The 57,671-nt window shown below is 61.4% G+C and carries 53 protein-coding genes, 1 tRNA gene and 1 pseudogene (2 of these 55 only partly in view); 20 read left to right on the top strand and 35 right to left on the bottom strand.

The features are described 5' to 3' along the window. The 4 genes from eno to mfd form a co-directional block, all read right to left on the bottom strand. Positions 1-553 carry the 5' portion of a phosphopyruvate hydratase gene (eno, locus tag HMPREF1531_RS07515; RefSeq protein ID WP_036898701.1) on the bottom strand. 740 nt of this gene lie to the left of the window's left edge, so the window shows 553 of its 1,293 coding nt (coding positions 1-553); it begins with the start codon at positions 551-553; its stop codon lies off the left edge, out of view. 114 nt (positions 554-667) lie between these two features. Then, a complete protein-coding gene (locus HMPREF1531_RS07510) occupies positions 668-1,345 on the bottom strand; it encodes a MazG family protein (RefSeq protein ID WP_016669335.1) in 678 nt (225 codons plus the stop codon). Beyond that, the gene (locus HMPREF1531_RS07505; protein WP_016669334.1) at positions 1,342-1,932 is read right to left on the bottom strand and encodes a hypothetical protein; all 591 of its coding nucleotides are present in this window, start codon (positions 1,930-1,932) and stop codon (positions 1,342-1,344) included. Before HMPREF1531_RS07505 ends, HMPREF1531_RS07510 begins: the two co-directional genes overlap by 4 nt. Before the next feature lie 52 nt (positions 1,933-1,984). Then, positions 1,985-5,569 carry a transcription-repair coupling factor gene (gene mfd, locus HMPREF1531_RS07500; RefSeq protein WP_016669333.1) on the bottom strand — a complete coding sequence of 1,195 codons (3,585 nt, stop codon included), beginning with the start codon at positions 5,567-5,569 and terminating at the stop codon, positions 1,985-1,987. Positions 5,570-5,724: 155 nt separating this feature from the next. Here mfd and HMPREF1531_RS07495 point away from each other — a divergent pair, with 155 nt between their 5' ends. Genes HMPREF1531_RS07495 through larB form a run of 3 tightly spaced genes read left to right on the top strand, consistent with a single transcriptional unit; the run spans position 5,725 to position 8,548 of the window. After that, a complete protein-coding gene (locus HMPREF1531_RS07495) occupies positions 5,725-7,035 on the top strand; it encodes a LarC family nickel insertion protein (protein WP_051123412.1) in 1,311 nt (436 codons plus the stop codon). Next, positions 7,032-7,892, top strand: a complete 861-nt coding sequence (gene larE / locus HMPREF1531_RS07490) for an ATP-dependent sacrificial sulfur transferase LarE (RefSeq protein ID WP_016669331.1) — start codon at positions 7,032-7,034, stop codon at positions 7,890-7,892. The genes HMPREF1531_RS07495 and larE overlap by 4 nt, the downstream gene beginning before the upstream one ends. Then, the gene (gene larB / locus HMPREF1531_RS07485; RefSeq protein WP_016669330.1) at positions 7,889-8,548 is read left to right on the top strand and encodes a nickel pincer cofactor biosynthesis protein LarB; all 660 of its coding nucleotides are present in this window, start codon (positions 7,889-7,891) and stop codon (positions 8,546-8,548) included. The genes larE and larB overlap by 4 nt, the downstream gene beginning before the upstream one ends. Before the next feature lie 147 nt (positions 8,549-8,695). On the opposite strand, the gene pth is transcribed toward larB, so the two are convergent. The 8 genes from pth to HMPREF1531_RS07440 all read right to left on the bottom strand — a co-directional run bounded on the left by pth (position 8,696) and on the right by HMPREF1531_RS07440 (position 14,964). Beyond that, positions 8,696-9,292 (bottom strand): aminoacyl-tRNA hydrolase, encoded by a 597-nt coding sequence (gene pth / locus HMPREF1531_RS07480; protein WP_016669329.1) that lies wholly within the window; start codon positions 9,290-9,292, stop codon positions 8,696-8,698. A gap of 30 nt (positions 9,293-9,322) precedes the next feature. Further along, entirely contained in the window at positions 9,323-9,934 is a 612-nt protein-coding gene (locus tag HMPREF1531_RS07475) for a 50S ribosomal protein L25/general stress protein Ctc (protein ID WP_016669328.1), read from the bottom strand. Between the two features lie 212 nt (positions 9,935-10,146). After that, positions 10,147-10,854: a hypothetical protein gene (locus HMPREF1531_RS07470; RefSeq protein WP_036897495.1), complete on the bottom strand. Its 708-nt coding sequence runs from the start codon at positions 10,852-10,854 to the stop codon at positions 10,147-10,149. A gap of 8 nt (positions 10,855-10,862) precedes the next feature. After that, the gene (locus tag HMPREF1531_RS13660) at positions 10,863-11,780 is read right to left on the bottom strand and encodes a hypothetical protein (RefSeq protein WP_016669326.1); all 918 of its coding nucleotides are present in this window, start codon (positions 11,778-11,780) and stop codon (positions 10,863-10,865) included. Beyond that, the gene (locus tag HMPREF1531_RS07455; RefSeq protein WP_016669325.1) at positions 11,767-12,258 is read right to left on the bottom strand and encodes a hypothetical protein; all 492 of its coding nucleotides are present in this window, start codon (positions 12,256-12,258) and stop codon (positions 11,767-11,769) included. The genes HMPREF1531_RS13660 and HMPREF1531_RS07455 overlap by 14 nt, the downstream gene beginning before the upstream one ends. 122 nt (positions 12,259-12,380) lie before the next feature. After that, entirely contained in the window at positions 12,381-13,361 is a 981-nt protein-coding gene (locus tag HMPREF1531_RS07450; protein ID WP_016669324.1) for a ribose-phosphate diphosphokinase, read from the bottom strand. After that, positions 13,358-14,860: a bifunctional UDP-N-acetylglucosamine diphosphorylase/glucosamine-1-phosphate N-acetyltransferase GlmU gene (glmU, locus tag HMPREF1531_RS07445; protein WP_016669323.1), complete on the bottom strand. Its 1,503-nt coding sequence runs from the start codon at positions 14,858-14,860 to the stop codon at positions 13,358-13,360. Before glmU ends, HMPREF1531_RS07450 begins: the two co-directional genes overlap by 4 nt. Positions 14,861-14,885: 25 nt before the next feature. Next, positions 14,886-14,964 (bottom strand) — tRNA-Gln (locus HMPREF1531_RS07440). Positions 14,965-15,064: 100 nt separating this feature from the next. Between HMPREF1531_RS07440 and HMPREF1531_RS07435 the strand changes: the two genes are divergently transcribed. Beyond that, the gene (locus tag HMPREF1531_RS07435) at positions 15,065-15,799 is read left to right on the top strand and encodes a TetR/AcrR family transcriptional regulator (protein ID WP_016669322.1); all 735 of its coding nucleotides are present in this window, start codon (positions 15,065-15,067) and stop codon (positions 15,797-15,799) included. A gap of 3 nt (positions 15,800-15,802) precedes the next feature. Here HMPREF1531_RS07435 and HMPREF1531_RS07430 read toward each other — a convergent pair whose 3' ends face one another. The 5 genes from HMPREF1531_RS07430 to rsmI are packed head-to-tail and all read right to left on the bottom strand — an operon-like array spanning position 15,803 to position 19,799. Next, the gene (locus HMPREF1531_RS07430) at positions 15,803-16,294 is read right to left on the bottom strand and encodes a MarR family winged helix-turn-helix transcriptional regulator (RefSeq protein ID WP_016669321.1); all 492 of its coding nucleotides are present in this window, start codon (positions 16,292-16,294) and stop codon (positions 15,803-15,805) included. After that, complete coding sequence (locus HMPREF1531_RS07425) at positions 16,291-17,226, bottom strand: 4-(cytidine 5'-diphospho)-2-C-methyl-D-erythritol kinase (RefSeq protein WP_016669320.1); 936 nt, start codon at positions 17,224-17,226, stop codon at positions 16,291-16,293. Before HMPREF1531_RS07425 ends, HMPREF1531_RS07430 begins: the two co-directional genes overlap by 4 nt. Next, positions 17,226-18,074 (bottom strand): 16S rRNA (adenine(1518)-N(6)/adenine(1519)-N(6))-dimethyltransferase RsmA, encoded by an 849-nt coding sequence (gene rsmA / locus HMPREF1531_RS07420; RefSeq protein WP_016669319.1) that lies wholly within the window; start codon positions 18,072-18,074, stop codon positions 17,226-17,228. Before rsmA ends, HMPREF1531_RS07425 begins: the two co-directional genes overlap by 1 nt. After that, positions 18,071-18,940 carry a TatD family hydrolase gene (locus HMPREF1531_RS07415; RefSeq protein WP_016669318.1) on the bottom strand — a complete coding sequence of 290 codons (870 nt, stop codon included), beginning with the start codon at positions 18,938-18,940 and terminating at the stop codon, positions 18,071-18,073. The genes rsmA and HMPREF1531_RS07415 overlap by 4 nt, the downstream gene beginning before the upstream one ends. Continuing rightward, positions 18,933-19,799 (bottom strand): 16S rRNA (cytidine(1402)-2'-O)-methyltransferase, encoded by an 867-nt coding sequence (rsmI, locus tag HMPREF1531_RS07410; RefSeq protein WP_016669317.1) that lies wholly within the window; start codon positions 19,797-19,799, stop codon positions 18,933-18,935. Before rsmI ends, HMPREF1531_RS07415 begins: the two co-directional genes overlap by 8 nt. A gap of 519 nt (positions 19,800-20,318) precedes the next feature. Between rsmI and HMPREF1531_RS07405 the strand changes: the two genes are divergently transcribed. The 3 genes from HMPREF1531_RS07405 to HMPREF1531_RS07395 all read left to right on the top strand — a co-directional run bounded on the left by HMPREF1531_RS07405 (position 20,319) and on the right by HMPREF1531_RS07395 (position 24,537). After that, on the top strand, positions 20,319-21,878 hold the full coding sequence (locus HMPREF1531_RS07405) for a dolichyl-phosphate-mannose--protein mannosyltransferase (RefSeq protein WP_036898684.1): 1,560 nt from the start codon (positions 20,319-20,321) through the stop codon (positions 21,876-21,878). 262 nt (positions 21,879-22,140) lie between these two features. Continuing rightward, positions 22,141-22,953 (top strand): ATP-binding cassette domain-containing protein, encoded by an 813-nt coding sequence (locus tag HMPREF1531_RS07400; protein ID WP_084669289.1) that lies wholly within the window; start codon positions 22,141-22,143, stop codon positions 22,951-22,953. Positions 22,954-23,073: 120 nt separating this feature from the next. Then, positions 23,074-24,537, top strand: coding sequence for a uracil-xanthine permease family protein (locus tag HMPREF1531_RS07395; protein WP_016669313.1), 1,464 nt, complete (start codon positions 23,074-23,076; stop codon positions 24,535-24,537). A gap of 563 nt (positions 24,538-25,100) precedes the next feature. Here HMPREF1531_RS07395 and HMPREF1531_RS07390 read toward each other — a convergent pair. The 11 genes from HMPREF1531_RS07390 to HMPREF1531_RS07340 all read right to left on the bottom strand — a co-directional run bounded on the left by HMPREF1531_RS07390 (position 25,101) and on the right by HMPREF1531_RS07340 (position 36,407). Then, a complete protein-coding gene (locus HMPREF1531_RS07390; RefSeq protein WP_016669312.1) occupies positions 25,101-25,778 on the bottom strand; it encodes a TlpA family protein disulfide reductase in 678 nt (225 codons plus the stop codon). Beyond that, entirely contained in the window at positions 25,771-26,694 is a 924-nt protein-coding gene (ccsB, locus tag HMPREF1531_RS07385) for a c-type cytochrome biogenesis protein CcsB (RefSeq protein ID WP_016669311.1), read from the bottom strand. Before ccsB ends, HMPREF1531_RS07390 begins: the two co-directional genes overlap by 8 nt. Continuing rightward, positions 26,684-28,153 (bottom strand): cytochrome c biogenesis protein ResB, encoded by a 1,470-nt coding sequence (locus tag HMPREF1531_RS07380; protein WP_016669310.1) that lies wholly within the window; start codon positions 28,151-28,153, stop codon positions 26,684-26,686. The genes ccsB and HMPREF1531_RS07380 overlap by 11 nt, the downstream gene beginning before the upstream one ends. Before the next feature lie 10 nt (positions 28,154-28,163). Next, the gene (locus HMPREF1531_RS07375; protein ID WP_016669309.1) at positions 28,164-28,856 is read right to left on the bottom strand and encodes a cytochrome c biogenesis CcdA family protein; all 693 of its coding nucleotides are present in this window, start codon (positions 28,854-28,856) and stop codon (positions 28,164-28,166) included. 2 nt (positions 28,857-28,858) lie between these two features. Beyond that, the gene (locus HMPREF1531_RS07370) at positions 28,859-29,752 is read right to left on the bottom strand and encodes a tetratricopeptide repeat protein (RefSeq protein ID WP_016669308.1); all 894 of its coding nucleotides are present in this window, start codon (positions 29,750-29,752) and stop codon (positions 28,859-28,861) included. Positions 29,753-29,789: 37 nt separating this feature from the next. Then, positions 29,790-31,253, bottom strand: coding sequence for an ammonia-forming cytochrome c nitrite reductase subunit c552 (locus tag HMPREF1531_RS07365; protein WP_016669307.1), 1,464 nt, complete (start codon positions 31,251-31,253; stop codon positions 29,790-29,792). 6 nt (positions 31,254-31,259) lie between these two features. Further along, a complete protein-coding gene (gene nrfH, locus HMPREF1531_RS07360) occupies positions 31,260-31,754 on the bottom strand; it encodes a cytochrome c nitrite reductase small subunit (RefSeq protein ID WP_016669306.1) in 495 nt (164 codons plus the stop codon). A 263-nt stretch (positions 31,755-32,017) separates the two neighbouring features. Further along, positions 32,018-32,371, bottom strand: a complete 354-nt coding sequence (locus HMPREF1531_RS07355) for a DUF488 domain-containing protein (RefSeq protein ID WP_016669305.1) — start codon at positions 32,369-32,371, stop codon at positions 32,018-32,020. Then, positions 32,368-35,004: a multicopper oxidase domain-containing protein gene (locus tag HMPREF1531_RS07350; protein ID WP_016669304.1), complete on the bottom strand. Its 2,637-nt coding sequence runs from the start codon at positions 35,002-35,004 to the stop codon at positions 32,368-32,370. Before HMPREF1531_RS07350 ends, HMPREF1531_RS07355 begins: the two co-directional genes overlap by 4 nt. Beyond that, positions 34,982-36,106, bottom strand: a complete 1,125-nt coding sequence (locus HMPREF1531_RS07345; RefSeq protein ID WP_198011010.1) for a hypothetical protein — start codon at positions 36,104-36,106, stop codon at positions 34,982-34,984. The genes HMPREF1531_RS07350 and HMPREF1531_RS07345 overlap by 23 nt, the downstream gene beginning before the upstream one ends. A gap of 7 nt (positions 36,107-36,113) precedes the next feature. Continuing rightward, complete coding sequence (locus HMPREF1531_RS07340) at positions 36,114-36,407, bottom strand: DUF2249 domain-containing protein (RefSeq protein ID WP_016669301.1); 294 nt, start codon at positions 36,405-36,407, stop codon at positions 36,114-36,116. A 57-nt stretch (positions 36,408-36,464) separates the two neighbouring features. On the opposite strand from HMPREF1531_RS07340, the gene HMPREF1531_RS07335 reads away from it, so the two are divergent. After that, the gene (locus tag HMPREF1531_RS07335) at positions 36,465-37,157 is read left to right on the top strand and encodes a helix-turn-helix transcriptional regulator (RefSeq protein WP_198011009.1); all 693 of its coding nucleotides are present in this window, start codon (positions 36,465-36,467) and stop codon (positions 37,155-37,157) included. A 145-nt stretch (positions 37,158-37,302) separates the two neighbouring features. On the opposite strand, the gene HMPREF1531_RS07330 is transcribed toward HMPREF1531_RS07335, so the two are convergent. From HMPREF1531_RS07330 to HMPREF1531_RS07315, 4 genes are read right to left on the bottom strand one after another with little or no spacing between them, the layout of a single operon-like run. After that, positions 37,303-38,295 carry a sensor histidine kinase gene (locus tag HMPREF1531_RS07330; RefSeq protein WP_016669299.1) on the bottom strand — a complete coding sequence of 331 codons (993 nt, stop codon included), beginning with the start codon at positions 38,293-38,295 and terminating at the stop codon, positions 37,303-37,305. Between the two features lies 1 nt (position 38,296). After that, positions 38,297-38,992 (bottom strand): response regulator transcription factor, encoded by a 696-nt coding sequence (locus HMPREF1531_RS07325; protein WP_232210234.1) that lies wholly within the window; start codon positions 38,990-38,992, stop codon positions 38,297-38,299. Between the two features lie 24 nt (positions 38,993-39,016). Then, positions 39,017-40,675, bottom strand: coding sequence for a cytochrome c biogenesis protein DipZ (locus HMPREF1531_RS07320; protein ID WP_016669297.1), 1,659 nt, complete (start codon positions 40,673-40,675; stop codon positions 39,017-39,019). A gap of 25 nt (positions 40,676-40,700) precedes the next feature. Further along, entirely contained in the window at positions 40,701-41,213 is a 513-nt protein-coding gene (locus tag HMPREF1531_RS07315) for a thioredoxin family protein (RefSeq protein ID WP_016669296.1), read from the bottom strand. A gap of 559 nt (positions 41,214-41,772) precedes the next feature. Here HMPREF1531_RS07315 and HMPREF1531_RS07310 point away from each other — a divergent pair. The 10 genes and pseudogenes from HMPREF1531_RS07310 to HMPREF1531_RS07270 all read left to right on the top strand — a co-directional run bounded on the left by HMPREF1531_RS07310 (position 41,773) and on the right by HMPREF1531_RS07270 (position 52,706). Next, the gene (locus HMPREF1531_RS07310) at positions 41,773-43,077 is read left to right on the top strand and encodes an extracellular solute-binding protein (RefSeq protein ID WP_016669295.1); all 1,305 of its coding nucleotides are present in this window, start codon (positions 41,773-41,775) and stop codon (positions 43,075-43,077) included. Then, entirely contained in the window at positions 43,074-44,006 is a 933-nt protein-coding gene (locus tag HMPREF1531_RS07305; RefSeq protein WP_016669294.1) for a carbohydrate ABC transporter permease, read from the top strand. The genes HMPREF1531_RS07310 and HMPREF1531_RS07305 overlap by 4 nt, the downstream gene beginning before the upstream one ends. 6 nt (positions 44,007-44,012) lie before the next feature. Further along, on the top strand, positions 44,013-44,855 hold the full coding sequence (locus HMPREF1531_RS07300; protein WP_016669293.1) for a carbohydrate ABC transporter permease: 843 nt from the start codon (positions 44,013-44,015) through the stop codon (positions 44,853-44,855). A gap of 22 nt (positions 44,856-44,877) precedes the next feature. Beyond that, on the top strand, positions 44,878-46,119 hold the full coding sequence (locus HMPREF1531_RS07295; protein WP_016669292.1) for an ABC transporter ATP-binding protein: 1,242 nt from the start codon (positions 44,878-44,880) through the stop codon (positions 46,117-46,119). A gap of 729 nt (positions 46,120-46,848) precedes the next feature. Next, positions 46,849-48,183 carry a S8 family serine peptidase gene (locus HMPREF1531_RS07290; RefSeq protein WP_016669291.1) on the top strand — a complete coding sequence of 445 codons (1,335 nt, stop codon included), beginning with the start codon at positions 46,849-46,851 and terminating at the stop codon, positions 48,181-48,183. A gap of 316 nt (positions 48,184-48,499) precedes the next feature. Further along, the gene (locus HMPREF1531_RS07285; RefSeq protein WP_016669290.1) at positions 48,500-50,173 is read left to right on the top strand and encodes a DUF262 domain-containing protein; all 1,674 of its coding nucleotides are present in this window, start codon (positions 48,500-48,502) and stop codon (positions 50,171-50,173) included. Continuing rightward, a pseudogene (locus tag HMPREF1531_RS14420) lies at positions 50,173-50,358 on the top strand (hypothetical protein); the annotation flags it as partial. The gene HMPREF1531_RS07285 and the pseudogene HMPREF1531_RS14420, both read left to right, overlap by 1 nt. A gap of 35 nt (positions 50,359-50,393) precedes the next feature. Continuing rightward, complete coding sequence (locus tag HMPREF1531_RS13280) at positions 50,394-50,930, top strand: type II toxin-antitoxin system HipA family toxin (protein ID WP_198011008.1); 537 nt, start codon at positions 50,394-50,396, stop codon at positions 50,928-50,930. A gap of 54 nt (positions 50,931-50,984) precedes the next feature. Further along, entirely contained in the window at positions 50,985-51,635 is a 651-nt protein-coding gene (locus HMPREF1531_RS07275) for a DNA-3-methyladenine glycosylase (protein WP_036897480.1), read from the top strand. 216 nt (positions 51,636-51,851) lie between these two features. Then, the gene (locus HMPREF1531_RS07270) at positions 51,852-52,706 is read left to right on the top strand and encodes a metallophosphoesterase (RefSeq protein ID WP_198011007.1); all 855 of its coding nucleotides are present in this window, start codon (positions 51,852-51,854) and stop codon (positions 52,704-52,706) included. 101 nt (positions 52,707-52,807) lie between these two features. On the opposite strand, the gene HMPREF1531_RS07265 is transcribed toward HMPREF1531_RS07270, so the two are convergent. After that, positions 52,808-53,431, bottom strand: a complete 624-nt coding sequence (locus tag HMPREF1531_RS07265; RefSeq protein ID WP_036897477.1) for a TetR/AcrR family transcriptional regulator — start codon at positions 53,429-53,431, stop codon at positions 52,808-52,810. Positions 53,432-53,496: 65 nt separating this feature from the next. Between HMPREF1531_RS07265 and HMPREF1531_RS07260 the strand changes: the two genes are divergently transcribed. Beyond that, complete coding sequence (locus HMPREF1531_RS07260) at positions 53,497-54,711, top strand: alpha-amylase family protein (RefSeq protein ID WP_016669285.1); 1,215 nt, start codon at positions 53,497-53,499, stop codon at positions 54,709-54,711. A gap of 296 nt (positions 54,712-55,007) precedes the next feature. On the opposite strand, the gene HMPREF1531_RS07255 is transcribed toward HMPREF1531_RS07260, so the two are convergent. After that, positions 55,008-55,931, bottom strand: coding sequence for a hypothetical protein (locus tag HMPREF1531_RS07255; protein WP_016669284.1), 924 nt, complete (start codon positions 55,929-55,931; stop codon positions 55,008-55,010). A 946-nt stretch (positions 55,932-56,877) separates the two neighbouring features. On the opposite strand from HMPREF1531_RS07255, the gene HMPREF1531_RS07250 reads away from it, so the two are divergent. After that, the gene (locus HMPREF1531_RS07250) at positions 56,878-57,123 is read left to right on the top strand and encodes a TfoX/Sxy family DNA transformation protein (protein WP_036897473.1); all 246 of its coding nucleotides are present in this window, start codon (positions 56,878-56,880) and stop codon (positions 57,121-57,123) included. Positions 57,124-57,126: 3 nt separating this feature from the next. Here the strand turns inward: HMPREF1531_RS07250 and HMPREF1531_RS07245 are convergent, their stop codons facing one another. Beyond that, positions 57,127-57,671 carry the end of a sialidase family protein gene (locus HMPREF1531_RS07245; protein WP_016669282.1) on the bottom strand. The gene runs 628 nt beyond the window's last position, so the window shows 545 of its 1,173 coding nt (coding positions 629-1,173); the start codon falls outside the window, past its right edge — the gene reads right to left on this strand; its stop codon occupies positions 57,127-57,129.

Here is a 57,671-nt window from a genome sequence, read left to right as displayed (position 1 = left end):
CCTCGGCACCGACACGCAGGGCCTCGGCAAAGGTCTCCGCACCGATCGGGGCGATCATGAACTCCTGGATATCGACGTTGGAGTCGGCGTGTGCGCCGCCGTTGAGGATGTTCATCATCGGAACCGGCAGCAGGTTGGCGGTGGGCCCGCCGATGTACTTGTAGAGCGGCAGCTCGGCAGATTCGGCGGCGGCCCGGGCCACGGCCAAGGAAACCCCGAGAATCGCATTGGCACCCAGCTTGCCCTTGTTGGCGGTACCGTCGAGAGCGATCATCGCCTCGTCCAGACCGCGCTGGTCGGTGGCGTCGAATTCGAGCACCTCATGGAAGATGGCCTCGTTGACGTTCTCGACTGCCTGGAGAACGCCCTTGCCCCCGAAGCGTCCGGCCTCGCCGTCACGCAGTTCGACGGCCTCGAAGGCGCCGGTGGAGGCACCAGAGGGAACACCTGCGACAGCGTACGAGCCGTCGTCCAGAACAGCTTCGACCTCGACGGTGGGGTTGCCGCGGGAATCCAGGATTTCGCGTGCCTCGATGTATTCGATGAATGCCACGGGTAATGCCCTTTCGTTGTGGAGGGTGTGGATCAGATCCAGCATTAAGTCTATCCGCGCGCACCGTACCCCGATACCCCCGAACGAGTCGGTTGCCGCTCGGGGATGACGGTTTCAGCCGTTGCCGGACCGGGAGCTCTCGGCCGCCCTCGCTCTGGCCTCCAGATCGCGCACCGCGGCACGCAGTGCCTGATCGGCATCCACTCCGCTGGCATGGGCACGCTGCACCAGTTCCAGCAGCTGACACCCAGCTTGCTCGGCATCAATCGGTTCGTCGGCGAGTTCCAAACCCAACCCGGTGCTGCGCACCCGCGCGGTCACCTTCACGGCCCGGGCCAGGGTGGGCAAGCTGCGCGGAATCCCCTCTAGCACGGAGTCCCGGCGTTTTTCGGCCTGTTTGACCTGCTCCCAGGTTCCCTCCAGATCCGTCGGATCGGCCTGGTCGGCAAACACCCAAGGATGCCGCCGCACGAGCTTGTCCGAGATGCCCCGTGCGACGTCCTCCACGTCGAATCTGTTCTGGGTAGCAGCGATTTCGGCATGAAAATAGACCTGCAGCAGCAGATCGCCCAGCTCCTCGACGAGATCAACATCATTAACGGTGGAATCATCGTCACCAGGAGCAGGATCCGGGCCCTCGATGGCGTCGATGACCTCCGCAGATTCCTCCACGAGGTATTTCACCAGGGAATGATGAGTTTGTTCAGCATCCCATGGACACTCGGCGCGCAGCCGGTGCATGATCCTGGTGAGTCGCAGCAGCTGGGAGGATTCTTGGTCGGCTCCGGTCATCCCTTGGCCTTAGCCAACTCGGAAAGCGAGCCTGAGCCGTCTGCCTTCATCTCCTTGGCATCCCACGTGCCGTAGCTCGGGTTCAGCGTGATCTCTGCGGGTGCGCCGAAATAGGACGTTCTCGCGTTCTGGGCTAGCAGGTTGTGCCTGACAAGTCCGAGCAGGCCGACGGCACAGTCCTCATTGTCGAGCAGGTGCTCTTGGTGGGCTGCGGAAACCGCAGCGAGCAGTTCCTCCTGGGTCGGCACGCCCGGACCGCTCACCTCGTGGGAAGCCAGGAAATCAACGGCAGATTCGCCGTCGGCCAATTGGTCACCCATCCCGGCTGCTTCAACGGAATACTGGGCCGAACGCTCGGAAAGCACGGCGATCTGGATCGAATCAGCACGCAGCATCCTAGGAGTCACCTGCTGCTGGGCCATGCCTGAGTCATTGATCGCAGCAGAACATCCCTCGGCGATGGCCGACACCCGGGACTGCGGCACCTTCACTCCGTTGACAACCGCCGCAGTAACACCGGTCGGAGCACAACCGGCGAGCAGCGCCGCCGCACCCATCAGGGCAAGACCTTTGACGAACCTCGGCATTGTTCCTCCGATCCAACGACCGCCGGGTAGTTACGGCGGACCAAGAATGAGTCTACTTCGCCACGGGGACCGGAGCGAAGACCGCCTCGACCAAGGTGGCGGCCCAGGCGAGCAGATCGGCTCCCTCAACCGGGACGCTGGGCACCCCGGTTGTGCGAGGCCGCGGCACCAAGGCGATATTCGTCGCCTTCACCAGGGAGCCTGGATACATCCGGGACAGCCGCAGTCGGCGCGATTCGGGCAGATCTACCCGCTGCTGCCCGGGAAGTAGCCGATCGTTGACCGGCGCAAAACGAATGTGGTTTCCCTGGGCCACCACCTCGGTTATACCCGAGGCGCGACAAGCGAGCCGGAAGCGTGCGACATCCAGCAGCATTCCGGTGGGTTGTGGCAGCGGACCGTAGCGGTCCTCCAATTCTTCGCGCACCTCGGTGATGTCCTGCTCGCTGCGCACCTCGGCCAGGCGTCGGTACATCTCCAGGCGCAGCCGCTCGGATTCCACGTAGTCGATGGGCAGATGCGCGTCGACGGGCAATTCGATGCGCATCTCGGCCTCTTCCTCAGCATCGGCCTCCCCACGAAAATCGGAAACCGCTTCCCCAACCATCCGGATGTAGAGGTCGAAGCCGACGTCGGCGATGTGACCGGACTGCTCATCACCCAGCAAATTGCCCGCGCCGCGGATCTCCAAGTCCTTCATCGCGATGGCCATACCCGCCCCCAAATCGGTATTCGATGCGAGGGCAGTCAGCCGATCATGGGCAGTCTGGGTGAGTGGTTTGTCTCGTGGGTAGAGGAAATAGGCATATCCACGTTCCCGGGAACGACCCACCCGCCCACGCAGCTGGTGCAATTGGGATAGCCCCATCCGGTCGGCGCGGTCAACGATGAGGGTGTTGGCGCTCGACACGTCAATGCCGGCCTCGACGATGGTGGTACACACCAGCACGTCGATACGTCGCTCCCAGAAATCGGTCATCACCTGTTCCAAGGTGCGCTCGGACATCTTGCCATGGGCGGTGACGATGTGCGCCTCAGGAACCGCTTCCCGCAGTTCGGCTGCAACCCGGTCGATATCCTGCACCCGGTTATGCACGTAGAAGACCTGACCCTCCCGGGCGAGTTCCCGGCGGATCGCGGCCACCACCTGGCCATGGTCGTAGGCCCCGGCAAAGGTGAGCACCGGGTGGCGCTCTTCGGGCGGGGTGGCAATAGTCGACATCTCCCGGATACCGGTGACCGCCATCTCCAAGGTGCGCGGGATCGGTGTGGCCGACATAGACAGCACATCAAGGTTGACCCTCATCTTCTTGAGGGCCTCCTTGTGCTCCACCCCGAAACGTTGCTCTTCATCGATAATCACCAGCCCAAGATCCTTGAACTGCACCTTGTCGGAGAGGATCCGGTGAGTACCGATGACGATATCCACCCGCCCGGAGACTAACCCATCGAGGGTGGCCCTCACCTCGGCATCGGACTGGAAGCGCGATAGCTGCGCAACATTGATCGGAAAACCGGCGTAGCGCTCAGTGAAGGTGGCGGCGTGCTGTTGAACGAGCAAGGTGGTGGGCACCAAGACGGCGACCTGCTTGCCGCTCTGTACCGCCTTGAAGGCCGCCCGCACGGCAATCTCCGTCTTTCCGTAACCGACATCGCCACAGATCAGCCGATCCATCGGGACGATCTGTTCCATGTCGTGTTTGACGTCGTTGATGCAGGCCAGCTGGTCGGGTGTCTCAGTGTAATTGAAGGCGTCCTCCAACTCACGCTGCCATACGGTGTCAGCGGCGAAAGCGAAGCCCTTGGTTGCCTGGCGAGCCGCGTACAACTTGATAAGTTCCGAGGCGATCTCGCGAACCGCCCTGCGGGCCCGCGATTTGCGGGCCTTCCAATCTCCTCCGCCCATCTTGTCCAGGCTCGGGGCCTCTCCCCCGACGTAGCGGGAAACCTCGTTGAGTTGATCCATCGGCACATACAAGCGGTCACCTGGCTGACCTCGTTTGGCAGGGGCATATTCCAAGACGAGGTATTCACGGGTTGCACCCGACACAGTGCGGGTGACCATTTCGATATAGCGACCGACCCCGTGTTGCTGGTGCACCAGGGCATCACCAGGCTTCAATTCCATGGGGACAACTTGGTTACGGCGACGAGTGGGCATCGCGCGGGAGGAGCGGGGAGCCTGTGCTCCGGTGATGTCCGCTGCGGTGTGCACCACCAGCCGGATCTCTTCGGCCCGCCAGCCCTGGCGCATACCGGAGCGAAAGATCTGTACCACTGGGTCATCGGATATCTCGGTCACCTCGGTGACAATCCTGGCAGGTACATCGTGTTCCCCCAGCAGGTCAGCCATCCTCGAGGCTGGACCAGATCCCTCCACCGAAAGCAGCACCCGTAATCCTTCGGCCAGATCGGAGCTGATCCGGGAGACAAATCCCTCGACATCGCCGTGCCAGTTGGGGGCATCAGTCAAGGCGAGTCGGCGAGTGGGCACCGAGGAAGCCAGTGCGGCGATCTCCTCAATGTCCATTGGCTGTTGATCATCCATGCCGAAGCTGGACAACGACCACCACTGCAGACCACGATCCAGGGCACGGGAACGCACCTCGCCCAGTTCCCAATACGCGGAAGCATCCAAGTCGATAGGAGCAGATCCGCCAGAAGCCGCTGCCGCCCATCCGGCACCGAGGAATTCCTGGGAGGTGCGCACTAGATCCTCGGCGCGGGCCCGCACGAGTTCAGGATCGTTGACCACGATCATGGCGTCGTCGCTCAGCACGTCGACGAGAAGTTCGAGATGGTCGACCAGAGCCGGGATGAGGGCCTCCATCCCCTCGACCCCCTGGTGGTTAGCGATCTTCTCCAACATCTCGGCGAGTTCAGGGTGGTCCTGCACCAAGGCTGCGGCACGCTCAGCAACCCGGTCGGTGATCAGCAACTCACGGCACGGGGAGGCATCTACCGCATCGATGGTCTGGTCGGTGGAGCGCTGGTCGGAGACTTGGAACCACGTGATGGTATCGATCTCATCACCAAAGAAATCAACGCGTACCGGGTGCGGGCAAGTGGGCGGGAAGATGTCGACTATGCCGCCGCGCACGGCGAATTCACCGCGGCGTTCTACTAGGTCAACACGTTGATAGGCGGCAGCAACGAGATCCGTGGTGAGTTTGGCCACCGGGTACTCCTGACCACGCACCAGGTGGACGACGGGTAGTTCGGCCAGGCCAGCCACCTGGGGCTGCAGCACCGAGCGGACCGGCGCGACGATGATTTCCGGGGCAGGCAACTCACCGTATCCGGCGAGTCGGCGCAGCACCTCCAGACGGCGTCCCACAGTGTCGGAGCGCGGGGACAGCCGCTCGTGGGGCAGGGTTTCCCAAGCCGGGTAGAACGCCACCTGGTGCGGATCGAGTAAGGTCTCCAAGACCGCGGTGAGCTGTTCGGCTTCGCGGAAGGTGGACGTAACCACGAGCATCTGGCGGCCGATCTGCCGTGACATGGTGGCAAGCAGCACCTGGCGGGCTGCGGGGGCACAGGTCAACTCGGCGGACACGAGCCCACTGCGGGCCTCGGTTAAGGCATTCGCCACCCCCGGATCAGTCGCGACAGCGGAGAACAGGCCGGAAACATTCACCGGCCAAGTTTAGGCACGCCGCCCTACCGAGGGCTTGTGGATTGCAACCGCAGGAGCGACGAACCATCAGTTCGTGGGGCACCGATGAATTCGCCCCGGACAACTACGGCAACCGTTGGACCTGCTCAAAGGAACATCCAGGCACAATGGAATCCATGACCCATGCTTGGTTCGATGTCTCTGCCGGGGTCGCGGGAGACATGCTGCTCGGTTCGCTCATCGACGCCGGCGCAGATCTGGTCACCATCCAGCAGACAATCGATCTTTTGATTCCGGGTGCCGTCCGACTGTCAGCCAGCACCGTCAACCGGGGCGGGCAACGAGCCACGAAGCTCATAGTGGAGGTCTTGGCTCCCGATCAACCCCATCGCACATGGAAAGTCATCCGCTCGATGATCGCAGATTCCGCTCTCCACGAGCAGACCCGCTCCCGCGCACTAGCCGTTTTCCATCTCCTGGCTGAGGCCGAGGCAACTGTTCATGGAACCGATCCCGAGCAGGTGCACTTCCATGAGGTGGGGGCCCTCGATTCGATTGCCGATGTCGTCGGCACCTGTGAAGCACTGCGGTTGCTGGGTGCCGAGACCATCTCGGCTTCTCCAGTCGCCCTGGGGTCCGGTCGTATCCAGGCTGCCCATGGCGATATCCCGGTCCCAGCACCGGCGGTCGCCCACCTGGCTATCGGCTGGCAAGTGAGTGCCGGGCCCACCGACGCTGGACTGGCCTACGACAACGACTCCGCACATCACCTGTTCCCCCACAACCAGCCTGCCCCGGTCGCCACACCCGGCGCTCCTGGAGAACTGGCCACCCCCACCGGGCTCGCCATCATCCGGGCCCTCGCCAGGATCTGCGAACCGATGCCGCACATGGTTCCGGCCAAGCTGGGAGTCGGCGCCGGGGACAAGGACTTCCGTGATCATCCCAATATCGTGCGGACCATCATCGGGAAACCTGTTACCCCACCGGCTGCCACCGAAATTGTCGAACTGGCGGCCAATGTCGATGACATGCCGCCAGAGCTGTGGCCCGGAGTCATTGAGGAATTGATCGACGCCGGAGCCCTTGATGCCTGGCTGGTTCCCATCACGATGAAAAAGGGCCGCCCCGCCCACACCATCCACGCACTGTGCCCACCAAACCTTGAAGAAACGCTTTCCCAGCTGTTTCTGGAACACACATCCACCATCGGGGTACGTGCCGTCGGCCATCGTCGTGTGGTGGCGGAGCGGGTGTGGACGACGCTCACCGTGGCAGGTCAGCCAATCGACGTGAAGATCGCATCCCGCAATGGCGTCGTGCTGCATGCCTCGCCGGAATTCGATTCCCTAGCAGCAGGCGCACAGGCAGCGGAGCTGTCTCGTCTCGATGTGACCCAGCGCGTGCAAGGGGCCATCGTCGCCGCGGGGCTGGTTGCGGGGGCCGAGTTCGATCGGCTGGGTCTCGACATCCGGGATGCCCGATGAGCTTTGCTGATCTTCCACACGCCACGCGAGCTGATGCGCAGGCCATCGTCGCCCAAGTGAGCGGGCACAAACGCATCGGTGTCGCCTACTCGGGTGGGGTCGACTCGGCCACCTTGTTGGCGGTGCTCGTGCGGGCCATGGGTGATCGGGTCATTGGGCTGCTGGCAGATTCCGAATCCCTCACCCGCACCGAACTGGAGCAGGCGCGTCGCACGGCCGCCGGGATCGGAGCTCGCCTGGTCGAGTTCCGCACTCACGAGATCGAGGATCCGGCCTACCGGGCGAATGGTGCCGACCGGTGCTTCCACTGCAAGCACCACATGTTCACCGCCATCGAAGACGATCTGGTCGAGCGTCTCGGCCTGGACGCGGTGGCCTACGGGGAAAATGCCGATGATGCCGTCGCCCCGGACCGCCCTGGAGCGAAAGCAGCTGCTCTTCATGAAATTCTCCGGCCGCTGGCCACCGCCGGTCTGACCAAACAGCGGGTGCGCTCACTGGCCGCAGCCCTGGGGCTTTCGGTTGCCGACAAGCCTGCGGCCCCCTGCCTGGCATCGCGCATCCCCCACGGTGAGCAGGTGACCCCCGGGAAACTCGCCCAGATTGAGCAGGCCGAGCAGGTAGTGCGCGACGCCGGTTTCTCGGATTGCAGGGTGCGTCACCACGGAGCAATCGCCCGGATTGAGGTGCCCACTGAGGAACTGGGGCTGCTGCTGGATCCCGCAACCCGCATTGAAGTGCTCACCGGAGTGAAGGCGGCTGGTTTCGCCAACGTCACCTTCGACCTTGCAGGAATGCAATGTGGTGCATTCACCATGCAGATCCTGAGAGCCCCGCACCTTGAGGAGCGACAATGAACGAGGAGATCGCCGAACTCGACCTGGACCGCACCCACCGCAGGGGTTACCCGGAGGCCGTCTACTGCGAAGGGAAGACCCCCGGACAACTGCGGGAGATCGCCATTCGCCTGGCGGATCATCCCGAGGTGACAACCTTGTTCACCCGCGCTGATCAGGAGCGCGCCGATGCGATCCGTTCCGTGCTGCACGACGCCCACTACGATGAGCTGGCGCAGTTGCTGGTGTGGCCGCCAAGGATGCCGGAGCCTAGTGGGGAACTCGTTGTGGTAGCCTGCGCCGGAACCTCCGACCTGCCCGTTGCCAGAGAAGCGCTGCTCACCGCCCGGCACCTGGGCAGACGGGTCGAACTGGTCACCGACATCGGTATCGCCGGCATTCATCGCACCTTGTCAAAAATCGATCTACTGCGTCGCGCGGGAGTCATTGTGGTGGTGGCGGGGATGGATGGCGCCCTGCCCGGGGTGGTGGCCGGGCTGGTTTCCGCACCGGTGCTCGCGGTACCCACCTCAGTTGGCTACGGCGCCAGTTTCGGCGGGGTGGCGGCACTGCTGACGATGCTCAACAGTTGTGCCCCAGGGGTAGGTGTGATGAACATCGACAACGGTTATGGTGCCGGTCACCTGGCGGCGCAGATAGCCGCACCGAGGAAGTGAATCCCCTGCCCAGCTGATCCACCTGCTGGTCGTGACCCACCAGGGACGGCCACCTCCATCCTCAAAACGATGATCACCGCGTTTCAGCTGCCCACCGCACAGCATCCACAAAATCGAGTTGTGCCCCCGTAAGCCTGGAGGCAGGCATCAGCCGTTGAACTTGTTCTGGGCGGTAGTCAGGCCCTGGCTGATCAAGGTTTCGGCGGCATCGGCGGCGCGGGCGATGACCACCGCAAGGTCCTCCCGCGCAGCAAGTGGGAATCTACCCAGCACATAGGCGGCACCGGTTTGGTGTCCGACGGGGCGGCCAATCCCAATGCGCACCCGGTGGAAATCACCGGTGCGCAGATGTGCCCGGATCGATTTGAGACCGTTGTGGCCGTTGTCGCCCCCGCCATTTTTCAACCGCAGCCGCCCAAAGTCCAAGTCAAGTTCATCGTGCACCACCACGATGTGGCCAGGTGCGACACCGTGGTAAGCGGCTAGTCTGCCGACAGCCTGACCGGATTCATTCATATAAGTGCGCGGCTTGACGATGAACAGCTTGTCGCCGGGGATGGTGCCCAAACCAAGGGTCGAGATCACCGTCTCAGCCACATCGGCGCGCATCCCTCTGGGCGCGGAAAAACTCACCCGGCCACGCCGGGCAAACTCATCGGCAGTCATGAAACCAACATTGTGCCGAGTCCATTCGTAGTCGGGACCGGGGTTGCCCAAGCCAACGAGCATCCAAGCGCTCACCATTGCACTCCCCCGGTCACGACCATCACGACCTCACTCAGCTGCAGCCTCGGGATCGTCGGCGGTCTCGGCTCCATCGGAATCGCCCAACATCTCGGTGACCGACTCGGCGACATTGATCGCGACGACCAAAGCCTCGGCGTCATCGTCGAGCTCGGCCCCCTTGGGCAGCTTGATGTCACCGACCAACACGTGCTCACCGATCTTGGCGCCCTCAACGGACACGACGATCTCGGAGGGAATCGACGTGGGATCAGCCAGGACGGTGATCTCGTTGCGCTCGTGGTTGACCAGGGCACCGGATTCGGCGTCGCCTTCAAGAACAACAGGCACCTGGACGGAGACCTTCTCACCCTTGACCACCAGGAGCAGGTCGATATGCAAGATGTTATTGGTCACCGGGTGACGAACGATCTGCTTAGGCAGCACGAGTTTGCTGGAACCGTCGGCGAACTGGACCTCAATGAGGGCATTCGACTGACGCAGGGCCAGCATCGAGTCGTGGCCCGGAAGGGTGATGTGGATCGGATCATGGCCACGACCGTAGATAACGGCGGGAACCTTGTGGTCACGGCGGATGCGGCGAGCTGCGCCCTTGCCAAACTCGTTACGAGCCTCGGCGACAAGCTTGATGGTGGTGGCCATCTGAATCTCCTTGGTTGCGAAACATTTCGCCTGCCGAGGAGGGCCGAGACCCAAGCACCAGTCGATAACGGACCAGATGTCGATCCCTCGCCAAGCGACACGGTGAGCATAGCCGCCACAGGCGGGCACACCAATTCGGTGGAGCGCCTGCGACGGCAACATGCATCGGGCGAGGGTCTTGCTCCCTGAACCTTCTGAATATCTTGCGCTGCTTACAGGGCCGCAAGCTCTCCCGAGGCAGTCTCAGCAGTGCTCTCAAGCTGGGCGACCCCACTCTCCCGGGTTGAAGAAAGGCCCTCTTTCGCCGTGTCCAACGCGCTTGATGCTCCCGGAGCGGAGCCGATCTCTGACAGCGGGCCCGCTTGTTCGGCCATTTCATTGACCTTCTTCGCGAGATCTGCGATCAGCGTCGCGGTATCAGCGGTCGCCTTATCGGACAGGCTCTCAAGCTTACTGGCAAGATTCTCGGCGTCCGTTGCTGCGTTGTCAGCAGCGGTCGCATGTTCACCCGCCGAAGTCCTGAATTCCCGGGCGGAGGCAGACTCCCACGTGTTGGTCGATGCAAGATTCTGCGGTTTGACCGAACTGGCATATTCTCTGGCGCTGGTAGCGAGGCTCCTGGCCTGTGCCGCAGTCGCAGAAATTTCCCAAGCTCCTGCAAGCTTCGGAAGAATCTGGCTCAGATTTGTCAGCTCTGATTTTGCCCCGTTCGCGCTAGCTTCGGCCTTTTGGCGGGTGTCGTCTAGCCTTGCTGTCGCCTGATCTATGGCCGCAGGGGGGAGATTCAAGTTAGCCAACCCCTGCCGCTCTTGTTCGATCTTCTGAGACAACACTTGCACCGCGTTGGTGAGGCTATTCGCAGTATTTGTTGCCGAATTATTGAGGTCAGCGACCGCAGCTTCTCCTTCAGTGGACATCATTACTTCCTTCAGACCTGGATGGGAACGGCAGAACCGGCAATATGAGTGTTTTCTTCCTCGTTCTCCGTGTACGAGTTGGCAGCTGTGCGCAGCTTTTCCGCCAACTGTGTGTCTTCCTGATTCAATGCATTGAATTTGTTGCTCATCCGCTGACTGGCGGTACCAAGCCCGGTCTTGGCCTTGCTGAAGACCCCCCAATCGCCCGACGAGCCGGGGAGTTCCTGGAAACTGGTGGCGAGGCTGGCTGATTTCTCGGCATAGCCGTCATATCTGGCAGCATCAGAGTTCAAGTCGGAGAGGTTCACGTCAACGTCGTGTTCGCTCTGGCCAGTCTCTTCCTTGCCATCGGCGGCCCGCGTTGTGCCACCGTCGCTGCCCTGGGAACCACCGCCGCCAGAAGAACCGGCATCGCCCGAACCTCCACCGGAGCCGTGGGAGCCGCCCCCGCCGCCGCCTCCACCGCCACCGCCGGAGCCGCCCCCGCCATCGCCACTCGAAGCGCCTGCGGCAGGTGTGGTATCGATGTCTCGAAGATCGGTGGTGATCTTGCCACCCAGAGACTGGACGATCTGGGTCGCCATCGGCTCCCACTTCGCATAGGCGTCGGGGAAGGCCGAGCGTTGGACGGCTTGGGCAGCCTCGGTCACCGACATCGATTCCCAGCCGGGAACTCCGAGCAGCCCCTCGTAGAATTTGGTCGCCGCATATTGTGGATCGGTCACCTGTTCCGGGGAGCCCCACCCACAGGAGGGCCGCTGCTGGAACAGGCCCAGCGAGTCACGGTCACCATAGTTGAGGTTCTGCAGAGTGGATTCCTGCATCGCCGTGGCGATAGCGATGATCCGGCCCTTCTCGGAAATGCCCATCTTGAGGCCCACATCGTTGATGACGCGGGCATTGGCCATCTGTTCCTCACTGAGTGCCATGCTCTTCCTCTCTCAATTCCTCGGCTTTTCTGATGATCTGCTCAATGGATTCATTGAACGTCTGGGCAGAGCCAGCTGCAGCGTGCTCGCTGGCAAAGCGCAGGTCATCCAGGATTCCGTACGCATACGACATGGAGATCGTGTGGTGATCGTTCGAGACCCGGACAGGTTCATGGAAGGGCTTGGCGAGTGTCTTGCGCAATCCATCGAGCGCGGCCCACATTCGGTTCTCTGCCTCAATGGGGCTCAAACCGGGCTCGGGTTCTCGCGGTGGTGGAGATTCGTGGTTGGTCATCGCCATCAATTCCCCGCGTACTACACCCAAGTTATGGTTGATCACCAGCTGGAGGTATTCGGGTGCCAAAACGCGCTTCCACCCGACTTGCAGACGCATGGAGACCAACCGGCCACCCTGCCCCAAGGCGATCGTGAGTGCCCCAGTGGGGTCGCAGCGGGTGTAGATCTCTTGTTGCGACATCCTCGTCCTTCCGTTATTCCACCCCAACTCTTCCACCCGGTGGGGTCAGCAACGAGGAGTCAAGTGCTTAGAGGGATACTCAGATTTTCCGGTCGGTTACTCATGAGCACACCCGAAGCGATTCAGGATGCCCCGTGTGAGAACAAGGAGGCCACCGAACCATCCTCGAAGATCTCGTGGATGGCCTGGGCCAGCAGCGGGGCGATGGACAGCACGGTCATGTTGTTGATCTGGATATCCGCACTCATTGGTAGGGTGTTGGTGAAGATGACTTCCTCGACACCGAAGGCATTGAGTCGTTCCGCTGCCGGACCCGACAGAATCGGATGGGTTGCAGCGATGATAATCCGCTCTGCCCCGTGGTCTCGCAGCGCCTGGGCCGCCTGGCAGACGGTTCCTGCCGTATCGATCATGTCGTCGACAAGCAGGCAGGTACGCCCGGCCACCTTACCAACCACCTCATGCACCTTGACCTGGTTGGCGATGGTCGGATCGTGGCGTTTGTGGATGATGGCGAGCGGGGCACCCAAGGTGTCACACCAATTGTCGGCGAGCCGGACCCGGCCCGCATCCGGGGAAACCACCGTCATGTTCGAGACGTCATATTTGGCTGCAACATGGGCGGACAACACCGGCAACGCGGACAGGTGATCGAGGGGGCCGTTGAAGAAACCCTGGATCTGGGAGGTGTGCAGGTCGACACTCATAATCCGGTCGGCACCCGCGGCCCAGAACAGATCAGCGATGAGCCTGGCTGAGATCGGTTCCCGTCCCAAGTGCTTCTTGTCCTGGCGCGCGTAGGGATAGCAGGGAGCGACCACTGTGATGCGCTTGGCCGAGGCTCGCTTGAGCGCATCCACCATGATGAGTTGCTCCATCAGCCACTCATTGACATTGGCGGGATGGGACTGGATGACGAAAGCATCGGAGCCGCGCACGGATTCCTCGTAGCGCACGTAGATCTCCGAGTTTGCGTAGCTGATCAGCCGGGAGGGGGTCAACTGGACTCCCATCAGGGCGGCGATTTCCTCCGCCAGTTCAGGGTTCGCCCGCCCCGTGAAAAGCATCAGGTGCTTCTCCGTTGGCCGCTTGACTCCACTCACTTGTTAGCCTCCCTGGCCTGTTGCTCAGCATCCAACGCCGCACGGGCTCCGGCAACCTTCTCATGTATCTTCCCGGAAGCCGTGTCAGCGGCCTCCGCAGCCTTGGAACCGGATCGGCGTCGCTGTACCCATTGGACGGAAATATGCCCGCGGGAACGCGCCACTGCCAGGGCGCCCGGTGGGACATCCTCGACGACCGCCGAACCAGCCGCGACGAAGGCACCGTCACCGATGTCGACCGGGGCGACGAGCACCGAATTGGACCCAATGAACACATGATCGCCCAAGTGGGTCGGCGATTTGTGGGAGCCATCGTAATTGGCGAAGATCGTACCCGCTCCGACATTCACCCCCTCGCCCAAGATCGCATCACCGCAGTAGGTGAGATGCGGAACCTTGGAGCCTTCACCGATCTGGGCGTTCTTGGTCTCAACGAAGGAGCCGATCTTCCCATTGGCCCCGAGAACGGTCCCGGCCCGCAACCGCGAATAGGGACCTACCTGAGCGCCTGCCTCGATAACGGCGAGTTCTCCGTGCGAGCGCACCACCAAGGCATCCTCCCCCACCTCAACATCGCGCAGGGTGGTGTCCGGACCAATGACCGCTCCGGTGGCGACGACAGTGGTCCCGAGCAGTTGGGTGTTGGGTTGGATGACGCAATCGGGAGCGAGCGTCACATCGTGGGAGATCCAGGTACTGCGCGGATCAATGATGGTGACCCCCTCACGCATCCAGTTCTCGACGATGCGCCGGTTCACCTCGGCGTTCATCCTTGCCAACTGCACCCGGTCGTTGACCCCCTCGGTCTGCCAGAGGTCCTCGACCTGGAAGGCGCCCACACGCTGCCCATGGTCGCGGGCATAGCCGACCATGTCGGTTATATAAAGCTCGCCTTGGGCATTCGAGGTGTCCAAGGTGGGCAACCCCTCACGCAGCAGTTCAGAATCGAACACATAGATGCCGGAATTGATCTCGCGAATCTCGCGTTCGGCGGGACTGGCGTCCTTGTGCTCGACAATGCGGGCCACTTCTCCCCCGTCACGCACGATCCGGCCGTAACCGGTGGCGTCCGGAATGACCGCGGTTAGCACGGTCACCGCGTTTCCATTGGTGCGATGCTCAGTAATCATCCGGGCCAAGGTGGACCCAGTGAGCATAGGTACATCGCCGTAGGTGACCACCACTTCGCCGATCGCCCCGTCGAGGGCGGCCATCGCGCAGGCCACTGCACCACCGGTACCGTTGCGAACCGGCTGCTCGACGACGCTCACCTGTGGGTAATGCTCGTTGAGGTGGCCCTCCACCTGCTCCCTCAGATGACCAACGACCACCACCAGACGCCGGGGATCAAGCGCCAACGCGGCATCGACTGCGTAAGAGAGCATCGGACGGCCAGCGAGTTCGTGCAGCAACTTTGACTTCTTGGATTTCATCCGGGTACCGCCACCCGCTGCCAGAACGACAACTGCAGCCACCCGCTGATCGCCGGACGTGCTCATCGGATCTCCTCCAGACTCCACAACGTTCCCCGGGCAGGAGTCGAACCTGCGTCGCTGGTCCTGATTCAAAGTCAGGCGGGCCCTGCCGGCAGACCAACCGGGGAACGACCACTCGGGCGTGATCAGGAACCACTCTACGGGGTTCTGCGCACCGATGTCTTCCTGTCCGGTTCCGTGTTGTCCGGTTGTGCGAGACTGGGGCCCATGCCCCAAGGTGATTCCCAGCGTGCCCGCCGTGGACGCAAGCGCATGACAAGCGCCCAACGCCGGGAACAGCTGATCGTCATCTCCCGCGGGCTATTCGCAGAACGCGGCTTCGACGGTACATCAGTGGAGGAGATCGCATCTCATGCCGAGGTATCAAAACCCGTTGTCTACGAGCATTTCGGCGGAAAAGAAGGGCTCTATGCCGTCGTCGTCGACCGGGAGGTGCGCACCCTTGAGGCAGCAATCCAGGAAGCCCTGGAGACTCCGGGTGCCGGGTATCGGGAGATCATCGAACGTGGCACCTTGGCCCTGCTCGACTACATCGACACCTGCCCTGATGGTTTCCGGATCATTTCCCGCGACGCGGCGGTCGGCTCCCAGTCGACCTCAACGAGTTTCGCCTCAATTCTGTCCGACATCACCGCTCATGTAGAAGACATCATCTCGGTGCCCTTGGGGCGCAGGGGTTATGACCCGGCACTGGGGCGAGTCTTTGCCCAGGGGCTGGTGGGCATGGTGGCCACCGCGGGGCAGACCTGGCTGGATACCCGGGAACCGGACAAGGAACAGCTCGCAGCACAGCTGGTGAATCTGGTGTGGAACGGGCTCACCCGGTTACGCAAGGATCCTGTCCTGGTGTGCAGGGCGAAGGACCGCAGACCACGCCACCGCACTGCGCCAGTGACTGTGCGTGCCCAACGAGCGATGTTGCCCGAAGATTCTCTCGGCTGAGCTTCAGCCCACGCTGAGCAGCAGTGCGCGCAGCAGACCAGCCAACTGGTGGCACTGCTGGTCGTCGAGGGCGACGCTGAGTTTCCGTTCGGCATCAACCAGTCGGGTCAGCGCCTCATCGGCTGCAGCCAACCCGGCTAAGGTGAGTTCCACCAAAGCTCCGCGACCGTCGTCGGGATGCGCCAGACGCTTCACCAACCCCTTGTCCGAGAGGCGTTGGATGCGGTTGGTCATGGTGCCGGAGGTCACATGAGTATCGGCCGTCAGCTGACTAGGAGTCAGCCGGTAAGGACGTCCGGCGCGACGTAGGGCAGCCAGGACATCAAATTCCCACAAGGCTAGTCCCTGCTGCGCGAAAGCCCGCGAACGGGCGTCGTCTTGAACCTGAGCCAACCGGGCGATCCGGGACCACACCTGCATGGGTTGGGTATCCAGGCCCGGACGGACCCCGTCCCAACCTGCGATGATCTCGTCGACCTCGTCGCGATCGCTCATCCGGCAACCACCGAACGAACGACACTGGGTCCTACTACTGGCCCCCGCGCGGGGATGGCATCACGAATACCTTCGTGCTCCGGCAACTTCTCGGCCAGGAGGTTCGCGCTCTGCTCGTCGGTGCACAAGAAAGCCACCGTCGGCCCGGAACCGCAAAGAACCGAAGCCAGCACCCCCTCAGCACTCACCGCCAAGGTAGCGGCGAGTGCGGGACGCAAAGCCACGGCGGCTGCGCACAGGTCGTTGCGCAGTGCCGCTGCGCAACGATTGACGTCCCCGCTAGTGAGAGCTTCAAGTGAGCCGGCATCGAGGTGTACGTCGGGTGTCAGTTCCCCGGCCTCGGCCAGTTGGTCGAAACTCCGGTACACCTGTGGAGTGGACAGACCCTCCTCGGCAAGTGCGAACACCCAGTTGAGTTCCCCGTCGGCCGACAGCGGGGTGAGTTTCTCACCTCTCCCGGTACCCACCGCATTTCCACCGAGAATCGCGAAGGGAACATCCGAACCGATCTCGGTCCCCAGTTCCCGCAACTCGTCGACGCTGAGTTCAAGATCCCATATCTCGTTGCAACCCAGCAGAGCCGCGGCAGCGTCCCCGGACCCACCGGCCATTCCACCAGCGATTGGTATCGCTTTGTCGATGGTGAGATTGGCACCCATCTCGGGACGACCGCGACGTTCACGTAACAGAAGTGCGGCGCGCACGGCCAGATTCTGCTCGTCGGTCGGCAACTGAGTGCTACCCAGCCCACTCATCGTCAGGATGATCTGACCGTCGGTACGGGCGACGGCGGTCAACTCGTCGTATACCGAGACCGCTTGGAAGACCGAGGTGAGGTCATGAAAGCCATCCACACGGCGTGGCCCCACTGCCAAGGCAAGGTTGATCTTTGCCGGGACCTGGACCCGGACGACTTCGTGAAATTTCACCATCACAAACTATCTCCTGCCTGCTCCGCGATCCGCACGAAGTCCTTGATGTCCAGTACCTCACCCCTGACTGTGGGGTCAACGCCCGCAGCAGCGATCGCATCGGATGCCCGAACGGAGGATCCGAAGATCGGTGCAAGCGCGGCCCGCAGCATCTTGCGTCGTTGGGCAAAGGCCGCGTCAATGAGGGAAAAAACCTGCTGCCTGGATACAGTGGTGATGGGTGGTTCGCGCCGGGTCAGCGAAACAAGCCCGGAATCGACGTTGGGTACTGGCCAGAACACAGTGGGTGGCACAATACCCACCCTGGCTGCCTCGGCGAACCAAGCCAGTTTAACCGACGGCACCCCATAGACCTTGGAACCGGGGGCGGCCACCAGCCTGTCAGCCACTTCGAGTTGCACCATGACCAGGCCCTTGGTCCAAGTACCGAAGGCCTCGAAGAGATGGATCAGCACAGGCACCGAGACGTTGTAGGGCAGATTTGCCACCACGGCGGTGGGTGGTGGGCCGGGCAATTCATTCACCTGCAACGCATCGGCATTGACCACCCGAAGTTGTTTGGCGTTGTCAGGTTGTAGTTCTGCGACGGTGTGGGGCAACAGCTGGGCACAAGATTCCTCAATCTCAATGGCGGTGACCTCCGCCCCGGTCTCCAACAGGCCGAGGGTGAGTGAACCGAGCCCAGGTCCGACCTCAAGCACAACGTCGCCGACACCGATCCCGGAGCGAGTGACGATCCGTCGTACCGTGTTGGCGTCGATAACATAGTTCTGGCCACGTTGCTTGGCGGGGCGCAGATCAATAGAGGCAGCCAACTGCCGCACCTTCGTCGGGTCGAGAAGTGTCATCTGCCACCTTCCGTGATTCCCCAGCTCCCACCCAGGGCCTGTTCCGCATTGGCCCTCAGCTGGTGACATAGATCAGCGAGCTCGACGCCACGGAACTCGGCAATGAACCGTATGGTGTGTGGGATGAGGTAAGAGGCGTTCTTCTTTCCCCGCAGCGGCACCGGGGTGAGGAAGGGGGCATCGGTCTCGACAAGGATCCGGTCCAGCGGGGTGATTGCCAGGGCATCGCGCATCGGCTGATTCGCTTTGTAAGTGATGTTTCCGGCGAAACTGAGCCACGTCTCGTGAGCCAGCACACGCCGGGCATATGGTTCGTCGGCGGAGTAGCAGTGGAAGATGGTGCGTTCACACCAGCCGACCTCGTCGAGGATGTCGGCGATGTCGTCGTGGGCGTCGCGGTCGTGGATCATCAGTGTGCGGTCGTGGGCCTTGGCGATGGCGATGTGGCGGCGGAAGGATTCGTGTTGCACCCCCTGCAGGGCCGGATCCTTGGTGCGGAAGTAGTCCAGGCCGGTCTCCCCCACGGCACGCACTGCCGGATCGGCAGCCAACTCGTCGATCACCTCCCAAGCGGCTTCATGGTCTGCGGGGGACATCCGGGCAATATCATTGGGGTGGATGGCTATCGCGGCTGCCACCTGCCGGTGAGTCGTGGCGCAGTTCACCGCGAAGCGGGAGCTCTCAACGTCGCAGCCCACGGTGACCACCCGGTTGACGCCGACCGAAGCAGCCAACGCGAGGGCGTCGTCGGGGGCCAAGCCGGTGTATTCGGTGGTGGTGTCCAGGTGGGTGTGAGCGTCGACGGTTGAGGTAGGCAGCGTTTCTGGTCGTGGTGGCAGGCCCAACTCGGCGATCAAGTCATCCATCCTCGTGTTCCTCCCGCTTAGCCAGAGCCTGCTCATAGAGGTCTTTACGACGCATGCCCGTGGCGGTGGCCACCTGGGCGACGGCCGCAGAGAACCTGACACCGTCAGCGACCAGTTCTCGCACCCGGGCCAAGGCGCCGTCGATGTCGACGACGCGGGCAGGGGCCCCTTGAACAACGACGGTAATCTCACCCCGGGCGTGGTCGGTGGCCCAGCTCACGAGGTCACCAAGACCACCGCGGACCACCTCTTCGTTGGGTTTGGTGATCTCCCGGCAAACTGCGCAGCGACGGTCGACACCGAATATCTCGGCGGCGTCAGTCAGGAAATCAGCAAGCCGGTGAGGGGCCTCAAAAAAGACCATGGTGCGAGTCTCGGCGGTAAGTGCCCCCAATCGACGTCGCCGTTCACCTGCCTTACGGGGCAGGAAACCTTCAAAACAAAAACGGTTGACGGGCAACCCGGAGATCGTAAGAGCGGTCAGCACGGCAGAAGGCCCGGGCACCGAAGTGACCCTTATTCCGCCCTCAATGGCAGCGGCCACCAGCCGGTAGCCGGGGTCGGAAACCGATGGCATTCCCGCATCGGTGACAACAACGACTCGCGCCCCGGCCAGCATCTCCTCCATCAGCCCGGTGGTACGGGAGGCCTCATTGCCCTCAAAATAGGACACCGACCGTGCCGACGTGGTCACACCCAGGCGTTGCAGCAGAGTACGCAGCACTCGGGTGTCCTCCGCAGCGATGATGTCGGCCTCGGCGAGAGTTTCACGCAAGGCTGGCGAAGCATCGCGGAAATCCCCGATGGGAGTGCCTGCCAGGATTAGGCATCCTCCCGGCTCGATCTGGGCTCTGCTCACATCTGTGAAGGGTACTTGGCTGCTCGGGTCCGAGGCGAGTTACGGGTCGGCGACGCGAGGTCACTGGCACCGGCCACGAGCCTGGTTCCTGGCCAGCGAGCTCCTATCCGGAGCAGATATTGGACCACCCACAACATTGGGTAGCGATATCTTCAAGCCCACGCTATCACTGGAGGTGTGCTGTGCCATTGTGACCGGGTACCCCCTGCCACAAGCACTCAAAAGGTCACACCCGTGAGCGAAAGGAACCCAGCAGCGGCACTGCACCGGCGGGCCACACATTTCCACAGAACCCCGGTTGCGGCACAAGCACCTCGGCAACAGGAAACGTCTCCCACCGAAGATGATCGGGAAGGCGCCTAGGATTGCCGGGTGAGCTTTGCGTTTCTGGACAAGTCGGCACCGACACGCAACCCGTCGGCCAACCGACAACACCGTTCGCTGCTCACCCGCCAATGGGACCGCATCGTCGCGGCTTGGTCCACCAAGGGAAAACCAGCCCGCGCCCTTGATCCGCTAATGCCGACGATCGAGCGGCTGGACGATTCCTACCTGCTACGCACCGATCGCTGGCGTTCCTGGCTGGTCACTCTGCTGATCGGCGCTTTCGCCTTCCTCATCCGGCTGCGCAATCTGGGTTTCCCGAACTACTTGGTCTTTGACGAAACCTATTACGCGAAGGATGCCTACGGACTGCTGCGCCGCGGCTACGAGGTGAGCTGGCCCGACAACGCGAACGACCAGATCAAGAATGGCGTGGTCGATGTCTTCAAGAACGATCCGGCCTTCATCGTCCACCCCCAACTAGGGAAATGGCTGATCGCCATCGGCGAGCACGTTTTCGGGATGAACGCCTTCGGTTGGCGCTTCATGTCATTGGTGTTCGGCACCTTGCTCGTCATAGCAACGATCCGGCTTGCCCGGCGCCTGTCTCGCTCCACCCTGATCGGCGCCCTGGCTGGCTTCTTCCTGGCCGTCGACGGATTGAGCTTCATGATGAGCAGGATCGCCCTGCTAGACATCTTCGAGGCAGCCTTCACTGTCATGGCCGTGACCGCGGTGGTCGCCGACCGGGACTGGGTACGCCGGAAATTAGCCGACCATCTGTGCACCAAACAGCTCACCGACCTCGGTGGGCAATTCGGGCCGCTGCTGTTGTTCCGTCCTTGGCTGTGGACTTCAGGCCTGTTGTTCGGCGCCGCCATCGCCTGCAAATGGAACGCCATGTACGTGCTTGCAGTTATGGGTGTGGCTGCGGTGGTGTACGAGTTGCGATCACGCATCACCGCAGGCGCGGATGCCAGCGCCTGGCGAGCATTGTTCGTCTCCGGGCCGTTGGCCTTTCTCGCCATGGTGGTGACCTCGGTACTGGTTTACGTCGCCAGTTGGTGGTCGTGGTTGACCACCAACGACGGATGGAGCCGCAACTGGGGAGCCGAGCATCCCAACGACCCGGTGGTCAAGGTATTCGGGCAGGCTCTAGGCTCCTTGTGGCATTACCATCAAGAAATCTACAATTTTCACACTGGGCAATGGATCGCCGACCAGTCACACATCTACCAGTCGCATCCCTTCCAGTGGCTGGTCATGGGGCGGGTGATCGGCATCGACGCAGTCAATGGGCTCCCGGCCAACACCGAAGGATGCACCGCACAAGCCGGGGACTCCTGCCTTCGGGTGATCTCCGGAATGGGTACACCATTCTTGTGGTGGTTTGCCCTGGCTGCGGTCATCGCGGGCTTCGCCTACTGGTGGTTCGGGCGCGATCAGCGTTTCGCTTTCCCGCTGCTGGCGGCTTCGGCCACCTGGCTGATGTGGCTGCCCAATGCCGAACGTCCGTTGTTCTTTTTCTACGCAATCATGCTGATCCCCTTCAACGCCACGGTACTGGCGATGGTCTGTGGGAAGATCCTCGGCCCCGCCGATGGCGGGCGAAGACGGCGCATCGGTGCCATCACCGTCGGGACGATGGTGCTGATCATCGTCGCGAATTTCTGGTTCATCTACCCGATCCTCACCGACCAGTTGATGACTAGAACCGCCTGGAGCTTGCGGATGTGGTTCAAATCGTGGATCTGAGAAAGCGACAAGTGAGGCTTTCTGCCGTCGTCTGACAAGGTGACCGTATCCCAAGAATTCAGGGACGACTTCGATCTCATCGCCACGGCCGCCGACACACGAAACAGCATGCACCGTGGCTCACCCCAGTCCAGCTCTTCGTCCCCCAGCACAGGCAGGTCCCAATCCCGGGATGCCCGAACCCACGTGTAGAATCCTGTCCGGAGACGTTCGGGAGAAGATTTCAGTGAGATTCTGACGCTGTCCCGCAACCGTGAAGCCTATGCCAAGCCGGATCGCCCGCCGTCCCCGCGGAATCATCTCCCGTCGTGGGTTGCGGGCGACCGGCTCGTCGCGCGCCCCAGAAAGGTCGCGCATGAATCGGTCGAGTTCTCCAGCGATGTCACCCCTGTTCGAGCTTCGCGGTGTGCGCGTCGGTTTCCCCAGGCGCCCGTCAGTTCGCGGACGTACCCACCCATTGGCCTGCCTCACGATGAACGCCAGCACTGGGCAGATGATCGGAATCGTCGGCGGCCCTGGTGCAGGCAAGACCCTGCTCGCCCAGGCCATCACCGGTTTACTTCCCGACCACGCCGTCCGGGAAGGTCCGGTGTTGCTCGACGGCGCACCCGCCCCCGGTCGTCTCGGCACAGATCTCGCTCTGGTGGCCGGCCCGAAGAGCACCGATGCTTTCAACACGCACCGGGGCATTGTCTTCTCCCCCACTCGGGACAGCCGACGGGAACGCTCCCGATTGTGCTCCATGACGATTGCCCCACGATCCCACACCCCGGCCAGCGACGGGCTGCGGATCATCGGTTCACTGGCTCGGGCCCGGCTCGTGGTGGCCGACGAACCAGACCCCACCGGTGATCCTGGCTCGGTACGTCAGACCATGGTACGGCTACGTCGAATTGCGGACGAGGGTCGATGCGTGCTGGTGCTGTCCCGGGGCTGCGGGGAACTCCGGCAATTCGCCGACCGTATGATCATGCTGCGCGACGGTATCTTGGCCGCTGCCCTGCCGAGTCAGGAATTCGTGATCGGTCTCCCCAGGTGCACCGAAGTTCCCCGCCAGACCCACCTCATCCGGTAAACCTGCGACGCAATGGACTGCACCGAACCACGGCTTCACAGCCTTGATCAGCAACCCATCGCGTCCGAGGCAGGAGAACCCAAGACAAAGCCGTAGACTCCTGCGTCGGAGGGGAAGTACATGGCGATCTGGAAACTGCATAACAACGGGGTTCTCGAACCGGGCGCGGTGGTGGCGCCCACCGAACGACTGGGTTGGGGAAAGACCATCGGGCTGGGTGCCCAGCACGTGGTGGCGATGTTCGGGGCAACCTTCGTCTTCCCGCTGCTGATGGGGCTCAACCCGCAGTTGGCGGTGATGATGTCCGGCGTGGCGACGATCATATTTCTGTTCGTTGTCAAGCATCGCGTCCCCTCCTATCTAGGATCATCCGCATCTTTCGTCGGAGTGGCCACCGCGATCTACGCGGCAGGCGGCAAACCCGACGCAGTCTCCGGGGCAATGTTCTGGTGCGGGGTCGGCCTGTTGCTCACCGGCGTGGTCATCCACTTCATGGGGTCGGGAATCATCCACCGGATGCTGCCACCGGCGGTCACCGGGGCCGTCGTCATGTTGATCGGATTCAACCTGGCACCGGTCGTCGCCAAAACCTACTGGCCCCAGGACCAGTGGATCGCCCTGATCGTTATGCTCATCATCATCGCCTTGTCCGTCGGACTACGCGGCTTCGGCGGGCGCATCGCCATCTTCCTATCGCTGATCATCGGCTATGTGCTCAGCTGGGTCGCCGACCTGATCTTCGGTCCGGTTACCCGGACCGCTGCCGACGGCACGGTTTCCCAGGTGATGCGCGTCGACTGGACAGCGGTCGAGAAGGCTGACTGGATCGGTTTTCCACCGGTCACCGACCTAGCCAACTGGACCTACGGAGCCACCGGCAATGTCGTGGGCTTCCACCTACCCGATTTCTCCTTGGCGTACGCGCTCATCGCTATCCCGGTTCTCATCGCCCTCATCGCGGAGAACACCGGCCACGTGAAAGCCGTCGCCGAGATGACTGGTGACGACCTCGATTCCTACATGGGTCGGGCCATCAGCGCCGACGGCATCACTTCCATGCTGGCCACCGCGGTGGGCACCGGGCCGACGACCACCTACGCCGAAAACATCGGTGTCATGGCCGCCACCCGTGTCTACTCGACCGCCGCCTACACCGTCGCAGCCATCGTGGCAATCGGTTTCGGGTTCTCCCCCAAATTCGGCGCCATTATCTCGGCCACCCCAGGCGGGGTGCTGGGCGGCATTTGTGTGGTGCTCTACGGCATGATCGGACTGCTCGGCGCAAAGATCTGGAAGGAGAACCGGATCGACTTCGGCAACCCGGTCAATCTGGTCCCCCTAGCCGCAGGCATCATCATCGGCATCGGCGATGTCTCTTTGGTCTTCTCCGAGAAGTTCACCTTGGGGGGCATCGCTTTGGGCACCATCGTCACCGTCGCCGCCTATCACATCGCCCACACCATCGCCCCGGCGAAGATGCGTGAGGCCGCCGATGGTGCAGTAATCATCGTCGACGCCCCGGGTGCCTACGAGACCGGCTCTATCCCTGCCGCTCGGCGGCATCACCCAAAGCAACAGCGCTGAGCCCAGCAGCGCGACCGATCACCTCCCATCAGTGGGCACCGGAAGATCACAGTTGGCAGGATGCTAGTCAGCGAGTCTTCCCATTGCCCTGTCAGCTGCCAACTACGATTCACCCGGCTTTTCGCAGATGCGTTTTGCAATGAACCCATAACTGCCATTTCACACTGCTCGCACATCATGTGTTCTTTCCACTACGATCCTGAACTTCAGTGAGCCTGTCGATGGCTTTCCAGACCACCCATGAGATCGGAAGTCGCCCCGGCTACTGTTCCCAAGCAGCTGCTACCCACCAGCCTCAAGCAGTGAGCTGACAATCCGGACATCCTCGACATCTATCAGCTGTGCCACGGCGTCGATGATCCACGGTGGCGATGGCCACCAGCGGGATCATCAAGCAGACGATCACCCGAGACAAATTCGTCGTGCCGACGACCTCCAGAACCGGCTCGGATCGATTTTCCTTGCCGAAAGGCAATTCATACCGACACACGGTGCAGAGATTTGCTGCGGCGCATCGCTGACTAGTAGGAAACTCTTCCTCTGGCGCGATTCAACACAACGGTTCAGCCACCCACCACGTCGTTGATCGAGGCATCCATGGCCGACGGGCTGAGCAGCCCAACACGGGTCTCATGTACCACGCCCCCGGCGTCGATGAAGAAATGAGACGGGACGCCCATGACACCGTAGGCCGCAGCGATCGACTCGGAGCCGTCGGCCACCTGGGTGAACTTGTTCCCGACCCGGTCGGAATAGGACTTCACCGTCTGGGGCGATTCACCGACGTATACCGACACCAGCTGGATGTCATCGCCATGGACGGCGACCGCCTTCTGGACATCGGGCATCTCGGTACGGCATCCCGTACACCAACTGGCAATGAACATCACCCACACCGGTTTGCCGCGCATCGCCTGCAGATCGACTTGGTTGCCCTCCAGATCGGTGGCGATGAAGGTCGGCGCGAGGTCCCCGACGACGGGTGCTGCCTGAGCCCCGTCGATGTTGACCTGGGTGACCGCAGCGGTCTCGGCCTGTTCTTCGGCAGCATTCTTCGGCTTGATTACCCACCACACCGCGATGATCACGGCAAAAGCAGTGACCGCCAGCACGGCGATCTGCCCGAATTTGGAATTGCGCACCCCCGAGCGCCATGCAGGTTCCTCCGCCGGGGTTCCGGGACGGGTGGCCGGTACGTCGGATGGTTCAAGGAACTCGGCTATCTCGTCTTGATCAGGCATATGCGTGCAGCCCTCCGAAGAACAAGTTGCCGAGGTAGGTGAACACCACGGCAGCGAAACCAAGGACCAGCAGCCAAGCAGATTTGCTGCCCCGCCAGTTGCGGGTGACCCGCGCGTGCAAGTAGGCACCGTAGATCAACCACGTGACCAACGCAGCGGTCTCCTTCGGATCCCAGCCCCAGTAGCGGCCCCAGGCGACATTCCCCCAGATCGATCCCAAGATGAGCATCATCGTCAGCATCGGGAAGGTGACGACTGTCGCCTTATAACCAAGATCGTCCAGGATCTCCTGGCGCGGCCAGCCCTTCCATGAGATGTGTGGGGCCAGCAGGTACATGACCGCAGCAGCGAAGGACACCACTGCGGCACCGTAGCCGATGGAAGCTGTGATCACATGCAAGGTGAGCAGCGGCGAGTTCTGCAAGGCCGGCATCAGCGGACTCGGTTCGTAGGACAACGTCGAGGCATAGACGAGCATCGCCAAGATGATGGGCAGCACGATGATCGACATCATCCGCACTCGGTAGCGGGCCTCGAAGTACACCTGAGCAAGAATCATCCCCCAAGCAAAGGCGATGGCGAATTCATAGTGGTTGGAGAACGGCGCATGCCCAGTGGTAATCATCCGCGCGATCATTGAAACGGTCAGCAGGACCAACGCCAGCTGGGTCGACTTGGTGGCCCACCAGGTAATGGTGAAGCGTCGCACCGGAGTGTGCCGGATACCTCCAGTCACGGTGACGGTCTGATCGCCCACACCGGTGCTGACGACGACGGTTCCCGCTGATTCTGCCGTCGCGACGACGGAGTTACGCGACATCCTGGCCGCGAAGACCGCACCCAGGTAGGCGATGGTGGCCAGCGTGACCAAGGCCGTCGTGACAAGCAACAGCGCCTGAGAAAATTCAAGAAGCATTGTTGGTCCTCTCCTCAATGTGCGCCATCTTGCCACTGGTTCTCATGATCATGCCAGTGAAAAATCGGGTGAAACCGGAATCCTGCCTGTCGGGTGACCCCAACCGCACTAAGGTACCCTCATCGCATCCGCTGACCCGCACCCACATCCGGTGGTGGCGGAAGAACATCGTCATGCAGGTGCCGATGACCAGCAGCAGGAATCCAGACCATACGATCGGGGTCCCCGGGTCCTTTTTCACGATCATCCCGGTGAATTGCTGCTCACGCTCGAAAGTAAAGGTGTGGTCTCCAACCGTCGTCGGAGTACCCACATCGAGCACCGCCTTCCCGATCGGTTCGTTGTTGGCGGTGCCATAGATCTCCACACGCACCTGACCAGGCTCAATACCGGTACCGGTCTGCCCGGAAGCCGAACCGATGACGTATATCGTTTGGTCTCCCAGAGTGGTTCGCCCGTAGGTGAGGGTCTTGTCCGGAGTAGCCCATTCGAGAGCCACCCCATTGTGGAAGACCTCGGCTCCCGAGGAATCGTCGATCTTCATCACCGCAGCCACCCCGAAATAGGCTTGATGAAACATCACTCCGTGGTAGGACAGCGGGGAGTTGACCCGCACCTGCTGCTGGGCTACCTGTTCGCCGTTGTCGCTGACCCGCAAGTCAGCAACGTAGTCCTTCGGGGAACCGTTGTCGTAGTAGGAGTCCTGGAAGGCGGTGGCCTCGGCCACCAGATTTGTGCCGTTGCCAACCTCCCTGGGGAAACCGATGGTCAGGGTGAACTGCTCGTTGCGGAACCCAGACAAGGCCGATACGACGAAACCCGCCATGATCGTCACGAAGGCAGCGTGGGCGAACGCGGTGCCGAAGGGCGCCCAGTAGTTGCGATCCATGTAGGCATTGAGTCCTGGCCCCCGATCGTCGACAACGACCCTCATCCGGTGTTTGCGGGCGTCAGCGCACAAGATCTCGAAGGCCGCCTCTGGGCTGGCCGAGGTGGTGAAGGTGGAACGTAGCCGGGCCCGGTCGAAGAAAGCTGCGGTCACCCTGGTGTGAGGATGCTTGGCGGCCTGCCACAACACTGGTAGCCGATGCACCGTGCAAGCAACGATCGATGCGGCCAACAGAGCCATCACGACGAGGAACGGGATCGAGGAGAACATCGTGAAGAAGCCAATGGCATTCAGGATGTCAGTCCATCCCCCAAAGGTGGGGCGAACCGATTCAATCCATGAAGCCATGGACTCCGCGTCAGCCCGCGCAGATGAGGGCATCTGGGGGAAAAGCACACCAAACAGCGACAACAGCCCTGCGGCCAGGATCAACACCAGCCCAACCACTTTGTTGTGAAGGAAGGCATAGATATGACCGAAGACCATTCCGGGAGTCAGCGCGGCTTGGTCGTCGAGCCCGTCGATAGCACCGGGAGTCGGTTCCGGCGTGGTTAAGGTGTCATCGCTCATCCGTATCTCCTCAGATTCCGAATTGCGGAATGAATCTGGCAAGTTTGGCGAACAGGTTGGTGATCATCAGGAAACCGAGTATCAGCAGGAACCCTCCGCTCGTCAGCGAAACGCCGACGTGATGACGACGGAACCAATCGAATTTCGAAGTGACCTGCGCCGATCCCAAGGCGACCGCCACAATGGGCATCCCCAGTCCCAAGCAGTAGGCGATCATCAGCGAGATTCCCGACCAGGTCGTGGCGCTCATCGTCGCCATGGCGAGAATCCCGCCCAGGATCGGTCCGATGCACGGTGTCCACCCAGCTCCGAAGACCACGCCCATGACCGCAGACCGCACCGCCGATGCTGGTTTCCCGGTGGTCACGGTGGCGCGGGCGACGTTGTTCAGCACCCCGATGTTGAGTACTCCAGCCAGGTGCAGGCCCATAAACACCAGGACGATGCCACCCAGGATGCGCGCCCAACCGGCCCAGGGGCCCAAGGAACGCCCGATAAGTCCAGCAGAGGCCCACAGGGCAATGAACACCACAGAGAAACCGGCGACAAAGCTCAGAGCATTTCGTGCGGCCGCGGGCTTTGATACCCGCTCGGAACCGGCACCAATCAGCTGGCCGACGAAGGCAGGGACGATAGGCAGAAAACACGGCGATGCGAAGGAGACGATTCCCGCCAGGAAGGCCGCTGGAACGGTAATTTCCATGACTACCTTGGCGAGGACGAGGAGTTCATCCGTGACTGGTGGCTGCGAACCGCGGCCGCCATCTCGGAATCGGGGGCGACCTCCAACACCTTGTTCCAGCACTCGTTAGCCTGGTCGACGTTGGGTGGAGTCTGCGCCATATACAGGAAACCGAGGTTATACCAGGGCTCGGCGACATCGGGGGCCAGTTCAGCGGCGCGCCGCCAGTGGGTCTCTGCCTCGGTGTACATATTCGACTGGTACTCGGCGACACCGATGGCTAGCAGGGCATCGAGATTGCTGGGGCTGATGTCCAGGATCTGCTGGAACCAGCTGATCGCATCCTGGTAGAGGGTGGCTTTCAGGTACATCTGCCCCAGTTGCTGGCGGGAGGCGATGTCATTCGGGTCAGCCTCGGCCTTAGCCTTGAGGTCTGCCTCAAGCTGGCTGTCTACTGGCTCGGCCTCGTCCATCTGGGCGACGTCCGAGGGATTGATGCTGGAGTTCACCGACGGATGGTTGGCGGGCATCTGGGTCTGGGAGTTATTCGCGTTACGACCGGCCTGCTGAATGATGATCACGACGGCGGCGCACAACAGCACAACCAGCACCAGATTTACTTTTGCGGCCCCCACGCGTTTGTGCGTCACAGACGTTTTTCTCGAGGCATCCGGCATGGCAGATGCAGGCCTCTCGTATTCGGGGAGGAGGTCCTCAATGTCGGCTGCCTCATCCCCGTCGATAGCTGCAGCCAACTCAGCAGCCAAGCCGTCTGCATCGGGCTCCTCGACGGCATCATGACCGGTAATAGGGGGCTGGGCCAGCTGTTCGCTTGCCCAGCCCCTCAACTCTTCGGGGGCGGTGGCGAGAAAGGCTTCGAGGGCTTTCCGGTTCTCGTCATCCCACGTCGGCTTCATTGCCTCCTCACCAACTCCCATGTAGTCACCGTCGATATCAGCGCCCTCCGGTCGGCATGTGCTGCTCGGCCATGGCGGGCTGTACACCATTCTGGACGTCAACCCCACGCAGAACCAACTGTCCCGACCGGGCCCAGTCAGTGGCTTGGTTCAAGATCGAGATCGAGTAAGCCGGTGCGTGGAAGCCACGACCGTTCTCCGAGAAGGAGTAATCGATCACGAACTGAGCCTTGCGCTGGTAGTCGCGGGCCGCGGTCAGTTGCTCGGGGGTTGCCGTCTTATCGGCTTCTGCCTTGGTGATGTCGTTGATCAGAGCATCAAGGGCGGTGAAGCTGACGTTCAGGGTATCCTGCCAGCGCCCTTGAATACCGGCAACGCGCTCCTTCATCTCGGTGGCCGTTGAGTGATGGCAGGTGAGGCAGGAAGAGTTAATCGCTTCCTCAGAAGCCATCGGGCTCATGATCTGGTGGTTAGAAGTCTTTGCGGCTCCCTCACGGTTGTAGGCCATATGGCAGTCCGCACAAGTGACTCCATTCTGTGCGTGGATGCTTTGGGACCAGGTCTCGAAATCTGGGTGTTGCGCCTTGAGTACCGGGGCCTTGGACTCGGCGTGCTCGAAATCAGTCCAGCCGACCTCGTCGTAATAGGCCATCGCGTCATAAACGGTCAGACCGTTCTTCCACGGGAAAGTCAGGGTCTTACCCTCACCCGCAAAGTAGTACTCGACGTGACACTGGGCACATACGTAGCTACGCATCTCCTGGTTGGTAGCGTCGCGGTTGACATCGAAGTCCTGGATGCCCTCAGCTGCTTTCGCCCGTTTGATGCCTTCCATGAAAGCGGGACGAGTGATCGTCAACTCCATAGTCTTGGGATCGTGGCAGTCTATGCAGGCAATCGACGACGAAGCGTGCTGGACGGCCTCTCGGTAGGAGAGCTTGTTCATGGCATCGAAACCCGCCTTGCGGTCACCGTTACCGAGCTTGTCGTAGACCTCCGGCATGGATGCGTGACAGTTCAGGCAGGTGCCAGGCTGTTTGAACTGTTCATCGGTGCGCTTGGTGTACATCTGGTCAAGCAATGCCCATTCGTGACCGCGCGGCTCGGTGTAGTCGACGGCAAAGGCATAGCCACGCCACATGTGTTGGGCGCGGGTCTCCATGTCGATGCGCGAGAGGGTGTGGTATTCGCGAGGATCCTCGGTTGTAGGCTCCACCTTGATGAAGTCACCATCGGTGTCCTTGATCGTCGCCTTGTAGCCCTCGTACTGGATCGGGAAGTTCTGGCCCCAGACCGCAGGGTCGTAGGTGGTGTCGTTGAGCTCTGTTACTTGGGTGAACGGAGCCTTCGACTCCTGCTTGTGGTCGAAGATCGTCGTCAGCAGCCAGGTCAGGGCGACCGAGGCCACGGCGACTGCAACCAGCACAACCACGGGAACCCACTTCTTGCGTGGGCCCGTCCACGTCGTCGGCTGTTCAGCGGAAACGTTGTCGTCACTCATCTCACATCACCTCTTGTGCCCGACGCCGTCGTGGCAATGGATGCACGACATCGTCTCGCCCTTGTGAACTGAACTATTAGCGGCCTGGTCAACGAAGTTGCCATGGCAGTAAAGGCAAGCTGCCTCGGTGATCGCGCGGTTATGATCGCGGATCTGGATGTTCTCCGGATAGTTCTGGAAGGTGAACTTTAGCGAGTGCCAAAACCCGTTGTCCGCCTTGTTGATGTATTTGTACACGAGGTTGTCGTGCGGGGCATGGCAAGCGTTGCAGGTGGCCACGTCGTGGTGACTTCCCCTCTGCCAGGCCTCGTATTCCTCGTTCATGGCGTGACAGCTCGCGCAGACGGCCGGATCGTCGTCCAAGTAGCTGATGACCCCCGAGTAGAACATCGTGTAGATGCCCACTCCCAGGAGCACGCCAAGCAGGGCAGCTAGTGCAATCCCCATCCATCCAGTGAAGGCATTGGCGAAGTCGCGCCACAAGTGCCTGATGAAACGCATCACGCCGCCTTCCTCATCGATGAACCCTAAGTGCCCGCTGCCCTAAGCACCACACCGGGCCCAGACCCCACCGGACGACCTCATACTAGAGGACTACTGCCACGGTGGCACAAATCCCACGATATTTCTCAGAAAATTCTCAGGACACCTAACCGAAAAGCCATTTCTTCCGATTGGCTGACAATCACATGGAAGAAATGATTGATGGCGTTATCAGCCCTGGGTAGTACGCACACACCACCCGCTCAGGAGCCCGCTGCTGCTCAGGCAAGTTCGCGCAGAACCGCGAGCAGCACTAAGCCATGGTTGTGCTGTTGATCCCTGGCTGCGATGAGCAGGGTCACCGTCTGGTAACCGGCCATCCGGGCGGAAAATTCGGTCGCGGCGCCGGACGTGGCGAGTTCCTCACGATACCTGTGGGAGAACTCCGCAAAGCGCTGCGGATCATGGCCGAACCACTTGCGCAGTTGCGTAGATGGGGCAACATCCTTGCACCACTCGTCGAGGCGGGCCGCCTGCTTGCTGATCCCGCGCGGCCACAACCGGTCGACCAGTACTCGGCGCCCGTCGTCTACGCCCGGTGTCTCCTGAATGCGTTTGAGCTTGAACTCGGTCACTGCGTCACCTCAATGATTCCCAGCGCACCCCGCTCGGCATCGCCGAAGATGTGCGACACCATCGTGTAGTGCCCTGGCTGCGTGAAGACGGTCTCGACGAAACCGCCTTGGGCAGCCTGGAGCCCCAGTGCCTGGGCTCCCCCGCCAGTGTTACCGAAAGCGTCACGCCCCCGGACCAACTGGTAGCCACCCTCGAAGTAGACGGTGTCCCACTGGGCCCCCACCACGTGAAAACTGGAGGGAAGATTCGGTCCGGCGTCCAGTACCCAGAACCTAACCCGCTCCCCAACGCGAACCTTGATCGGGAACTGCTTGTACTGGAAGGCGATGCCATTGAAGACAATGTAATCCTCCTGCTTGGTCATCGCCTTGTCCGAGTCGACCTCAGCTGCCCTGTCAGGTGCCGAACCGCTACCAGGAGCCATGAAAATTTCTGACTGAACCATGACGTACTCATGGTCGACACCCGGAAGGCCAGGCGGGTCGATGACCACCGCGCCGTGCATCCCGGCAGCGATGTGCGAGGAGACCGGGGCGGTTCCGCAGTGATACATCCAGATTCCTGCGCGGTTCGCGGTGAAGGTGTATGTCAGCTGTTCTCCGGGCCCGATGGTCCGCATCACCTGGTCCGGGGCGATCTCGGAGGCATGGAAGTCGATGGAATGTCCCATCGTGCCAGAGTTGATCAGGGTGATCTCGAAGACATCACCCACCCTACCGTGCAGCGTCGGACCCACCTGGTGGCCGTTGAACATCCACCGGTTCTGCCACACCCCAGGCGCGACCTCCATTGGAGCTTCGGTCATGTCGATGGTGACCCGATGGATGGTCTCCTCGGCAAGCGGTGGCAGCACCGGGTCGACGAACCCTCCCAGGGCAGTAGTGGAATCCACCTTGGGAGAACTGTGGTCGTGACCGTACCCACCACTCTGGCCCGGAACTGATCCGTTGACGACCACATCAAAGACCATCCCGGCTGCCCGATGCCCAGTGACCGTGCAATACCCTTGGGTGGATTGGTTCACCACACCCAAGTCGAGCACCGCAGTCTCCCCCGTCGCCAAGCGCGGGGTGGTACGTCCCAGCACCGACAAATCATGCACCATCGACGGAGTCTCATTGACCAGTTCGATAATCAACCGGTCACCTGCGTTGATGGTGACCGAGGAAGGTTCGTAGCTCATTGCGACGGCCTTCACCTGCACCCGGACGGTTTGCCCGGTCGAGTACTGGCTTCCTCCACGCGCAGGATCGGTATTCCGGGAGAGCCCAGCTGCCTCCGGATCAAGGCCGACCCCGGCACTGATACCCAGGGCCAGCACGGTGAGTGCTGCAACCAGCTGGGGAGCAGACCACGTCGGATGTTCAGGGACTTCGACAGTCCCTCCGGCGGCGAGCACCCGTTTCGCATCCACTCCAGCGAGAATTCCCTTATACATGAGGTATAGGAAGATGACCATGCACCCTCCTGCGACACCGGCAGCGAAGATCCGCACGCTTGGGACGGTACTGAGCAGCGTCAGCACGACGGCAGAATTGGCCATCACCAGCCGTGCGGTAGTCCACCGGTTGAACCAGGACAGAGAGGCCCGCACTACCGAGGGCCCACCACCGACGACCGTGGGAATCAAATAGGACAGCGCACCGACGAGCAGTTGAGCGGCGAATCCCCCGACAAACAGCATCGCGACGAGCCCATAGCCTGCACTCACATGGGCCCAATCGCCGGCCCTGACCACCAAGACACCGACCCAGGCCAACCCGACTACGGCCCACACCAGGGCACAGGCCACCGAGGCCGAGGCGAATTCGCGGGGTGGCTTGGCGCGGAATGGGATGACGATCACCCGGCCCCAGATGAGCAACCCAGCCAGATAGACCGCCAGACCAGCGGCAGCGACCGTCATGTGGCCGCTCAGGGCTCCGGCATCGATAATGACCAGCGCCGTCGCAAAGACCGGCAAGGCGATGCGCGCTGCACGGTCAGCGTGCGGATCCATCTTGGTGCGAAGCAACGTCGGCCAGAAAGTGATCAGAGTTCCGACAACGGTCATCCCCACCCAGCCGAGCAGATTCGTCATGGTGTGGGCCATAAGCAGTCGCCCGTGCATGGGTTCTGTACTGGTGTCGGCCAACAGCGTGCCGAAAGTGGCCCCTGCCACCAAGCAAAGTGCGGCCAGCAGGTAGTGGTGCATGGTGACCCGGAACCGGCTGGGCAATGCCCTGCGCATCATCACGATGATGGTCGCCGCATGCCAGGTCACGGCGAAACCCACCAGCGCCGCGCCCGCGATGACGACCGGCCGGGCCCCCTGCGGGTACCCCACCAGCACCAAGGCTGCGCCGAGAATCATCGTGGCGATCTTCGCGGACTGGGCACGCCGACCGCTGGCGGTGGCAGGCACCTTGAGCAGGGCCTCACTGAAATATTGAGACCACACCATGATGGCGTGGGTGAGCGCCCCGAGCATGACCAGGTGGACCATCAGCCAGGTCGCCTCGGCGATGTACCGCTGCCCGGCAAGCACCCCGAGTCCGGCCACCAGCCAGAAGATCGACGGGTAGTCGCGCAGGGGCCAATGCCCCCGCCTAGGTTTCGCCACAGGAGTTTCAGGAGCGCTTGTCAGCTGCACGATGGGTCACCACCAAGATCACAGAGACGATGAGGAAGACGAGCATGGCGACGACATTGACTACCGAGCCGGTACGCCAGACCAGGGTGATACCGCTCAAATCACCAACCACGCGCAGCACCATGCCCAAGTGCAGCAGTAACAACGGGAGCCATGAGATCGGCTTGTAGGGCAGAGGCCGACCGAGGACCGCAGGGAAGATGATCGGGGCATGGGCCATGATCATGGACACCCCGAAGCCGAGGAAGGTTCCGTGGATGGTGATGTCATAGGCCCACTGGACGGTCGGGAGTCCGACGACGGCCCAGCTCAGGCCAGCCGCACCGAGCCATAGGTAGCCGGCCAGTAGGGCGGTCGCGTTGTAGCGTCGCAGCCCTTGAGCACGGATGAATTTGCCGACGACGTCATCGCGGACCAGCCAGACGACGAAACCGAGAACGGCGACCCCGAACGCTCTGGCCCCCACCGCCGGGGTGAGCAGGGTGAGCAGCGCGGCAACGACAAGGATTGTGGACAGCCCCAACAGCCGGGGGGAAGCCTTCGGGCCCATGGTGAGCTGGGCGAGTTCGGCCCGTTCGGCAGCGATAGTGAGCACGATGAATGCGGCCAACAGGATGATGAGGCTCTCCACCGTGATCGACACCCACAGAATCGCAGCGCACAGGGCCATCACCCCGGACAGCACTTGCACGACGACCCCGGTCACCGGGGCGCGTCGCCATAACGCGATATAGACGGCAGTGAAGACCACATACCCCTGGACGAGCAGCATCTTGCCGAACACCTGCGGAATGCCTGCGACCAGTGACAACGATGCAGCCGCGATGAGCGCCGGGGCGATATAGGCCCACGACTTGCCGAGGGACTGAGCCCGTTCTAAGGCAATGACCGTCCCCATGAAGCCCAAAGTCATCACCATGCCATGCAGCCCGGGCAGGTGCGAGGCTCCAACAGGTGCCCAAACACCCAGCAGCAGCAATGCCGCATCCAATCCGGACAGGAGGCAGAGCCCTCCGAGCATCAGGAGCGCGATGCGTCCCTTCGCGGGTCTAGGAGCCGGTGAGAATGCGACACGCCTTGTGCTCGTGCTGCTGCTGAGCACGACCACCTCAGGCTGCGATCTTTGTGAACTTGATCTTCACGGCTTCGGGGGCACGATCGAGATAGTCGAACTGGATCTGGTCACCGAATAGCTCCTGCAGCTGGGCGAGTAGGGGCAACGGGTCGTGCGGGGCGACCAGCACCATGGCTGCACCCGGGGCAATCTGTTGGAAGGCACCAATGATGGCACCATGGCGAATGGCATGGGGGATGACGCGGGCGTCAAGGGTGGGAAGACCCTCGTCATGGTGTCCGCAGCCGCAGGAATGAGATGCCTCGGTGATGGGAAGTTCGTTGCTCACAGGGTCTCCTAAAGATTTATCAACTCACGGTATGGAAGAATTTAATATGCTATGTGCGTGAACAGCAACACGATCCCACTCGGTCCCTACCCCTCTGCCGCGACCGCGGTAGAGCTCACTCCCGCCAGGATGCGCGTGTTGCGGGCGGTCAACAGCTTCAATCGCCCGGCGACCGTAGTACAGATCGCCGCAACCGTGGGCGGGCACCCGAACACTTCTCGGGTTCACCTGGAGGAGCTAGCGTCCGAGGGTTATATCGATTGCGAACCCGAACCGCCCCGGGGCCGAGGTCGTCCCGCACTGCGTTATTCGATCAGCCCACTGGGACGCACGAAACTCACCGCCCCATCGGACATCGACCACCGAGCCCTAGCCCAAGCACTGGCCCAGCAGTGCGTGCTGACCCGTGATCCGCAAATGGCGCGACAACTAGGTTCCTTGTGGGCCCGCGCGCTGATTTCCACACTGCCCGATGATCAGGATGACCTGCTCCAGCATCTCGTCGATTTGTTGGCCTCGATGGGTTTTTCTCCCGAGGTGTCGGAGGACAGGACCTCGGTCCTGCTGCACACCTGTCCCCTGGTGGAGGAGGCCAGACAAGACCCAGACATGGTGTGTGCGATGCACAGATCCCTGATCGCGGGAGCCATGGAGGAATGGAACCACCAAGCCGACACGCAGTTATTACCCTTCGCTGCCCCTGGGCACTGCACGATGAGTCTGGAGTTGCAATCCTCGCAACAGGACTGAATCCGTCGATCGGATCGTGTGGCACTTCGCACGATAGGCACCCCGGGGAGCATGCTCAGGGGATTTAGTTGGAGCGGACCTTACCGCTGACGAGCGAGAACCGTCACGACCGGGATGGCCAAGACACGCCTGCGTGGGACACATATCAGGCTGCGGGCAGTTGCAAGACCATGGTGCACCCGTCCACGGTATTGTTCACCTGCACCCGTCCGGAATGGGCTTCGACTACTGCTTTCACAATGGCCAGGCCCAGGCCCGAACCGGCAGATGCGTTCGGTGTGCGGGCGGTATCCCGACGCCACCCGGCCTCGAACATGTGGGCTAACGTGTCAGGTTCTAGTCTCCCGCACCCATCGGTCACCGAGACCACGACCCATCCCGCGGCGGAATCCAGGGCGAGATTTACCCGAGTTCCCGGTGTCGAGTAGTTGATCGCATTGACCACAACGTTCTGCACGGCCCGGGTCAGCAGGCTAGTGTCCCCGTTGACATCGGAGGTGGTGGTATTGAGCTCCCCCACCAGTTCCATCCCACGCGAATGTGCCAGGGGCCGGAGCTGACCCAGCAGGTCGGAGACCAGATCGGCCATAACAACCGTCTCGGTTGTCCTGGAGGTGAGCTTGGACTTCAACGATGCGAGGGCCATCAGATCGTTCACCATGGTGGTAGTCCGATCCGCATCGACGACAATTGCTCGGTGATAGGCCTGCGGATCGGAAGCAACGCCGTCGATGAGCGCCTCAGCCATGGCCCGGATCCCCGCCAGCGGAGTACGCAGGTCATGGGAGAGCCAGGTGATGAGTTCCAACCGGCCTTCCTCTATCTCCCTGCGTCGACGCTCCCCATCCAAGCGGGTCCGAACATCGGTCATGATCCGGTTCGACCGGACAGACACGAAAACCCCCATAAGCAAGGCAACAGGCAGCACGGCGCCGAGGATGAGCAGCACCACTCTGGCGTCGCCGATGAGCATTTTGCTCGTCCCAACCAACAACCCAGCCCCCACCGCCAGCACGACGGTGACCGGGCCAAGAATGGTCGCCCACCTCACTGAACTGCGAGCGACGCGCAGGGTGCCAGCGGCACCCACCAGCCCAACAACGAGGGCAGCGGCCACGGCTGCGAGCAGCGCTGTCATGTCACTCCTCTGCCGGTTCCCAGCGGTAGCCACGGCCCCACACGGTGACCAAGCGTTTCGGGTTTGCAGGGTCGGCCTCGATCTTGCTGCGCACCCGCCGGACATGGACGGTGACGGTGGATGGATCGCCGTATTCCCAACCCCATACGTGTCCCATGAGTTCTTCCCGGGACATCACCTCATCAGGGTGAGTGACGAAGTGGGCGAGCAGATCATATTCGCGCAGGGTGAGGTCCAACTGCGCTTCGTCACGGAATGCCTTGCGGGCCGTGAGGTCGAGGCGTATATCTCCGTCGACCACGATCTGCCGCTCCGACTCGTGGGTTTCACTGGCCCCTGAACGACGTAGAATCGACTGCACCCGCAGCACGAGTTCACGTGCCGAAAACGGCTTGGTGAGGTAGTCGTCGGCGCCAGTCTCCAAGCCCAGCACTCGATCAGCTTCGGAAGCCTTGGCGGTGAGCATGATGACCGGGGTGCGGATACCACAACGGCACAGGCGGCGGTGGACCTCAAGTCCATCAATGCCGGGGAGCATCAGATCGAGAACGATGAGATCAAACCGCTGGGTGCTAGCGGTGGCAAAGGCGTCGACGCCATCGTTGCGGGTGACGACCTCCATGCCTGCGGCGCGCAGGTAGTCGCCCACGACACCACGCACGGTGTCATCGTCGTCCACCACTAGGATTCGAGGCACTCGCTCACCATAGCTGTCCGGCATTCAACCTCCGAAGGTGAAGGCGTTGGCGGTGACCCCGGGACTGAAGTGCAGGGTGACGAGGGTTCCCTCGGCTGCCTTCGGCAACGACACCAACCGATATAAGCGATGCTGGTGGATGATCGCCGTCCCGTCAGCAACATCCTGGCCGGGATGCTGGATCCGGCCGTTGACCTCCACCTTCACAGTGGCGCCCTCAGTCCCGCCCATCACCAAGTACATCTCACGTCCGTCGAAGCGGTAGGTGAGGGTGGCGTCGCCGGAGACCGCGGTGATCGATTCCCCGTCTACCTTCCAAGTACCCGACAGGTTCCATTTGCTCGAGTCGGGATCCGAGGCCGGTGAGTAGCTCATCGTGCCCTCACCCAGCCGTGGGCTTCCCTGAAAGCCAGAGACACGGCGGGTTCCCAGATAAGTCTCCGGAGATTGCCCGGCCCCCGCCTGATCATCCGAGGCCGCACCGACGGTGGAGCCTCGGGCCTCAAGCAGCTCACGGATGGCGTTCTCCATCTCGTCATAGCCACCCTCTCCGAAGTGCACCTGGCGCACGATACCGTTCTGATCGATCAGATACTTGGCTGGCCAGTACTGATTTTTGAAGGCACGCCAGGTGGTGAAGTTGTTGTCGAGTGCGACCGGGTAGGCGATCTTGGCTTCATGTACCGCGGTCTCGACATTGGAGGGCACCTTCTCGAATGCGAACTCCGGTGCATGCACACCGACGATCTCCAGGCCCTGGTCACGGTAAGTGTCGTACCAGGCATTGAGGTAAGGCTGGGTGCGCACGCAGTTGATGCAGGAATAGGTCCAGAAATCAACGAGAACCACCTTGCCGCGGAGTCCGTCCAAGGTGAGCGGATCGGAATTGATCCAGCTGGTGATCCCGGCGAGTTCCGGGGCTTGCTGACCGACTCCCGAGCCGGTGGGCAGAGCATCAGCGCTGTCCTTGGGAAGCACCTTGTGCTCCACTGCGGACAACGAGGGCAGGTGTCCAGCCACCCAGGTCTGCGCCTTCTTGTCCACCCCGGTGGCCACCAGCAAACCGACGAGGATGAACAGAATTGCGATGGTGCGCTGGAACCAGCCGCGCGGATCGGCCGCCCACTTGATTCTGTCCAGCAGCCGTCGGCCCAGTAGGGATATGGCGAGCAGGGCCACCGCAACGCCAATGCAATAGATGACCAGGTAGAGCAGTCCTGCGGTACGGCTGGCGGGTAATACGGAGGCAATGAGCCAGGCATAGGTGGGACTGCAGGAACTGAACACCGGGCCGAGGGCAGCCCCGGTGAACACGGCCGATGCGATGCCGTTTGATGCATGCTGTGCCTTGTCAAGCAGGGCATGGGAACCTTGATCGAGATGCAGGCGGGTGGCGATGGTCGTCCAGACTCCGGGAAACAACATGACGAGCCCCAGGCCGATCACCAAGCCGCCCGAGATAGTTGTCCACACCATCGGATCGACATCAATGAGCACGGTTGAGGCCTTGAGCAACAAGGTGAACACCATCAACGACGCCACCAGCGATCCAGCGATCACATAGGGGCGACGACGGTTCCCAGATAGGCTACCGCCGACGATGACCGGCAGGAATGGCAGCACGCAAGGGGCGAGGACGGTAAGAAGACCTGCGAGCAGGGATAGAACAGCGGTGAACAACATGGGTCAGCCCTCGGTCGGTTGCAACTCAGGCCTTGATGCCCGATGCAATGTCATCGACGGTGGTGGCACTCCAGGTATTCAGTGCGTTGCCGTCACCATCGACCTGGACGAAGGTGTGCTGCATGGTAACCCCGTAACGCTGACGCAGATCGGTGTGTGAGTCATAGTCGACGCTGACGATGGTGGTACCGGATGGAATCGAGGATGGATCGGAGGTCAGTTCCTCGGTGATGGCCTTGCAGTCGGGGCACCAGGATGCGTTGAAGAACAGCACCACCGGTCCATGCGAGTGCATCATCTTGTCGGAGGCATACTGGTCGTAGGTGATGAAGGTACCACTGTTCATAGCATCGGACATGCTGTGGTCCGGGCTCATGGCGCTACCCGACATCTTGGAATCGGGAGTCATCGTCCCAGAGGAAGCCTGGGTCATGGTGGGACTCATTGAGTTCCCAACCATCGAGTTGCCACTGGAACACGCGGAGAAGGTGGCCGCCGCAACGAGGGAGAGGGCAACGAAAGAAATAATCTTGTTCATGACATCAAGCCTCGTCGCAGGCAGATGACAGCCAACACCGGGAAGTTCTTACGAGAGTGTGACGACCCTGCGCCACCGCCGCAACGTCACGCCGGGCTGACAGTCGGCGACAGCCCACGCTGAGCCAATCACTCGATTGCCACAGCCGACCAGGCAGCGCACTCCCCTCCAGTGCCAGATCGATGAGCCATCGAACCCCATGATCATTTTTCGGCAAGCAGACATTCACCGACGGGAAAGCGCTCACCGCGTTCGGTGCGACACTGTATTCAGAATCACAAATCAACAACAATTCGGTATTCGGCATGATCAAGTAATGATCAGCGTGGATATCTAAACTCTCCACCAAGCTAACCATCTCTGCTTGTCAAGAGCACCACCTTCACCGCCAACGGACGTTCTCGTCGCATCACGTCCCCGGGCTAGTCACTTCATGCCATCACGCAGCGTCCATGAGGAGGACGCTGGTGACAGATCCACCAGAACTGTGGTTGCATTTGGTGTGGTAATGCAGTTCCAAAAGGGACGCGCACCCCAGCGCGTGAACTCGAGGAGAACGATGAAGTTCAAATTCGCACGGCGCTCACTGGTGGGCGGAGCCGCTCTGGCGCTCCTGGCACCCATCTTGGTGGGTTGCGGCACCAATACGAGTGATACGACCCTGACTTGGTTCATCAACCCCGATGGTGGCGGTTCCTCGCCCACCGGTGGTGGCCAGGCGCAGTTGGCCGCGGAATGCTCGGCGGCTTCAGGCGGCAAGTACACCATCAAGATCGAACAGTTGCCCAACGAGGCATCGGACCAGCGTCAGCAGTTGATCCGCCGTCTGGCAGCCAATGACTCGGGGGTCGACATCATGAGTCTCGACCCCGTCGTGGTCCCCGAATTCGGGGAGGCTGGTTACTTAGTTCCGGTTCCCGAGAAGTACGCCAGCAATTTCACCGAGGACCGTGTTCAGGGCTCCTTGGACGCTTCGAAGTGGAAGGGCGATCTACTCGCGGCTCCCTTCTGGGCCAACACCCAGTTGCTGTGGTACCGCAAGTCGGTGGCTGAACAGGCCGGGCTCGACATGACCCAACCGGTCACCTTCGAGCAGGTCATGAAGGCAGCACAGAGCACCAACAAGACCATCGCGGTACAGGCCAAACGCTACGAGGGCTACACAGTCTTTGTGAATGCTTTGGTTGCGGGGGCCGGTGGGGCGATCGTGGAAAACGAAGGGGCTGCGGCCGAGGATACCCAGCTGGGTCTGGACACCGAGGCCGGCAAGCAGGCTGCCGAGACCATCCAGAAACTTGCCACCTCCGGGGCCGTGGGCCCGGCAATGTCGTCGATGAACGAGACGGCGGCACTGAACATGTTCTCCGACGACTCAACCTCCGGGTTTATGCTCAACTGGCCCTATGTTTACGCAGCGATGGGATCCACCGAGGTCCCCTTCCTTAACGACGTCGCTTGGACCACCTACCCCAGGGTTGATGCAGACAAGGAATCTGCGCCGCCGTTCGGTGGCATTGAACTGGGGGTGAACAAGGCCTCGACAAAGCAGGACAAGGCTTGGGATGCGATCGCCTGCATCACCACCGCCGAACACCAGAAGGCCTACATGCTTGGCACCGGCAACCCGGCATCACGTAAGGCAGTCTTCGATGATCCCGAGATCCAGGAAGCCTTCCCAATGGCCGACGCCATCCGTGACTCGCTGAATATGGCGGTCCAGCGTCCGCGCACCGCCTACTACGGCGACCTCTCGACGGCCATCCAGCGCACATGGTCGCCACCCGATCAGGTGAATCCGGAAACGACTCCGGCGGAGTCGACCGAGCTGATCATGAAGGTCCTTCGAGGGGAGGCACTGCTGTGAGCACCACGTCGACCGAGCCCACCCAGGCGCAACTGTCTGACCGGGCGCGCGATGAACGCCGCTTGGGATGGAAGCTCGCCGGACCGGCTTTCGTGATCATGGTCCTGGTGACCTTCTACCCAATTCTCCAAGCCGTGTGGACCTCATTGTTCAACTACCGGTTGACCAACCCGGGTGGGCGCGAATTCGTGTTCCTGCGCAACTACCAGATCATCCTCACCGATCCACTGTGGTGGCAGGCTTTCGGTGCCACCACGTTGATCACCGTGGTGACTGTGGTGGTCGAGTTGGTGCTCGGCTTCTTCATCGCCTTGGCGATGGAGAAAGTGATCCGGGGTCGCGGACCGCTGCGCACCATCGTGCTGATCCCCTACTCGATCATCACCGTGGTTTCGGCATTCTCCTGGTTCTACGCCTTCGCCACCGACACCGGTTTCATCGACCCGCTGCTCAATAAGCTGACCTTCGGGATGTTCCCGGCCGATTTCGACTGGTTCGGCGGCTTCTGGAGCGCGATGGTGCCGATCTGTGTGTCGGAGATCTGGAAGACAACCCCGTTCATGTCGCTGCTGTTGCTGGCCGGGCTGACCCAGATCGATGGGGCTATGGAGGAGGCCGCGATCGTCGACGGCGCCACCTGGGGCGAGCGGCTACGGCGGGTAATCCTGCCGAATATGAAGTCGCAGATCATGGTGGCTCTGTTGTTCCGCACCTTGGACGCGTTCCGCATCTTCGACAACATCTTCATCATGACCGGCGGTAGCAACGGCACCTCGTCGCTGTCGCTGGTGGCCTACAACCAGACGATCTCCAGAACCGAGGTCGGCCTCGGCTCTGCGGTGTCGGTGCTGTTGTTCTGCTGCGTGGTGATCATCGCGGTCGTCTTCGTCAAGGGATTCCGCGTCGACCTGGCCCGGGGAAGGAAGTGAGCTGACATGAATCGAGAAATCAGCCCCGCAAAGCAGTTCTGGCAGTTGGTCGCGACGATCGCCATCATCGTCTATACGGTGATTCCGCTGTTGTGGATCGTCAACATGTCCCTCAAGCCAACCGCCGATCGTGCTGATGGCAAGTTCTGGGCTCACCACCCAACCTTGGAAAACTACGAGTTGATCTTCGCAGGCGGAGCGAAGGACCTCTTCCTCCCGGCCCTGCTGAACTCGGTGCTCGTCACCATGATCGCGACGCTGATCGCGGTGATCCTGGCCACCTTCTGCGCCTATGCGATCGCCCGATTGGACTTCCCCGGAAAGCGCCTCATCCTGGGAACCGCGCTGACGGTGTCGTTCTTCCCGGTGATCTCGCTCGTCACCCCGCTGTTCGATTTGTGGCGTCGGATTCACCTGTTTGACACAATTCCCGGTTTAATCCTTCCCTACTTGGTGCTGACCCTTCCGTTGTCGATCTGGACCCTGTCGGCCTTCTTCCAGCAGATTCCGTGGGAGATGGAACAGGCGGCCCAGGTCGATGGGGCAACCAGCTGGGAGGCCTTCCGCAAGGTGATCGTCCCGCTGGCGGCACCAGGCGTATTCACCACGGCAATCATCGCCTTCTTCACTGCGTGGAACGATTTCGTGTTCGCGATCTCGCTGACCAGTGATAATGCGCGCACGGTGCCGGCGGCGCTGGCCTTCTTCACTGGCGCATCCCAGTTCGAATCACCGACAGGGGCGATCTGTGCGGCCGGTGTGGTCGTGACAATCCCCGTCGTGGTCCTCGTCCTCATCTTCCAACGCCGGATCGTCTCCGGCCTGACATCCGGCGCCGTCAAGGGCTGATTACAGCAAGGAGTTAAATGACATGGCACAGATCACCCTGAAGAACATCGTCAAGGAATACGGGGACGGGTTCAAGGCCGTCAACGACGTCAGCCTGGATATCGCCGATGGTGAGTTCATGATCTTCGTCGGGCCGTCGGGCTGCGGTAAGTCGACCACTTTGCGGATGGTCGTCGGGCTGGAGGACATCACCTCCGGAGACCTGGAGATCGACGGCAAGCGCGTCAACGAGTTGGCACCTAAGGATCGCAACCTGGCCATGGTGTTCCAGAACTACGCGCTCTACCCGCATCTGACGGTTCGTGAGAACATTGCCTTTCCGCTGCGGCTCAACCACTCGAATGTGCCTGCCGACGAGGTGGACCGCCGGGTGTCCGAAGCAGCATCGCTGCTGGAGCTCACCGAACATTTGGACCGCAAACCGGCGAATCTGTCCGGTGGCCAGCGCCAGCGGGTAGCCATGGGACGAGCCATCGTCCGGGAGGCCGATGCCTTCCTGTTCGACGAACCGTTGAGCAACTTGGATGCCAAGCTGCGTGGCCAGATGCGTACCGAGATCGCCCGGTTGCAGCGCAGGCTGGGCATCACGACGATCTACGTCACCCACGACCAAACTGAAGCCATGACCTTGGGCGACCGAGTCGCGGTGCTCAAGAAAGGTGTCTTGCAGCAGTGCGCCTCACCGCGCGAACTGTACGAGGAGCCGGTGAACCTGTTCGTCGCTGGGTTCATTGGGTCTCCCCCGATGAACTTCCTTCCCGCGAAGGTGAAGGGAGACCAGTTGGAGTTGCCGATGACCACCGTGCCGATTCCTGAGGCCGCGAAGGCAGCATTGGCGGGCAAGGAAGTGGTCATTGTTGGTCTGCGTCCCGAGCATGTCAAAGATGCCGACGTCACCGATCCTCCGGCCGGAACGATGGTCTTCGATGCGGTGGTGGACGTGACCGAGTGGCTGGGCAACGAGCAGTATGCCTACCTTCCCTTCGACCCCGATCCGACGGTGCAGCACACCTTGGAGGAATTGGACCGTGACCTGGACGGTGAGGGCATGCGTACCCAGTACGTTGTCAACCTTGATCCACGTTCCCAGGTTGTTGAGGGTGAGTCGGCCAGGTTGTTCTTCGACCCCGCCACCATGATGGTCTTCGACCCAGAGACCGGGAAGAATCTGACCCGAGACGAGCAGCATGCTGCCCAGTTGGCGTCCAGATCCGAAGAAGCCCGGCGCAAAGCCTTGCAGCGAGCCAAGAGCACCGGGAACTGAGCGGGCCGAAGGATTATTTTGTTCACGCGGTAGTTCCCGCCCGCACAAGCGGGCGGGAACTAGCCTTCCTGGATGCGCATAGGTGGAGTTGCCCACAAGTTTTTCCACTGTCATCGAACGGCAGGCTGCCTCATTCGAGCATGACCGGGAATCAGAGGTCCAGGTGCTGTGGGCCGGAAGGCTTGGGTCGGCATAGTCATCGATATGGGCTCGGGTGAACATCCATTCGAAACAAAAATGGTGAACATGGTAATCGCATGATCGTCAGTCTTGGACAAGAAAATTGTGATTCACCGTAGAAAGGGTCGCAGAACTTCTGATGAGTGTGCACCGTGATTCTCAGTTTCCTCCGTACTGAGAAAGCTCCTTAAGTTTGAGCCAAGGGGCACCTTTTCTGCTCCCGATACACCGGAGTGCACAGCAGTCACCAGTTGCTGAAAGTCTCATGACGATGACGTGCATGAGGGAAGTGATGACACAGACTGAGACCCGGTCAGATGCTAGGCCGGTCGGCGACTGCGACCACAGGGCCAGCGGGCCCCCGCAACACCCCGTTGACTGAACCGCCCCCATGGAAACTGTCGGACCTGGCTGATTGACTGGGCGCAGTCGCTGCGGCACCGGGTCGCAGCCAAGGAACCATCAACCGGCACAGTGCCTGTGATCGTACGACCCTGATTCGGCGGCGTGGGCACCGTTAGTGGTTCCATGAAACGCGAAGGAGAGCCCATGGAAGACCCCACCAGCCGCTTTGTCGTCGTGTTCGACACCGATGACATCAATATTCGCGACGACGTCGCCCCCACCATGCTGAAGACCCTCGGCTATACCCCAGAGCACTACTACCCCCGGCTGGGTGTTGCAATCGTCACCGGGGCAGCTGACTCTGACTTCAAGGTCTTGACCACCCACGCCAGTGAGAACGACCTGCCAGTACACGTATTGCCGGAAACCACCTACTACGCAATCACCGATTCCTTCACCGATACCGATGAGGCTACTTGGGGCCTACAAGCGGTGAAGGCTATCGATTCCCCGTACACCGGCAAGGGCATCAAGGTCGCCGTGCTGGACACCGGTTTCAACGCCGACCATCCGGATTTCCGGGGACGTAAGGTGACCTCCGCATCCTTTGTTCCCGGTGAGGGCCCCGAGGACGGTCACGGACACGGCACGCACTGTGTCGGCACGGCCATGGGGCCACGCGCTCGTGGCGAGAACAGCCGAGGCTATGGTGTGGCACCCGAGGCCGAGATCTACGTGGGCAAGGTGCTGGGAGCCGATGGTTCTGGTTCCGACTCCACTATCCTCGCGGGCATCGACTGGGCATTGGAGAACGGATGCCAGGTCATCTCGATGTCGCTGGGCGCCGACGTGCGCACCGTTCATCCGCCGTACGTCACCGCGGGGAAACGAGCCCTGGAACAGGGTGCGGTCATCATCGCCGCTGCAGGAAACAACGCCCACCGCAGCATCGGAGACCCAGGATTCGTCGGGGCGCCGGCGAACAGCCCCTACGTGATGGCTGTCGGGGCGGTCGATTCCGATATGAAGATCGCTGATTTTTCCGCCCAGGCTATTAACGCCGAGGGCGGAGAGGTAGACATTGCTGGGCCGGGAGTGGATGTTCACTCATCGTGGATCTCACCGGAGAACTACAAGACCATCAGCGGAACTTCCATGGCTACCCCGCACGTCTCCGGAATCGCGGCCCTCACCGCCGAGGCGACGGGAGCCCGGGGCCAAGAACTGTGGGACAAGATCGTGGCCGGAGCCACCTCGATCGGCTTGCCAAAACAAGACGCCGGTGCGGGCCTGGTCACGGCCCCAGCGGCCAAGCAGGCAAGCACTCAGAGCTGGGTGATTACCGTCGCCGACGACCGCACCGATGATCTTGCCAGCATCGCCGATGAACTCAGGGCCGCCGGAGTGACGGTGACCCGTACCCTGCCGAATCTCGGCATGATCCATGGCTGCACCTCCACCGAATGCACCCCAGACGAACTGGTCAAAGTGGCCGGTGTGACCTCGGCCAGCGTCGAGGTCTCACACCGGGCGCTGTGACGCAGCTAAGCCCCGCACTCGAGCGAAAAAGTCGTCCTGACGGTTACCCACTCGGTGACCGTCAGGACGAACATCGTCCCTGTATTTCTTCCTGGTACCCAGCAGTCCCTACTGACGAACCTCAATGTACTAGAAATTTGTGCATGGTCGTGGAAGCAGCCGACGTCACAGTATCCGACTGATGAGGCTGATCCGCTGCACGAACGGGTTGCACAATAGTGGTGATTCACCATGGGAATGCCTCTCACGGCTGCATCACGATCATTTGAGTGAGCAGTGGCTTTGATTTTTCTACCAGAATGCTCGAAGGGGAAGTATGAATGAGATGATGCCGACTGCTGAAACGCGCCCCAGCCTGCTCACCGAGCCAAGCGCACAGACGTATCCGTTGGCAAAATTAGTCGCAGCGGTTCGCGAGGGATCCGTGCGAATCCCGCACTTCCAACGCGGCCTGCGCTGGCACACCCCCGATGCGGTGGCACTGATCGACAGCGTACTGCGGGGTTTCCCCATCGGCAGCCTCCTGTTCTGGGTACGTCCTGCGCCCGCCGAGCGCATCCGGCTTGGCAATGTCACCATTGATGCACAAGAGATGACCGATGCCTCATATGTCGTCGACGGACAGCAACGACTCACCACATTCCTCAACGTGTTCGACCCCGTTCATGGTCTCAATGGTGATTTTGCGCTCGTCTACGATCTACGCTCCGAGCCTCTCCGAGTTCGCGCTAAGAAGAGTCGCGAATCGGATGACCACGTCATCCCCCTGCCGGTTTTGTTCGATCTACCACGTCTGCTGCGCTGGGCAAGCGAGCATCCCGCCTATGCCGATCGGATCTACGACATCAACGCCGCCACGCAGCGCCTCCGGGAGTTCGATGTCCCCGCCTACCTGGTCCGCTCGCAGAATGAACAGATGCTGCGCGAGATCTACGACCGTATGAATAACACCGGAAAGCGCCTGACCCGGGCGGAAGCGTTTCACGGCCTATTCTCCGTAGCCAATCAGGGCACCACTTTAGCATCAATTCAAGAACAAGTTGAGACCGAACTGTCCTGGGGAAGCATCGATGCCGAAACGATCCTTCAAGCCTTCCTCGCACGCAGAGGATCGGATGCCTACCGGGATCTCCACCAGGAATTCACCAAGGAGCGAATCAGCAGGTCTGACTTCCCCCACGAGACCAAAGAGCAGGCCTATGATGCGACCTTCGACTCCCTAGAAGCGACCATCAATTTTCTGAAAAAATCAGGGGTTCCGCATTTCACTTTTCTGGCCTACCGTTTCTTGCTGGTCGTTCTCAGCCGCTTTTTCGCGCTCTTCCCCAAACCATCACCCAGAAATCTGGAGCTACTGAGACGCTGGTACTGGCGCGCGGCGGTAATCGGCCCGGTTCTCACCGGCGGCACCACGAATGCGGTGCGAATCTTGGCCGCATACATTCGGGCAGGTGAAGAGGATGCTTCAGTACAGCGGCTTTTAGATTCTGTCAGCGACAAGCCATTGTCCTTTCCTCAGGCAAATAGTTTCAGAACCAACCGGGCTTCGGGACACGTCATGCTGTGTGCTCTGTGGGCCCAAAGGCCCCTGTCTCCCGACACGAAGGAAGCCTTCTCGGGAGACGATCTTTCCCAAGAGATCGGCAGGAACTCCACTCCTCGGCCTGCCTGCCCCGAGGTTTTTCCGCACGGGAAGCTGCCGGAGCAACTCAGCAACTCGCTAGCGAATCGGGCGCTGATGCCGGGCATCCCTTTGGAAGTGGTCCAGACTCCAGAGAACTGGGATCCGATTGTGCGAGAGTCTCACCTGTTCGGTGAACTCGGCGATCCGAGCGAGATGGTGTACGCACGGGAAGCCAAGCTGCAGAAGGCGATTGACGACTTCTTGACCCTGAAGACGGGCCAGGGCCTGGATGACTCCCCACCGTTGGATTCCCTGAACCTTGATGACTACTCGCAAGAGCCAGAACCGCCGCAGGAGGACCACTGATGACCGAGGCATTCCGTGTCAACCTCCAAGGCCAGACGGTGGCCCACCTGTTTGCCCGAGGGGACTACACGTGGCTGGAGTGGCAGGAGGACTACTGGGAGGATCCGGACCGACCGGTGCTGGGACTGCGGTTCGAGAATTACCCCGACAAGCAAGTATCATCTGCCCTGCGTCTACCGCCTTGGTTCTCGAATCTGCTGCCGGAAGGCAGGCTCAGAGAGTGGATGGCGCGCGACGCATCCATATGGAGGACCTTGCTCAGGTTCGCGACTTCTACCCGGAGCGCAAGTACGAGGGTTCGTTCGAGACAGCGGCCGCCCTCGTCTTCCGTCGCCAAGATCTGGACTCCTACCTGGAGTTTATATGGAGATTATTTTTCAGTTTTGTCATCGGCAACGGTGACATGCATCTGAAGAACATCTCCCTGATCTATCGGAACCCCCGGCGCCCGGTGATTTCGCCCGCCTACGATTTAGTGTCCACCGCACCTCATCGCCTCATAGAGATGGAAGATTTTGGCCTGAAACTTTGTCATTCCAGGCGCTTCGAGTCTATTGGTCCTCATTCGTTCTACCGTTTGGCCCAGCGCGTGGGCGCCCCGGTAGACGCCACCCGGGAGGCCGTCGATGCGGTGGCTGCTTGCCTCCCCGAGGCCTGGGAGCAGGTCAGCGACCTGCTGAAGGTACTTCCCGAACACCGGAAATGGCTGGCTGAGCGAATCCCCAAGGTTGTTCAACGATTCTCGGCCTGTGAGTAGGTCACCCGAGCGAGTTGTTCACAAGTTGCGTTCCACCGGTGTAATCCTTGAGAGGTGTCCACAGACAAAGTGCCCGCCGCTGCCCTGCTCTGCAGTGATCCTGTCGAGGTTGCCCCGCGGTTGCTTGGCGCGACGATCACCAGCCGGTCTCGTGATGGGAAGGACGTCACCATCCGTCTGACCGAAGTCGAGGCCTACCGTGGCGAGTCAGATCCCGGTTCCCACGCCTTCCGTGGCAGAACGGCGCGCAATGCCAGTATGTTCGAGACCGCTGGTACCGTCTATGTCTATTTCACCTATGGCATGCACCACTGTGTCAACCTCGTCTGTTGGCCAGAAGACAGAGCAGGAGCAGTCCTGCTGCGTGGCGGAGAGGTGATCAAAGGACTGGACCTTGCCCGGACCCGCCGACCCGCAGCACGCGCGGACCGCGATCTGGCAAGGGGACCCGCCAGGTTGTGTGCGGCCTTGGGATTGACCAGGAGCGACGATGGGATCCGGCTTGGTAGTGAAGGGGACCGGCTGCGCCTGGTGCTTCCCGAACCCGGAGAGGCACCAAAGCTGCAGCAGCTGCGTAGCGGGCCACGGACCGGAGTGGCCGGACCGGGCGGGGACGCCCGGCATTTCCCGTGGCGCTTCTGGCTCGACGGGGAGACGACGGTCTCTGCCTACCGGCCTGCGGTGAAGCGTCCCAGGACACGATGACCCACCGCCAGCACACAATGCACCCAGCCGCACAATCAGGGCACGTCCCAAACGCCGTGGCCTACCCTGCGCCGTGCATGGCGACTCGTGTGCTGAGGTGATGCAGGTGGTGGCTTAGCCCGGCCATGACAACATCATCTGGTCCTGGTCAGGTGAATTTCATGCCCGGTCGCCACGAAATCCGCCAATACCCGCGACACGCATAACATGCCATGCGTGAGTTCTCGTCGTGGACGGCGGATCGTCGCCGTAGTGCTATTGCTGGTCGCCGTAACAGTTGGTTTCTTCGTGGCTGGTCTGCGCAACGACATCATCATCACCCGGTACCAGCTCGGTGTCGCCGGTGTGCAGTCCCCAATCCGTGTCGCCGTTATCGCCGATACCCACTCCTGCCGATACGACGACGATCAACAACAGATCGCCAACATGGTGCGAGCCGAGAACCCCGATGTCATCACCCTTGTGGGAGATATCGTCGACGACGACCTCTCCTACGAGCGCGGCCTAGACACGGTTCGGCACATGCCCGAGATCGCACCGACCTTTTACGTAGCAGGCAACCACGAGTACTGGTCAGGACGAGCCAGGGAAGTCAAGAAGGAGCTCTCCGGCATGGGTATCCACGTGCTGGCCGGGGACACCGAGGAGGTCGATGTCAACGGTCAACCGCTGCTGGTATCTGGCATCGACGACCCCGACGCCGACATCTACGACCCGCAGACCGGTAACAGCTTCGACGACCAGGCCGAACGACTGCGCACGGTATCCAGCGAAACTCCCAGGTTGCTGTTGTCTCATCGCCCCGAACGCACCGACCTGTACAAGAGTCTCGACGTCGACGTGATCTTCTCCGGGCATGCCCACGGCGGGCAGTGGCGTATCCCGGGACTGCTGCCCAATGGCCTCTACGCACCCAATCAGGGGTTCTTCCCAAAACTTTCCAGAGGAATACATGACCTTGGTGGCGGACGTGAACTCATCATCAGCAGAGGGCTTTCCAGGGAATCGACGTCGATCCCGAGGCTGTTCAACCCGCCCGAGATCCTCATCGTTGACCTCGTGCCCGCCTGAGGAACCTGCACCCGCCGTGACATTCTGATCAATGACGTGACTGCCTCGTACCGTGTTTTCAGACTTCGAATGGTCACGCTGGCTTGGGCGCGAGAACCAGTTCAGGTTTGCCAGTCACCCAACGCTCCTTCGAGAGCGCCGAGTGCAGATTCGATGAGGGGCTGGCGTTCATCGTCGAGACAGCCCTGCTCAACCCAGTGTAGGCATGCCTGGTCGAGAAACCCGAAATAGCCCCACAAGGCATACACGTGACGGGGCCAGCCGCTGACCCCGAGCAACGAGCCCAGCCGCCCGACGTACTCTGCACGTGCAGCGGCCCGCACCTTCTGGGCCTCTTCGGGCTCGGTGCCACCACGCAATGGCGCGGCCCAGCTGACCGGATGGCGTGCGATGTGATCGAGATACACCTCAATGGAAGCACGTACCCGATCGCGCACTGGCACCCCGTCGGGCAGGTCGGCATCGACAGCCGACTGAGCGGAACGTAAGTCTTCGATAGCGCTGCCGACGACGGCTGCAAACAGATCGGCCTTGGTGCCAAAATAGTGGAACACCAAGGCCTGTGAGCTGCCGGATGCCCGGGAGATCTCGGTGGTTGACACCTGGGAATAGGCGGCCCTTGCGTACAGCTCACGGGCCGCATTCAGGATCAGTGCCTTGCGTTCCTCGACGTCCATCCGTCGTTGACCACCACCGGTCCGTTGCTCCGATCTTTCCTTCGCCACCCACTCATCGTAACTGTTGAGCTATAGTCAACAGTGTTGCTGAGTCTCACTCAATAGGAGCCGTGATGATCGATCCCACCCATGCCATCTGGTGGCACGTCTATCCGCTGGGAGCCTGCGGAGCGCCGATCCGCCCCACCGACGAGAACCGGAAGAACTGGACGGGGCACCGCTTGGCGAAACTGGAAGGCTGGCTCGACTACGTCATTGACCTGGGATGCAATGGGCTACTGCTGGGCCCGGTATTCGCCTCGACGAGCCACGGTTACGACACCCTCGATCATTTCCAGCTCGACCCCAGACTGGGTGACGAACAGGACTGGGAGCATTTCGTCACCACTGCCCACAGCAAAGGCCTACAGATCATGCTCGACGGGGTGTTCAACCACCTCGGAGTCGGTCATGAGCTCGTTAGCGGGGCCCTCGCCGGGAATGGGATGGTCCATATTGAAGAGGGGCAGCCCCGCGGCTGGGAGGGCCACAGCGATCTGGCCGAATTGGACCACTGCGATCCACGGGTCGCCGATCTGGTGGTTGAGGTGATGAACCACTGGCTCGACCGCGGTGCAGACGGATGGCGCCTTGATGTTGCCTACGCCGTCCCGCCACAGTTCTGGACCGATGTTCTGGGCCGGGTACGAACAACTCATCCGCAGGCCTTCTTCCTCGGTGAGGTAATCCACGGCGACTACGGGGAGATCGCCACAGCCGGAACCTTGGACGCGGTCACTGCCTACGAGGCCTGGAAGGCGATTTGGAGCAGCATCAACGACCGGAACATGTGGGAGTTGGCGTGGGCACTGGAACGCCACGACGGATTCTGCCAGGAAACCTACATGCAGACCTTCGTCGGCAATCACGACGTCACCAGGGTCGCCACCCAAGTGGGCGACGCCGGCGCTGGACTGGCGGCCATCATCTTGTGCACTCTTCCTGGGATGCCGAGCATCTACTACGGCGATGAGCAAGGATTCCGTGGTGCGAAGGGAGAAGGGCTCGCTGCCGACGACGAGATCCGTCCTGAACTGCCCGATGGACCCGCCCAACTCCACCCCGGCGGCTGGTGGCTGTACCGGTTGCACCAAGATCTCATCGGGTTGCGGCGACGCAACTCCTGGCTCTTCGATGCCCGCATTGAGATCCGCGACAAGACCAATACCACTCTCTGCTACGTGGTATGCGGGGAGCAGCACGAACTGGTGGTCCACCTTGATGTCACCGGCCAGTACCGGGCGCGCATCGACATCGACGGCACACAGGAGATCGACTGGGTTAAGTGAGAAATAGGTGAACGAGAAAGCATCTCTTCACCGAGGTCGCGTCACCGTGGTGGTAAAGACCCTGGAACACCTTTGCCCAGCACCGCTAGCCAGGCATCCTGCCACCTGCCCATCGCGGGCGGATAGGAGTGCCACCTGCGGTATTCAGTACCAATTCAATCTCATCTTCATGGAGAAAAAGTAGTCATCGCATCAGGATCAAGCGGTCACTTCCCAAGAAAATCAAGCGGGAAGTGACCGCCGTGCCCGCCGCTCATGCCGTAACGCAGCGGTGTGCAGACCCGGGCATCCGGGGCTCACTTTCCGGTATCGTCCGGTTTCTCCTGTCCGGTGTCGTCTGCCAGCGACTCGGTGTTCTCCTGCGCCGCATCAATGGCATCCCCGGGGCTGTCGGGCTGCTGCGCACCAGCCGTCCTATCCTTCTCGAAGTGGTCCCGCAGACGGCCGCACATAGGCATGAACCCTGCCAGGGTGAGGCTTCCGGACACGATGCCACCGACCACCGGAATGACTTTAGCCAACCCGTTCGCCAGCAGACTCTTCTTGACGTACCTGCTCATCACATGGATGGCCACGTTCTTGACAATGATGTAGACCCAACCATTGGACAGCACCTTGCGTGGCAACTGGAGAACCGCTTGGACGGCTATCATCGCGGAAATCCTAGTCACCGCCTCCGCAGCCCCACTCACACCGAGCATGACTCCGATGAACAGCACAAGCACCCGCTTGGTGCCTTCGTCCAAGGAATCGTCCTCACCAGAGAACAACTCGGGCCACCCGTAAAGGTAGGCGAGTTTCTGGGCGACGCGCAGGATGTGGGCCAGGTTCTGTGCGAGATCAGCGGGGATGGTCATCACCAGAGCCGCGCCACCTGGCATTCCCGACAGTGTCGAGAGAGCCGTCACCCGCGTGGTTTCCAAGACGATGGACTCATCGGCCAACTGCCGTACCAGTGCCGCATCGACGCCTGCCCGTTCCGGGCCCTGCGCGATCGCATTCTCAACGACATCCGCCGGACAGTGCGGGATCAGCACCTGACGGAGGAAATTTGTCCGGTTGATACGCACCCCTGGCAACTGGGCGATGGATGTCAACACCGCTTCAAGAGTGTCGACCGGATCGGTGCCTGTGGTGCATTGGGTCTGGTCTTCACCAGCCTTGGTCTGGTCTTCGCTGTTCACGGCTTGGTCTTCGGTGTCCTGGTTCTGCTCTTCCATTGCTGGGCCTCCTGATTGTGGTGGGGCGGCGCCCTGGGGTACGAACTGTTCTCATCCCAGCTGTCACGCACCGCGTCCTGGCTCTGATGGTAACGAGCAGGCCGGGCCGGTCGTGAGGGTCGCAGGACGGCTTCCGGGTTCGGTTGGGGGTGGCCTGTCACCATGGCCTCTCACCATGCCGCACAACCAGCACAGACGACACCGCAGAAGCCAGGGACGCCCCCGAACGTGCACTGCGCAGGTCTCCCCCAGCATCGGCAAAAGTGACCCGGAGGTCACTGCACATATCCCTTCGGATAATCATGGTGCAACACGAGGTTGTCGGTATCCGCACATAGCGGGTCTGCGGGCCAGCGCCCAGAAGCCGTCGGCATCGTCGGTGTCCATGACGCCAACGAGTTCCCCGTTCTGGCAACAGGGCCAACCCCCGTATCGGTGAGTTCACCCATGACCTTCGCGTAAGTCAGCCATGTGCCATCTGAGCAGGAATCAACAGCAACGTAGGTGGTCGTTGTCAGTGCGCACCGTCGTATGGATAGTATGCCGCCACGATCGGTGAGCCGGTGGGCGAACCCGTGCTCTACCAGGACATCGCTCAGCGGCTGCTGGAGACCTTCGAATCGATTGGCTGTTCTGATGCAGAACGGGGGACGGGCTCATGCCTGCTCGATTGCTGAGCCTACGGATCACGGCGCACGGAGATAAGATTCTCTCCCACGTTGGTCCACCGGAGCCAATTCAGGCAAGCCTCATGACACACGGGAACAGAGGTCAACCACCATCACCCCTGATCAGACCGATGCATGAAACGCGAGTTTCGGAAGGGAATTGCCACGGATCGAAATCGAACTGTTATAGGACTACACTGATGTTATTCAGGTTCCGTGTGGGTCGACAGGATGCCGGTCCGCACGGGGGCTCTCGCACCCCTACGGAAAGGCTCGTCATGACAGACCTCATCGACCTTCCCAATATCGGTCCTCGGCTAGCGAGCGCCCTCACCAGAGCCGGTATCAGCGGCCCCGAAGAACTACGCGTGATCGGCAGCCTTGAGGCATGGTGGCGCATCCACCCGACCTTCGACTGCATGCACTCCCTCTACGCGTTAGAGGGTGCCGTCCGGGGCATTCCGAAGTTGGACTTGGACCGCGCGACACGAGAACAGCTCAAGAAGGCGACCCAACTCGTCTGATCCTCACGCCATCAACGCCTTGCCCACCTGGTTCTGGTGGACTACCGGTGGTTTAGCTTGCCCAGGAACGCCTGTGCGAGCTATCAACTCCACGGCATCCCGGCTCCACGACACCCGCCCAGATCCATCGATGCGAACCCCCAGTTCCCCGAGCGTAATGGTGGCGAAGAGGATCTGCTCATAGTTGTCCGCCTCCCACATGAGCCCCACCGTCTTCTCGTCCAGGGCGCATGCCACCGAATAGGCGGCGGCCCCGTCATCGACGAGAATCGCCTGCCCCCAGGATTCCCCATCATCAAGCGACAGATGGATGGACAGCCGAGCCCGCCCTGTGGGGTCATCACACATCGTGGCAACCAGCACCGGACCAACGCGTACCAGTCCGCCGTTGCAGGCCGGATCCACCAGTGCGGGTACCGGCACTGGTTCGCTGAAAGAAAACCCACCGTCGATGGACAGCGCCTGCCGCCGGTGCGGGGTGGCGCGAGCATGCATAAGCACCGCCGCAGATTCCGCACCCGACATGAGACCGGACGACGATCCCGGCG

Source organism: Propionibacterium sp. oral taxon 192 str. F0372, from assembly GCF_000413315.1.
Classification (GTDB): Bacteria; Actinomycetota; Actinomycetes; order Propionibacteriales; family Propionibacteriaceae; genus Brooklawnia.
The sequence above is the reverse complement of the archived record's forward strand: the minus strand, read 5'-3'. Positions and strand labels throughout refer to the sequence as shown.

Bases quoted from the DNA above. Each gene is read 5' to 3' on its own strand.
- HMPREF1531_RS07510 (WP_016669335.1), bottom strand. From the start codon at position 1,345: ATGACCGGAGCCGACCAAGAATCCTCCCAGCTGCTGCGACTCACCAGG.
- HMPREF1531_RS07505 (WP_016669334.1), bottom strand. From the start codon at position 1,932: ATGCCGAGGTTCGTCAAAGGTCTTGCCCTGATGGGTGCGGCGGCGCTG.
- HMPREF1531_RS07495 (WP_051123412.1), top strand. From the start codon at position 5,725: ATGACCCATGCTTGGTTCGATGTCTCTGCCGGGGTCGCGGGAGACATG.
- larE (WP_016669331.1), top strand. From the start codon at position 7,032: ATGAGCTTTGCTGATCTTCCACACGCCACGCGAGCTGATGCGCAGGCC.
- larB (WP_016669330.1), top strand. From the start codon at position 7,889: ATGAACGAGGAGATCGCCGAACTCGACCTGGACCGCACCCACCGCAGG.
- pth (WP_016669329.1), bottom strand. From the start codon at position 9,292: ATGGTGAGCGCTTGGATGCTCGTTGGCTTGGGCAACCCCGGTCCCGAC.
- HMPREF1531_RS07475 (WP_016669328.1), bottom strand. From the start codon at position 9,934: ATGGCCACCACCATCAAGCTTGTCGCCGAGGCTCGTAACGAGTTTGGC.
- HMPREF1531_RS07470 (WP_036897495.1), bottom strand. From the start codon at position 10,854: ATGATGTCCACTGAAGGAGAAGCTGCGGTCGCTGACCTCAATAATTCG.
- HMPREF1531_RS13660 (WP_016669326.1), bottom strand. From the start codon at position 11,780: ATGGCACTCAGTGAGGAACAGATGGCCAATGCCCGCGTCATCAACGAT.
- HMPREF1531_RS07455 (WP_016669325.1), bottom strand. From the start codon at position 12,258: ATGTCGCAACAAGAGATCTACACCCGCTGCGACCCCACTGGGGCACTC.
- glmU (WP_016669323.1), bottom strand. From the start codon at position 14,860: ATGAGCACGTCCGGCGATCAGCGGGTGGCTGCAGTTGTCGTTCTGGCA.
- HMPREF1531_RS07435 (WP_016669322.1), top strand. From the start codon at position 15,065: ATGCCCCAAGGTGATTCCCAGCGTGCCCGCCGTGGACGCAAGCGCATG.
- HMPREF1531_RS07430 (WP_016669321.1), bottom strand. From the start codon at position 16,294: ATGAGCGATCGCGACGAGGTCGACGAGATCATCGCAGGTTGGGACGGG.
- HMPREF1531_RS07425 (WP_016669320.1), bottom strand. From the start codon at position 17,226: ATGGTGAAATTTCACGAAGTCGTCCGGGTCCAGGTCCCGGCAAAGATC.
- rsmA (WP_016669319.1), bottom strand. From the start codon at position 18,074: ATGACACTTCTCGACCCGACGAAGGTGCGGCAGTTGGCTGCCTCTATT.
- HMPREF1531_RS07415 (WP_016669318.1), bottom strand. From the start codon at position 18,940: ATGGATGACTTGATCGCCGAGTTGGGCCTGCCACCACGACCAGAAACG.
- HMPREF1531_RS07405 (WP_036898684.1), top strand. From the start codon at position 20,319: ATGCCGACGATCGAGCGGCTGGACGATTCCTACCTGCTACGCACCGAT.
- HMPREF1531_RS07400 (WP_084669289.1), top strand. From the start codon at position 22,141: ATGCCAAGCCGGATCGCCCGCCGTCCCCGCGGAATCATCTCCCGTCGT.
- HMPREF1531_RS07395 (WP_016669313.1), top strand. From the start codon at position 23,074: ATGGCGATCTGGAAACTGCATAACAACGGGGTTCTCGAACCGGGCGCG.
- HMPREF1531_RS07390 (WP_016669312.1), bottom strand. From the start codon at position 25,778: ATGCCTGATCAAGACGAGATAGCCGAGTTCCTTGAACCATCCGACGTA.
- ccsB (WP_016669311.1), bottom strand. From the start codon at position 26,694: ATGCTTCTTGAATTTTCTCAGGCGCTGTTGCTTGTCACGACGGCCTTG.
- HMPREF1531_RS07380 (WP_016669310.1), bottom strand. From the start codon at position 28,153: ATGAGCGATGACACCTTAACCACGCCGGAACCGACTCCCGGTGCTATC.
- HMPREF1531_RS07375 (WP_016669309.1), bottom strand. From the start codon at position 28,856: ATGGAAATTACCGTTCCAGCGGCCTTCCTGGCGGGAATCGTCTCCTTC.
- HMPREF1531_RS07370 (WP_016669308.1), bottom strand. From the start codon at position 29,752: ATGAAGCCGACGTGGGATGACGAGAACCGGAAAGCCCTCGAAGCCTTT.
- HMPREF1531_RS07365 (WP_016669307.1), bottom strand. From the start codon at position 31,253: ATGAGTGACGACAACGTTTCCGCTGAACAGCCGACGACGTGGACGGGC.
- nrfH (WP_016669306.1), bottom strand. From the start codon at position 31,754: ATGCGTTTCATCAGGCACTTGTGGCGCGACTTCGCCAATGCCTTCACT.
- HMPREF1531_RS07330 (WP_016669299.1), bottom strand. From the start codon at position 38,295: ATGACAGCGCTGCTCGCAGCCGTGGCCGCTGCCCTCGTTGTTGGGCTG.
- HMPREF1531_RS07320 (WP_016669297.1), bottom strand. From the start codon at position 40,675: ATGTTGTTCACCGCTGTTCTATCCCTGCTCGCAGGTCTTCTTACCGTC.
- HMPREF1531_RS07315 (WP_016669296.1), bottom strand. From the start codon at position 41,213: ATGAACAAGATTATTTCTTTCGTTGCCCTCTCCCTCGTTGCGGCGGCC.
- HMPREF1531_RS07310 (WP_016669295.1), top strand. From the start codon at position 41,773: ATGAAGTTCAAATTCGCACGGCGCTCACTGGTGGGCGGAGCCGCTCTG.
- HMPREF1531_RS07300 (WP_016669293.1), top strand. From the start codon at position 44,013: ATGAATCGAGAAATCAGCCCCGCAAAGCAGTTCTGGCAGTTGGTCGCG.
- HMPREF1531_RS07295 (WP_016669292.1), top strand. From the start codon at position 44,878: ATGGCACAGATCACCCTGAAGAACATCGTCAAGGAATACGGGGACGGG.
- HMPREF1531_RS07290 (WP_016669291.1), top strand. From the start codon at position 46,849: ATGGAAGACCCCACCAGCCGCTTTGTCGTCGTGTTCGACACCGATGAC.
- HMPREF1531_RS07285 (WP_016669290.1), top strand. From the start codon at position 48,500: ATGAATGAGATGATGCCGACTGCTGAAACGCGCCCCAGCCTGCTCACC.
- HMPREF1531_RS07260 (WP_016669285.1), top strand. From the start codon at position 53,497: ATGATCGATCCCACCCATGCCATCTGGTGGCACGTCTATCCGCTGGGA.
- HMPREF1531_RS07255 (WP_016669284.1), bottom strand. From the start codon at position 55,931: ATGGAAGAGCAGAACCAGGACACCGAAGACCAAGCCGTGAACAGCGAA.
- HMPREF1531_RS07250 (WP_036897473.1), top strand. From the start codon at position 56,878: ATGACAGACCTCATCGACCTTCCCAATATCGGTCCTCGGCTAGCGAGC.